Origin of the sequence: Streptomyces thermocarboxydovorans (assembly GCF_039524635.1) — a bacterium.
Classification (GTDB): domain Bacteria; phylum Actinomycetota; class Actinomycetes; order Streptomycetales; family Streptomycetaceae; genus Streptomyces; species Streptomyces thermocarboxydovorans.
The window spans coordinates 1-55,147 of the sequence record NZ_BAAAGU010000051.1 but is presented as its reverse complement, the minus strand read 5'-3'; the positions used below and the strand labels follow the sequence as shown (position 1 = coordinate 55,147).

Annotated in this window: 53 protein-coding genes, 6 pseudogenes and 1 riboswitch (1 of these 60 cut by a window edge); of the genes and pseudogenes, 37 read left to right on the top strand and 22 right to left on the bottom strand. The window is 72.7% G+C overall.

Translation table 11 applies throughout. The features are described from left to right. The 4 genes from ABD198_RS22945 to ABD198_RS22930 form a co-directional block, all read left to right on the top strand. Positions 1–850, top strand: the 3' portion of a protein-coding gene (locus ABD198_RS22945; RefSeq protein WP_344005185.1) for an ATP-dependent DNA ligase. It extends 689 nt beyond the left edge of the window; only the last 850 of its 1,539 coding nucleotides appear in the window; its start codon lies off the left edge, out of view; the stop codon is at positions 848–850. Then, positions 847–1,311, top strand: coding sequence for an NUDIX hydrolase (locus ABD198_RS22940; protein WP_344005182.1), 465 nt, complete (start codon positions 847–849; stop codon positions 1,309–1,311). Before ABD198_RS22945 ends, ABD198_RS22940 begins: the two co-directional genes overlap by 4 nt. 75 nt (positions 1,312–1,386) lie before the next feature. Beyond that, positions 1,387–2,772 (top strand): NADP-dependent succinic semialdehyde dehydrogenase, encoded by a 1,386-nt coding sequence (locus ABD198_RS22935; protein ID WP_344005179.1) that lies wholly within the window; start codon positions 1,387–1,389, stop codon positions 2,770–2,772. Between the two features lie 25 nt (positions 2,773–2,797). Further along, positions 2,798–3,034 carry a DUF6213 family protein gene (locus tag ABD198_RS22930; RefSeq protein ID WP_344005176.1) on the top strand — a complete coding sequence of 79 codons (237 nt, stop codon included), beginning with the start codon at positions 2,798–2,800 and terminating at the stop codon, positions 3,032–3,034. Positions 3,035–3,056: 22 nt separating this feature from the next. On the opposite strand, the gene ABD198_RS22925 is transcribed toward ABD198_RS22930, so the two are convergent. Continuing rightward, complete coding sequence (locus ABD198_RS22925; protein WP_344005173.1) at positions 3,057–3,719, bottom strand: TenA family protein; 663 nt, start codon at positions 3,717–3,719, stop codon at positions 3,057–3,059. 197 nt (positions 3,720–3,916) lie between these two features. Then, positions 3,917–5,143: an acyl-CoA dehydrogenase family protein gene (locus ABD198_RS22920; RefSeq protein ID WP_344005170.1), complete on the bottom strand. Its 1,227-nt coding sequence runs from the start codon at positions 5,141–5,143 to the stop codon at positions 3,917–3,919. A gap of 169 nt (positions 5,144–5,312) precedes the next feature. Between ABD198_RS22920 and ABD198_RS22915 the strand changes: the two genes are divergently transcribed. Beyond that, complete coding sequence (locus ABD198_RS22915; protein WP_344005167.1) at positions 5,313–5,954, top strand: TetR/AcrR family transcriptional regulator; 642 nt, start codon at positions 5,313–5,315, stop codon at positions 5,952–5,954. Between the two features lie 97 nt (positions 5,955–6,051). On the opposite strand, the gene def is transcribed toward ABD198_RS22915, so the two are convergent. Continuing rightward, the gene (gene def, locus ABD198_RS22910) at positions 6,052–6,597 is read right to left on the bottom strand and encodes a peptide deformylase (RefSeq protein WP_344005164.1); all 546 of its coding nucleotides are present in this window, start codon (positions 6,595–6,597) and stop codon (positions 6,052–6,054) included. A 148-nt stretch (positions 6,598–6,745) separates the two neighbouring features. On the opposite strand from def, the gene ABD198_RS22905 reads away from it, so the two are divergent. The 5 genes from ABD198_RS22905 to ABD198_RS22885 all read left to right on the top strand — a co-directional run bounded on the left by ABD198_RS22905 (position 6,746) and on the right by ABD198_RS22885 (position 11,417). Beyond that, a complete protein-coding gene (locus tag ABD198_RS22905; RefSeq protein ID WP_344005161.1) occupies positions 6,746–7,984 on the top strand; it encodes a Mur ligase family protein in 1,239 nt (412 codons plus the stop codon). A gap of 17 nt (positions 7,985–8,001) precedes the next feature. Further along, on the top strand, positions 8,002–8,730 hold the full coding sequence (locus tag ABD198_RS22900) for a type 1 glutamine amidotransferase (RefSeq protein ID WP_344005158.1): 729 nt from the start codon (positions 8,002–8,004) through the stop codon (positions 8,728–8,730). 260 nt (positions 8,731–8,990) lie between these two features. Then, entirely contained in the window at positions 8,991–10,016 is a 1,026-nt protein-coding gene (locus tag ABD198_RS22895) for a 6-phosphofructokinase (protein ID WP_344005155.1), read from the top strand. A gap of 130 nt (positions 10,017–10,146) precedes the next feature. Beyond that, positions 10,147–11,097 (top strand): cytochrome c oxidase assembly protein, encoded by a 951-nt coding sequence (locus ABD198_RS22890; protein WP_344005153.1) that lies wholly within the window; start codon positions 10,147–10,149, stop codon positions 11,095–11,097. 143 nt (positions 11,098–11,240) lie between these two features. Beyond that, on the top strand, positions 11,241–11,417 hold the full coding sequence (locus ABD198_RS22885) for a hypothetical protein (protein ID WP_344005150.1): 177 nt from the start codon (positions 11,241–11,243) through the stop codon (positions 11,415–11,417). 65 nt (positions 11,418–11,482) lie between these two features. On the opposite strand, the gene ABD198_RS22880 is transcribed toward ABD198_RS22885, so the two are convergent. Genes ABD198_RS22880 through ABD198_RS22865 form a run of 4 tightly spaced genes read right to left on the bottom strand, consistent with a single transcriptional unit; the run spans position 11,483 to position 15,538 of the window. Next, entirely contained in the window at positions 11,483–12,685 is a 1,203-nt protein-coding gene (locus tag ABD198_RS22880; RefSeq protein ID WP_344005147.1) for a sensor histidine kinase, read from the bottom strand. Further along, positions 12,682–14,394: a sodium/solute symporter gene (locus ABD198_RS22875; RefSeq protein ID WP_344005144.1), complete on the bottom strand. Its 1,713-nt coding sequence runs from the start codon at positions 14,392–14,394 to the stop codon at positions 12,682–12,684. Before ABD198_RS22875 ends, ABD198_RS22880 begins: the two co-directional genes overlap by 4 nt. Before the next feature lie 18 nt (positions 14,395–14,412). Continuing rightward, entirely contained in the window at positions 14,413–14,772 is a 360-nt protein-coding gene (locus tag ABD198_RS22870) for a hypothetical protein (RefSeq protein WP_344005141.1), read from the bottom strand. Positions 14,773–14,782: 10 nt separating this feature from the next. Next, positions 14,783–15,538, bottom strand: a complete 756-nt coding sequence (locus tag ABD198_RS22865; RefSeq protein ID WP_344005138.1) for a LytR/AlgR family response regulator transcription factor — start codon at positions 15,536–15,538, stop codon at positions 14,783–14,785. 99 nt (positions 15,539–15,637) lie between these two features. Between ABD198_RS22865 and ABD198_RS22860 the strand changes: the two genes are divergently transcribed. The 4 genes from ABD198_RS22860 to ABD198_RS22845 all read left to right on the top strand — a co-directional run bounded on the left by ABD198_RS22860 (position 15,638) and on the right by ABD198_RS22845 (position 20,958). Further along, on the top strand, positions 15,638–16,141 hold the full coding sequence (locus ABD198_RS22860) for an Lrp/AsnC family transcriptional regulator (protein WP_167997089.1): 504 nt from the start codon (positions 15,638–15,640) through the stop codon (positions 16,139–16,141). Positions 16,142–16,265: 124 nt separating this feature from the next. Next, positions 16,266–17,078, top strand: a complete 813-nt coding sequence (gene ddaH, locus ABD198_RS22855) for a dimethylargininase (RefSeq protein ID WP_344005133.1) — start codon at positions 16,266–16,268, stop codon at positions 17,076–17,078. Then, the gene (rocD, locus tag ABD198_RS22850) at positions 17,075–18,301 is read left to right on the top strand and encodes an ornithine--oxo-acid transaminase (RefSeq protein ID WP_344005130.1); all 1,227 of its coding nucleotides are present in this window, start codon (positions 17,075–17,077) and stop codon (positions 18,299–18,301) included. The genes ddaH and rocD overlap by 4 nt, the downstream gene beginning before the upstream one ends. Positions 18,302–18,447: 146 nt before the next feature. Continuing rightward, positions 18,448–20,958: a SpoIIE family protein phosphatase gene (locus ABD198_RS22845; RefSeq protein WP_344005127.1), complete on the top strand. Its 2,511-nt coding sequence runs from the start codon at positions 18,448–18,450 to the stop codon at positions 20,956–20,958. A 61-nt stretch (positions 20,959–21,019) separates the two neighbouring features. Here the strand turns inward: ABD198_RS22845 and ABD198_RS22840 are convergent, their stop codons facing one another. Further along, positions 21,020–21,469 carry an RpiB/LacA/LacB family sugar-phosphate isomerase gene (locus ABD198_RS22840; protein ID WP_344005125.1) on the bottom strand — a complete coding sequence of 150 codons (450 nt, stop codon included), beginning with the start codon at positions 21,467–21,469 and terminating at the stop codon, positions 21,020–21,022. Positions 21,470–21,799: 330 nt separating this feature from the next. Between ABD198_RS22840 and ABD198_RS22835 the strand changes: the two genes are divergently transcribed. Beyond that, on the top strand, positions 21,800–22,525 hold the full coding sequence (locus ABD198_RS22835) for a lysophospholipid acyltransferase family protein (protein ID WP_344005122.1): 726 nt from the start codon (positions 21,800–21,802) through the stop codon (positions 22,523–22,525). 86 nt (positions 22,526–22,611) lie between these two features. Here the strand turns inward: ABD198_RS22835 and ABD198_RS22830 are convergent, their stop codons facing one another. The 6 genes and pseudogenes from ABD198_RS22830 to ABD198_RS22805 all read right to left on the bottom strand — a co-directional run bounded on the left by ABD198_RS22830 (position 22,612) and on the right by ABD198_RS22805 (position 25,420). Continuing rightward, positions 22,612–24,219 (bottom strand): alpha/beta hydrolase, encoded by a 1,608-nt coding sequence (locus ABD198_RS22830; protein WP_344005119.1) that lies wholly within the window; start codon positions 24,217–24,219, stop codon positions 22,612–22,614. Positions 24,220–24,339: 120 nt separating this feature from the next. Further along, positions 24,340–24,660 (bottom strand): annotated as a pseudogene (locus ABD198_RS22825) (urease accessory protein UreD); the annotation flags it as partial. After that, positions 24,659–24,769, bottom strand: a pseudogene (locus ABD198_RS22820) (urease accessory protein UreG); the annotation flags it as partial. The pseudogenes ABD198_RS22825 and ABD198_RS22820, both read right to left, overlap by 2 nt. After that, a pseudogene (gene ureC, locus ABD198_RS22815) lies at positions 24,768–24,941 on the bottom strand (urease subunit alpha); the annotation flags it as partial. The pseudogenes ureC and ABD198_RS22820, both read right to left, overlap by 2 nt. After that, a pseudogene (locus ABD198_RS22810) lies at positions 24,934–25,005 on the bottom strand (urease subunit beta); the annotation flags it as partial. The pseudogenes ABD198_RS22810 and ureC, both read right to left, overlap by 8 nt. Before the next feature lie 112 nt (positions 25,006–25,117). Then, the gene (locus ABD198_RS22805) at positions 25,118–25,420 is read right to left on the bottom strand and encodes a type II toxin-antitoxin system Phd/YefM family antitoxin (protein WP_344005116.1); all 303 of its coding nucleotides are present in this window, start codon (positions 25,418–25,420) and stop codon (positions 25,118–25,120) included. 80 nt (positions 25,421–25,500) lie between these two features. Between ABD198_RS22805 and ABD198_RS22800 the strand changes: the two genes are divergently transcribed. From ABD198_RS22800 to ABD198_RS22790, 3 genes are all read left to right on the top strand, one after another. Then, positions 25,501–26,130, top strand: a complete 630-nt coding sequence (locus tag ABD198_RS22800; protein ID WP_344005113.1) for an ATP-dependent Clp protease proteolytic subunit — start codon at positions 25,501–25,503, stop codon at positions 26,128–26,130. Between the two features lie 7 nt (positions 26,131–26,137). Then, complete coding sequence (locus ABD198_RS22795) at positions 26,138–26,446, top strand: hypothetical protein (RefSeq protein WP_344005110.1); 309 nt, start codon at positions 26,138–26,140, stop codon at positions 26,444–26,446. Between the two features lie 388 nt (positions 26,447–26,834). Then, positions 26,835–27,016: riboswitch (cyclic di-AMP (ydaO/yuaA leader) on the top strand. Between the two features lie 3 nt (positions 27,017–27,019). Continuing rightward, on the top strand, positions 27,020–27,493 hold the full coding sequence (locus ABD198_RS22790; RefSeq protein ID WP_344005107.1) for a C40 family peptidase: 474 nt from the start codon (positions 27,020–27,022) through the stop codon (positions 27,491–27,493). A 176-nt stretch (positions 27,494–27,669) separates the two neighbouring features. On the opposite strand, the gene ABD198_RS22785 is transcribed toward ABD198_RS22790, so the two are convergent. Next, positions 27,670–28,131 (bottom strand): ATP-binding protein, encoded by a 462-nt coding sequence (locus ABD198_RS22785; RefSeq protein ID WP_344005104.1) that lies wholly within the window; start codon positions 28,129–28,131, stop codon positions 27,670–27,672. A gap of 211 nt (positions 28,132–28,342) precedes the next feature. Between ABD198_RS22785 and ABD198_RS22780 the strand changes: the two genes are divergently transcribed. Together ABD198_RS22780 and ABD198_RS22775 are read left to right on the top strand one after the other, a co-directional pair. Beyond that, positions 28,343–29,203 (top strand): helix-turn-helix domain-containing protein, encoded by an 861-nt coding sequence (locus tag ABD198_RS22780; protein WP_344005101.1) that lies wholly within the window; start codon positions 28,343–28,345, stop codon positions 29,201–29,203. A gap of 9 nt (positions 29,204–29,212) precedes the next feature. Further along, positions 29,213–29,446, top strand: coding sequence for a DUF397 domain-containing protein (locus ABD198_RS22775; RefSeq protein WP_344005098.1), 234 nt, complete (start codon positions 29,213–29,215; stop codon positions 29,444–29,446). Between the two features lie 103 nt (positions 29,447–29,549). Here ABD198_RS22775 and ABD198_RS22770 read toward each other — a convergent pair whose 3' ends face one another. Then, positions 29,550–30,677, bottom strand: coding sequence for an 8-amino-7-oxononanoate synthase (locus tag ABD198_RS22770; protein WP_344005095.1), 1,128 nt, complete (start codon positions 30,675–30,677; stop codon positions 29,550–29,552). A 146-nt stretch (positions 30,678–30,823) separates the two neighbouring features. Here ABD198_RS22770 and bioB point away from each other — a divergent pair, with 146 nt between their 5' ends. From bioB to mug, 12 genes and pseudogenes are all read left to right on the top strand, one after another. Further along, the gene (gene bioB / locus ABD198_RS22765; protein WP_344005092.1) at positions 30,824–32,125 is read left to right on the top strand and encodes a biotin synthase BioB; all 1,302 of its coding nucleotides are present in this window, start codon (positions 30,824–30,826) and stop codon (positions 32,123–32,125) included. After that, a complete protein-coding gene (locus ABD198_RS22760; protein WP_344005089.1) occupies positions 32,118–33,398 on the top strand; it encodes an adenosylmethionine--8-amino-7-oxononanoate transaminase in 1,281 nt (426 codons plus the stop codon). The genes bioB and ABD198_RS22760 overlap by 8 nt, the downstream gene beginning before the upstream one ends. A 6-nt stretch (positions 33,399–33,404) precedes the next feature. Then, a complete protein-coding gene (bioD, locus tag ABD198_RS22755; protein WP_344005086.1) occupies positions 33,405–34,130 on the top strand; it encodes a dethiobiotin synthase in 726 nt (241 codons plus the stop codon). A 646-nt stretch (positions 34,131–34,776) separates the two neighbouring features. Continuing rightward, positions 34,777–35,460: a class I SAM-dependent methyltransferase gene (locus ABD198_RS22750; RefSeq protein WP_344005083.1), complete on the top strand. Its 684-nt coding sequence runs from the start codon at positions 34,777–34,779 to the stop codon at positions 35,458–35,460. A 140-nt stretch (positions 35,461–35,600) separates the two neighbouring features. Continuing rightward, a pseudogene (locus ABD198_RS22745) lies at positions 35,601–36,390 on the top strand (ABC transporter ATP-binding protein). A gap of 4 nt (positions 36,391–36,394) precedes the next feature. Beyond that, positions 36,395–36,853: pseudogene (locus ABD198_RS22740) on the top strand (ABC transporter permease); the annotation flags it as partial. A gap of 86 nt (positions 36,854–36,939) precedes the next feature. Next, positions 36,940–37,407: a GNAT family N-acetyltransferase gene (locus ABD198_RS22735; protein WP_344005080.1), complete on the top strand. Its 468-nt coding sequence runs from the start codon at positions 36,940–36,942 to the stop codon at positions 37,405–37,407. A 142-nt stretch (positions 37,408–37,549) separates the two neighbouring features. Then, positions 37,550–38,920 (top strand): hemolysin family protein, encoded by a 1,371-nt coding sequence (locus ABD198_RS22730; protein WP_344005077.1) that lies wholly within the window; start codon positions 37,550–37,552, stop codon positions 38,918–38,920. Next, positions 38,917–39,939, top strand: a complete 1,023-nt coding sequence (locus tag ABD198_RS22725; protein WP_344005074.1) for a hemolysin family protein — start codon at positions 38,917–38,919, stop codon at positions 39,937–39,939. The genes ABD198_RS22730 and ABD198_RS22725 overlap by 4 nt, the downstream gene beginning before the upstream one ends. A 75-nt stretch (positions 39,940–40,014) precedes the next feature. Further along, on the top strand, positions 40,015–40,827 hold the full coding sequence (locus ABD198_RS22720) for an SGNH/GDSL hydrolase family protein (protein ID WP_344005071.1): 813 nt from the start codon (positions 40,015–40,017) through the stop codon (positions 40,825–40,827). Between the two features lie 135 nt (positions 40,828–40,962). Next, positions 40,963–42,405 (top strand): adenylosuccinate lyase, encoded by a 1,443-nt coding sequence (purB, locus tag ABD198_RS22715; RefSeq protein WP_344005068.1) that lies wholly within the window; start codon positions 40,963–40,965, stop codon positions 42,403–42,405. A gap of 44 nt (positions 42,406–42,449) precedes the next feature. Continuing rightward, positions 42,450–42,947 (top strand): G/U mismatch-specific DNA glycosylase, encoded by a 498-nt coding sequence (mug, locus tag ABD198_RS22710; RefSeq protein ID WP_344005064.1) that lies wholly within the window; start codon positions 42,450–42,452, stop codon positions 42,945–42,947. A 129-nt stretch (positions 42,948–43,076) separates the two neighbouring features. Here the strand turns inward: mug and ABD198_RS22705 are convergent, their stop codons facing one another. Continuing rightward, positions 43,077–43,517 carry a hypothetical protein gene (locus tag ABD198_RS22705; protein ID WP_344005061.1) on the bottom strand — a complete coding sequence of 147 codons (441 nt, stop codon included), beginning with the start codon at positions 43,515–43,517 and terminating at the stop codon, positions 43,077–43,079. 223 nt (positions 43,518–43,740) lie between these two features. On the opposite strand from ABD198_RS22705, the gene ABD198_RS22700 reads away from it, so the two are divergent. Further along, the gene (locus ABD198_RS22700; RefSeq protein ID WP_344005058.1) at positions 43,741–44,898 is read left to right on the top strand and encodes an ROK family transcriptional regulator; all 1,158 of its coding nucleotides are present in this window, start codon (positions 43,741–43,743) and stop codon (positions 44,896–44,898) included. A 152-nt stretch (positions 44,899–45,050) separates the two neighbouring features. On the opposite strand, the gene ABD198_RS22695 is transcribed toward ABD198_RS22700, so the two are convergent. Further along, positions 45,051–45,812, bottom strand: coding sequence for a GntR family transcriptional regulator (locus ABD198_RS22695; protein ID WP_344005055.1), 762 nt, complete (start codon positions 45,810–45,812; stop codon positions 45,051–45,053). 179 nt (positions 45,813–45,991) lie between these two features. Beyond that, positions 45,992–46,888: an RNA polymerase sigma-70 factor gene (locus ABD198_RS22690; protein WP_344005053.1), complete on the bottom strand. Its 897-nt coding sequence runs from the start codon at positions 46,886–46,888 to the stop codon at positions 45,992–45,994. A 189-nt stretch (positions 46,889–47,077) separates the two neighbouring features. On the opposite strand from ABD198_RS22690, the gene ABD198_RS22685 reads away from it, so the two are divergent. Both ABD198_RS22685 and ABD198_RS22680 read left to right on the top strand, forming a co-directional pair. After that, positions 47,078–47,956 carry an alpha/beta fold hydrolase gene (locus ABD198_RS22685; RefSeq protein WP_344005050.1) on the top strand — a complete coding sequence of 293 codons (879 nt, stop codon included), beginning with the start codon at positions 47,078–47,080 and terminating at the stop codon, positions 47,954–47,956. A gap of 430 nt (positions 47,957–48,386) precedes the next feature. Beyond that, positions 48,387–49,640: a GNAT family N-acetyltransferase gene (locus ABD198_RS22680; protein ID WP_344005048.1), complete on the top strand. Its 1,254-nt coding sequence runs from the start codon at positions 48,387–48,389 to the stop codon at positions 49,638–49,640. Between the two features lie 103 nt (positions 49,641–49,743). Here ABD198_RS22680 and ABD198_RS22675 read toward each other — a convergent pair whose 3' ends face one another. Next, a complete protein-coding gene (locus ABD198_RS22675) occupies positions 49,744–50,925 on the bottom strand; it encodes a trans-sulfuration enzyme family protein (protein WP_344005045.1) in 1,182 nt (393 codons plus the stop codon). A gap of 71 nt (positions 50,926–50,996) precedes the next feature. Here ABD198_RS22675 and ABD198_RS22670 point away from each other — a divergent pair, with 71 nt between their 5' ends. Both ABD198_RS22670 and ABD198_RS22665 read left to right on the top strand, forming a co-directional pair. After that, positions 50,997–51,488, top strand: coding sequence for an Lrp/AsnC family transcriptional regulator (locus ABD198_RS22670; protein ID WP_344005042.1), 492 nt, complete (start codon positions 50,997–50,999; stop codon positions 51,486–51,488). A 32-nt stretch (positions 51,489–51,520) separates the two neighbouring features. Next, positions 51,521–53,209, top strand: a complete 1,689-nt coding sequence (locus ABD198_RS22665; protein ID WP_344005039.1) for a DUF885 domain-containing protein — start codon at positions 51,521–51,523, stop codon at positions 53,207–53,209. Positions 53,210–53,215: 6 nt separating this feature from the next. Here ABD198_RS22665 and ABD198_RS22660 read toward each other — a convergent pair whose 3' ends face one another. Next, on the bottom strand, positions 53,216–54,061 hold the full coding sequence (locus tag ABD198_RS22660) for an SDR family oxidoreductase (RefSeq protein ID WP_344005036.1): 846 nt from the start codon (positions 54,059–54,061) through the stop codon (positions 53,216–53,218). A gap of 77 nt (positions 54,062–54,138) precedes the next feature. Further along, on the bottom strand, positions 54,139–55,147 hold a 1,009-nt coding region (locus ABD198_RS22655; RefSeq protein ID WP_344005033.1), incomplete at its 5' end, for an SbcC/MukB-like Walker B domain-containing protein.

Genomic DNA, 55,147 nt, shown 5'->3' with positions numbered 1-55,147 from the left:
GACCCTGGACGACATCACCGACCGCCTGCCGGAAGTGACCCGGGTGGCACGGGAGTTGCCGGGCGAGCGGTTCATCCTGGACGGCGAGGTCATCTCCTTCGACGCCGACGGCCGCCCCCGCTCGTTCCAGGAGACCGCGGGGCGGGTCGGCTCGCGGGTGGACGTGGCCACCGTCGCCCGCGAGGTGCCCGTCTCCCCCGTCTTCTTCGACGCGCTGAGCGTCGACGGCCGCGACCTGCTGGACCTGCCGTTCACCGAGCGGCACGCCGAGCTGGCCCGGCTGGTGCCGGAGCCGATGCGGGTGCGGCGCACGGTGGTGTCCGGACCGGACGACGTGGCGACCGCGGAGACCTTCCTCGCCGAGACCCTGGAGCGCGGCCACGAGGGCGTGGTGGTCAAGAGCCTGGACGCCCCCTACAGCGCGGGCCGGCGCGGCGCCTCCTGGCTGAAGGTCAAGCCCGTGCACACGCTGGACCTGGTGGTGCTGGCCGCCGAGTGGGGCCACGGCCGCCGCACCGGCAAGCTGTCCAATCTGCACCTGGGCGCCCGCACCGCCGACGGCGGCTACGCGATGCTCGGCAAGACCTTCAAGGGCATGACCGACAAGATGCTGTCCTGGCAGACCGAACGGCTGCGCGAGCTGGCCGTCGAGGAGAACGGGTACGTGGTCACCGTGCGCCCCGAACTCGTCGTGGAGATCGCCTACGACGGCCTGCAGCGCTCCGCCCGCTACCCGGCCGGTGTCACCCTGCGCTTCGCGCGCGTGGTCCGCTACCGCGAGGACAAGCGCCCGGAGGAGGCGGACACGGTGGAGACGGTGCTCGCCGCGCATCCGCAGGTGCGGCCGTGACCGGCGCCCGCAGCGCCGGCCTGCTGGTGTTCCGGCGCACCGGTGGGGGCCTTGAGGTACTGCTCGGTCACATGGGCGGCCCGTTCTTCGCCCGCCGGGAGGCCGGCGCCTGGACCGTGATCAAGGGCGAGTACGACCCGGACGAGCCGGCCTGGGAGGCGGCCCGCCGGGAGTTCGAGGAGGAGCTGGGCCTGCCCCCGCCGGACGGGGAGGCGATCCCGCTGGGCGAGGTCCGCCAGTCCGGCGGCAAGGTGGTGACGGCGTGGGCCGTGGAGGGGGATGTCGACCCGGCGGCGATCATGCCGGGGACGTTCGAGATGGAGTGGCCGCCGCGGTCGGGGCGGATGCGGGAGTTCCCGGAGCTGGACCGGGTGGCGTGGTTCGGGCTGGACCGGGCCCGTGAGGTGATCGTCAAGGCGCAGACGGCGTTTCTCGACCGCTTGGCGGAGCACTCGCTCTGAGGACCCTCCCGCGTTGCGCGGCCCCCGGCCGCGCGGGAAGGTCGAAACGCAAGCCCGTCCCCAGGGAGGTCCGCGATGCCCATCGCAACGGTGAATCCGGCGACCGGCGAGACACTCAAGACGTACGAGGCCATGGGCGAGGAGGAGATCGAGCGCCGGCTCCAGCTCGCCGAGGCCACCTTCCGTACGTACCGGACGACGAGCTTCGACGAGCGGTCCGCGCTGCTGCGCCGCGCCGCCGACCTGCTCGACGAGGACAACGAGAGCATCGCACGGGCGATGACCACCGAGATGGGCAAGCCGGTGAAGCAGGCCCGCGCGGAGGCCGCCAAGTGCGCCAAGGCCATGCGCTGGTACGCCGACCGCGCGGCCGGGCTGCTCGCCGACGAGGAGCCCGACGCCTCCGACGTGCGGGACTCCGGCGCCTCGCGGGTCGTGGTGCGCTACCGGCCGCTCGGTCCGGTGCTCGCGGTGATGCCGTGGAACTTCCCGCTGTGGCAGGTGGTGCGGTTCGCCGCGCCCGCGCTGATGGCGGGCAACGTGGGCCTGCTCAAGCACGCCTCGAACGTGCCGCAGACCGCCCTGTACCTGGAGGACCTGTTCCATCGCGCGGGCTTCACCGAGGGCTGCTTCCAGGCGCTGCTCATCGGCTCCGGCGCGGTCGACGAGATCCTGCGGGACGACCGGGTCAAAGCGGCCACCCTCACCGGCAGCGAGCCGGCCGGGCGGGCGGTGGCGTCCACCGCCGGGGAGATGATCAAGAAGACGGTGCTGGAGCTGGGCGGCAGCGACCCCTACGTCGTGATGCCCTCCGCCGACCTGGACCGGGCCGCCCAGGTCGCGGTCACCGCGCGGGTGCAGAACAACGGGCAGTCCTGCATCGCCGCGAAGCGCTTCATCGTGCACACGGATGTCTACGACGCCTTCGCCGAACGCTTCACCACGGGCATGAAGGCGCTGAAGGTGGGCGACCCGATGGAGGAGGAGACCGACGTCGGGCCGCTGGCGAGCGAGCAGGGGCGCAGCGACCTGGAGGAGATGGTCGACGACGCGGTGCACGCCGGAGCGGAGGTGCTGTGCGGCGGCGAGCGCCCCGAGGGTCCGGGCTGGTACTACCCGCCGACGGTGCTGTCCGGCATCGACCGGGAGATGCGCATTCACCGGGAGGAGGCGTTCGGCCCGGTGGCGACGCTGTACCGCGCCGCGGACCTGGACGAGGCGGTGCTGATCGCCAACGACACCTCGTTCGGACTGAGTTCGAACGTCTGGACGCGTGACGAGGCCGAAGTCGACCGGTTCGCGCGGGACCTGGAGGCGGGCGGGGTCTACGTCAACGGCATGACGGCCTCTCACCCGGCGTTCCCGTTCGGCGGGGTGAAGCGCTCCGGCTACGGGCGTGAGCTGTCCGGGCACGGAATCCGGGAGTTCTGCAACATCACCACGGTTTGGCAGGGTGCGTGAGGCTTCCGGGGCTACGATCCGATCTGTGAACCGCGAAGTGACTCTGCCTCTGATCGTCGACGACCGCGGGACCCTTCAGGTGGCCGCGGCCGATGTCAGCAAGCTGCTGCGGACGGTGGGCGGCCGGTGGGTGCGGCTGGTCGAGGCCGGGGAGCAAGGGCTCGACGAGGACACGGTGGCCGCGCTCACCATCGAGCTGGCCAAGCTGGCCGACCGGATCGACGTGGCCTGCATCGCGCACAGCAGCGGCCGCACGCCGTGATCCGCAGCCCGTGGTGGCGCTCCTACGCGGGCCGTTGGAGGGTCCGCCAGAACAGCGCCTCGTAGCTCTGCAGCAGACGCCCGTAGGAGCGGGCCCGCGTCTCGTCGAGGCGGCCGGTGTCCAGGGCTGCCTGGACGGCGTTCTCGGCCGTGCGGTCCAGGTCCGGGGCCGGTTCGGCGAAGAAGTCGAAGAAGGCGCACGCCTCGTCGGTGAAGCCGTAGTGGGTGCGCAGGGCGCCGGCGATGGTCGCGCAGTAGCCGCCCCACGCCGAGAAGTTGGCGGTGACGGCCAGCACCGCGTCGGCCGGGGCGGCGTTCAGGGCCAGCCAGGCGACATAGGCCGGGTAGGCCTGGCAGCCCGGCAGCGGGGTGTACGCCGAGGCGCGGGCCTCGTCGGCACCGCAGGCCGCGGCGAAGGCCGGCAGCCGCCGCTGAGCGATCGCCTCCCCCTCGGCCAGTGCGGTGAAGCAGGCGTCCGCCTCCGGCTCGGCCGAGGAGCGCAGGGCCAGCTGGAGGAAGGCGCGCCGGTCGGCCGGGATCACCCGCATCTGCTCCAGGGCGAGCGTCGCAAGCACCTCCCGGTCCGCCTCACCGGAGGCGATCAGCGGCACCAGCGGGTTGGAACGCGGGTCGGACGCGAGCTCGGCGGTGATCGTCTTCAGCAGCTCCCGGGCCGTACGTGTCATCGCGTCCTCCGTGGCGTCTCTCACCCATGAGATGTGCCCGGGGACCGGGCGTGGGCAACCCGGCAGCCGGGGGAATGCCAGGAGCACGTCCACGGGAACGGCCCCGGAGCACATCCACGGGAACGGCCCCTCCCGGCGGATGGGAGGGGCCGTCCCGGCCCGTGGGGGGGTGTGTGTGAGCCGTTCGGCCGGGCGCGTCAGCGGATCGGCATGCCCGAGAGGGTGCGGGCGATGACCAGGCGCTGGATCTCGCTGGTGCCTTCGAAGATGGTGTAGATCGCGGCGTCGCGGTGCATGCGCTCCACCGGGTACTCGCGGGTGTAGCCGTTGCCGCCGAGGATCTGGATGGCCTGGGCAGTGACCTTCTTCGCCGTCTCGCTGGCGAAGAGCTTGGACATCGAGCCCTCGGCCGCGGTGAACGGCTTGCCGTTGATCGCCATCCAGGAGGCCCGCCAGACGAGCAGGCGGGCGGCGTCGATCTGGGTGCGCATGTCGGCGAGCTGGAAGGCGACGCCCTGGTTGTCGATGATCGGGCGGCCGAACTGCTCGCGGGTCTGCGCGTACTCCAGGGCCACCTCGTAGGCGGCGCGGGCCGTGCCCACCGCCATCGCGCCGACCGCCGGGCGGGACGCCTCGAAGGTGGCCATCGCGGCGTTCTTCACGCGCTCGCCGCCCTTCTTCGCCTTCTCCCGGGCGCGGGCGAGCCGCTCGTCGAGCTTGTCCTTGCCGCCGAGCAGGCAGGAGCCGGGCACGCGCACGTTGTCCAGGATGACCTCGGCGGTGTGCGAGGCGCGGATGCCGTGCTTCTTGAACTTCTGGCCCTGGGACAGGCCGGGGGTGTTCGGCGGGATGATGAAGGAGGCGTGGCCCTTGGATCCGAGCTCGGGGTCGACGACCGCGACCACCACGTGCACGTTGGCGATGCCGCCGTTGGTCGCCCAGGTCTTGGTGCCGTTGATCACCCACTCGTCCTTCGCCTCGTCGTAGACGGCGCGGGTGCGCATGGAGGCGACGTCGGAGCCGGCGTCGGGCTCGGAGGAGCAGAAGGCGGCCACCTTGACATCGTTGACGTCGCCGTACATCTGGGGGATCCAGGTGCCGATCTGCTCCTCGGTGCCGTTGGCGAGGACCCCGACGGCGGCCAGGCCGGTGCCGACGATGGACAGGGCGATGCCCGCGTCGCCCCAGAAGAGCTCCTCCATCGCCATGGGGATGCCGAGACCGGTCGGGTCGAAGTACTGCTGCGCGTAGAAGTCGAGGGAGTAGATTCCGACCTTGGCGGCCTCCTGGATGACCGGCCAGGGAGTCTCCTCACGCTCGTCCCATTCGGCGGCCGCGGGGCGGATGACATCGGCGGCGAAGCCGTGCAGCCAGTCCCGCACCTCCTTCTGTTCGTCGTTGAGCTCCATGGTGAACTCGGCCATGTCCCCTCCAGCGGCGGCGCACGTGTTACTTGCGGTAACCGCAGTCTGTTACCGGCGGGTAGGAAAAGTCAACTCCCGAGGACAGGTCGGTATCCCCGTTCGACGGGCCGGACAAGGGCAGTGCTACTTTGCGCAGGCGTCACCGAACCAGCACGGGTGGGGAGAGCTCATGGACACCACACAGCGGACCGATCAGCAGCGGGCCGCCGACCGCCGCCGGCGCGAGCTGCTGGAGGCCGCCGACCGGGTGGTGCTGCGCGACGGCCCGCAGGCGTCGATGAACGCGATCGCCGCGGAGGCGGGGATCACCAAGCCCATCCTGTACCGGCACTTCGGCGACAAGGGCGGCCTGTACGCGGCACTGGCCAAGCGGCACACCGACGCCCTGCTCGACTCGCTGCGCGCCGCGCTGGACGCCCCGGCCGACCGGCGGGAGCGGGTGGAGAACACGCTCGACACCTATCTCGCGGCGATCGAGGCGCGGCCGCAGGTGTACCGGTTCCTGATGCACCCGGCCGAGGGGTCCTCCGGGGACCAGGGGTTCGACGTCGGCAAGCACTCGGCGCCGCTGCTGCGGCGCATGGGCGAGGAACTGGCGCAGGTGATCGAGGAGCGCGTCGACCTCGGGCCGGACTCGCAGCAGCTGGCGCGCGTCTGGGGCCACGGGATCGTCGGGATGATGCACGCGGCGGGCGACTGGTGGCTGGGAGAACGCCCCTGCTCCCGCGCCGAGTTGGTGCGCAGCCTCGCCGATCTGCTGTGGGGACGGCTGGCCGCGGCCGGGGACAAGCTGGGCGGCCCCGGATTCTGACTCCCGCGAAGTGCGCGGCGGCCTCGGACGCGGCCTGGAGTGCGCGGCCGCCTCGGACGCGCCTCGGAGTGCGCGGGGCCGCCCGGGCCCGGTCACCTCACCTGCCCCGCTGCCATGAAGCCCGGGAGACCTGGCGCATGAGGCGGCGGTGGCGCCAGCCGGTGAGACGGTCCGCGTAGACGCGGCCCTCGAGGTGGTCGTACTCGTGCTGCAGGCAGCGGGCGAACCAACCGGTGCCGTGCACCGTCACGGGCTCGCCCGTCCTCGTCACGCCCTCGATCACCGCGTGGTCGTGGCGTTCCGTGCCCGCCTCCAGGCCCGGCAGGGACAGACAGCCCTCCGGGCCGCGGACCGTCACGCCGTCCAGCTCGACCAGGCGCGGGTTGACCACATGCCCGAGGTGCCGGTTGTCCTCGTCGTCGGGGCAGTCGTAGACGAACACCCGCAGCGGCACCCCGATCTGGTTCGCCGCCAGGCCCACCCCCTGCGCCGCGTACATCGTGGCGAACAAGTCCTCCACCAGCCGGTCCAGTTCCGGACCGAAGTCGGTGACCTCCCGGCACGGCGTGTGCAGGACGGGGTCGCCGAGCAGGGTGAGGGGGCGCACGCGTCCGTGGACGCCGGGGATGGGGCCGTGCCGCATGGCGGTCAGGGTACGGTCCTCGCATCGGCGCCCGTCACAACCGGGAGCCACGGTTCTGGGCCGTCAAAGGATCTCGATAGGCTGAGGCCCACACCACGTGGCCGTCAGGCACAAGGCGCGGCGCGTACGCAAGGAGGATCGAGAACTGATGGCAGGCAACTCGGACCCGCTCACGCCGCGGGCCAAGCTGGCCGTGACCGCGGGCAAGGCGGTCGCAGCGGCATCCCGCGCCGCGGGGCGCGGCAGCGGTTCGGTGATCGGTGGCCGGGTGGCGCTGAAACTCGATCCCGATCTTCTCGCGCGGCTGGCGCAGAACCTGGACTGTGTTCTCGTCTCGGCGACCAACGGCAAGACCACCACGACCCGGCTGATCGCCGAGGCGCTGCGCGCCGCCGGGCCGGTGGTCTCCAACGCGCTCGGTGCCAATATGCCCGCCGGCATCACCTCCGCGCTGGCCGGCGGCTCGGACGCGAAGTTCGGCGTCATCGAGGTCGACGAGAAGTACCTCTCCGGCGTCGCCCGCGACACCGACCCCAAGTGCATCGCCCTGCTGAACCTCTCCCGCGACCAGCTGGACCGCGCGGCGGAGACCCGCATGCTCGCGGAGAACTGGCGCGAGGGGCTGGCCGGGTCCAAGGCCGTCATCGTCGCCAACGCCGACGACCCGCTGGTCGTCTGGGCCGCCTCCTCGTCACCGAACGTGATCTGGGTCGCCGCGGGCCAGATGTGGAAGGACGACGCCTGGTCCTGCCCCTCCTGCGGCGGTGTGATGCAGCGTCCCGGCGACGACTGGTTCTGCGGCGAGTGCGGCTTCCGCCGGCCGACGCCGAGCTGGGCGCTCTCCGGCGACCATGTGATCGACCCGCACGGCTCCGCCTGGCCCATCCACCTGCAGCTGCCGGGCCGCGCCAACAAGGCCAACGCCGCGACCTCCGCCGCCGTCGCCGCGGTGTTCGGGGTGCCGCCGCAGGTGGCGCTGGAGCGGATGTACCAGGTGCAGGCCGTCGCCGGGCGCTACGACGTGGTGCGATTCCAGGGCCGTGACCTGCGGCTGCTGCTCGCCAAGAACCCCGCGGGCTGGCTGGAGACGTTCTCGCTGATCGACCCGCCGCCCACGCCCGTGATCCTCTCGGTCAACGCCCGCGCCGCGGACGGCACCGACACCTCCTGGCTGTGGGACGTCGACTACACCCGGCTCACCGGGCACCCGATCTGCGTCATCGGCGACCGGAAGCTGGACCTCGCGGTGCGCCTCGAGGTGGCCGATCAGCAGTTCCAGGTGTGCGAGAACCTCGACCAGGCGGTGGCGGCCTGCCCGCCCGGCCGTATCGAGGTCATCGCCAACTACACCGCGTTCCAGGACCTGCGCCGCCGCGTCGGCAACTGACAACTCAGGGGACTTTTGTGAGTGACAACAGCCTGCGGGTCGTCTGGGTCTATCCCGACCTGCTCAGCACCTACGGCGACCAGGGCAATGTGCTCGTCGTGGAGCGCCGCGCCCGGCAGCGCGGCCTGGACGTCGCCCGGCTGGACGTGCGCAGCGACCAGCCGGTCCCCACGTCCGGCGACATCTACCTGATCGGCGGCGGCGAGGACCGGCCGCAGCGGCTCGCCGCCGAGCGGCTGCGCCGGGACGGCGGGCTCAACCGGGCGGTGGAGAACGGCGCGATCGTGTTCTCGGTGTGCGCCGGCTACCAGATCCTCGGCCACGAGTTCATCAACGACCTCGGCCAGCGCGAGCCCGGCCTCGGACTGCTGGACGTGGTCTCGGTGCGCGGCGAGGGCGCGCGCTGTGTCGGCGACGTGCTGGCCGACATCGACCCGGAGCTGGGACTGCCGCCGCTGACCGGCTTCGAGAACCACCAGGGCGTCACCCACCTGGGCCCCACGGCCCGCCCGTTCGCCCGGGTGCGGTTCGGCAACGGCAACGGCACCGGCGACGGCACCGAAGGCGCGTACAACGACACGGTGTTCGGCACCTACATGCACGGCCCGGTGCTGGCCCGCAACCCGCAGATCGCCGACCTGCTGCTGAAGCTGGCGCTGGACGTCAACGCGCTCCCGCCGACCGACGACCGGTGGTACGAGGCGCTGCGCAACGAGCGCATCGCCGCCGCGCAGCAGCCCGGGTGAATCCGCTGCGCCTGTGAGGTGACACGGCGGCGCGGCGGGGTGTTCCGCACCCCGCCGCGCCGCCGTCGTGTCCGGCCTCCAGGACCTCTGCGAGAGCCCGTCGGAGAGCCCGTCTGACGCCTGGTCCGCACAGGTGAGCGGGCTCGTCCAGCAGGCGGACGCGAGGTGCGGCCCTGCCCCCTTCAGCCGCTAGGGTGGCGGGGATCGAGCCGGACAGCGCGGTCCGGTCCCGGCCCACTTCGAGAAGGTTGTTTCGGGCTATGCGCATTGGTGTCCTCACGTCCGGCGGCGACTGCCCCGGCCTGAACGCCGTCATCCGGTCCGTCGTGCACCGTGCCGTCGTCGACCACGGCGACGAGGTCATCGGGTTCAGGGACGGCTGGAAGGGCCTCCTGGAGTGCGACTACCTCAAGCTCGACCTGGACGCGGTGAGCGGCATCCTGGCACGCGGCGGCACCATCCTCGGCTCCTCCCGGGTCCGTCCCGGGCATCTGCGGGACGGCGTGGAGCGCGCCAAGGGGCACGTCCGCGACCTCGGCCTCGACGCGATCATCCCGATCGGCGGCGAGGGCACGCTCAAGGCGGCCCGGCTGCTGTCCGACAACGGGCTGCCGATAGTCGGTGTGCCGAAGACCATCGACAACGACATCGCGGTCACGGACGTCACGTTCGGCTTCGACACCGCCGTCGGCGTCGCCACCGAGGCGCTGGACCGGCTGAAGACCACCGCCGAGTCCCACCAGCGGGTGCTGATCGTGGAGGTCATGGGCCGCCACACCGGCTGGATCGCGCTGCACTCCGGCATGGCGGCCGGCGCCCACGCCATCGTGGTGCCCGAGCGGCCCTTCGACATCGACGAGCTGACCGCGAAGGTCGGCGCGCGGTTCTCGGCCGGCAAGCGGTTCGCCATCGTGGTCGCCGCCGAGGGTGCCAAGCCCAGGCCCGGGACCATGGACTTCGACGAGGGCGGCAAGGACATCTATGGCCACGAGCGCTTCGCCGGTGTCGCCCGGCAGCTCGCCCAGGAGCTGGAGGCGCGGCTCGGCAAGGAGGCGCGGCCGGTGATCCTCGGGCATGTGCAGCGGGGCGGCACGCCCACCGCCTACGACCGTGTGCTCGCCACCCGGTTCGGATGGCACGCGGTGGAGGCCGTGCACCGGGGCGAGTTCGGCAGGATGACGGCGCTCAAGGGGACCGACATCACGATGGTGTCGCTGGCCGAGGCCGTCGCCAGCCTGAAGACGGTGCCCGAGGAGCGGTACGCCGAGGCGGAGTGCGTGCTCTAGCCACCGGCACTCGCGTGCTCCAGCCACCGGGCGGTGCTCACGGCGGACCCCGGTCGCAGCGGCGGCCGGAGTCCGCCGTAGTCTGTGGGGCGGACATTGCGCACAACCCCCACGAATCAGGAGCCGGTGGATGGATCACAGCGGGCACGGCATGACCATGGATCTGCCGCCGTTCACGCTGGGGCGAGGCCTCGCCTGGTCGGCGGACCCGTTCTTCCTCGTCGCCTGCCTGCTGGCGCTGGCCCTGTACGGCTGGGGCGTGGCGCGGCTGGTCCGGCGCGGCGACAAGTGGCCCGTGGGGCGCACGGTCGCCTTCGTGCTCGGCGTGCTGAGCGTCGCGCTGGTGATGTGCACCGGGCTGAACGACTACGGCATGGTCATGTTTAGCGTGCACATGGTGCAGCACATGGTGATCAGCATGGTCTCCCCGATCCTGGTGCTGCTCGGGGCGCCCATCACGCTGGCGCTGCGCGCGCTGCCGACGGCGGGGCGGGGCCGCACGGGGCCGCGGGAGCTGCTGCTGAAGCTGCTGCACAGCCGGTACATGCGCATCGTCACGCACCCGGCGTTCACCATCCCGATGTTCATCGCGAGCCTGTACGCGCTGTACTTCACCCCGCTGTTCGACTTCCTGATGGGCTCCAAGGCGGGGCACGTCGCGATGATGGTGCACTTCCTCGCCGTCGGCCTGGTGTTCTTCTGGCCGATCATGGGCGTGGACCCGGGTCCGCACCGGCCCGGGTATCTGATGCGGATGCTGGAGCTGTTCGCGGGCATGCCGTTCCACGCGTTCTTCGGCATCGCGCTGATGATGGCGTCCACGCCGATGGTGTCGACCTTCGAGCACCCGCCCGCCTCGCTGGGGATCGAGGCGCTGTCCGACCAGAACGCGGCCGGCGGCATCGCCTGGGCGTTCAGCGAGATCCCCTCGGTGCTGGTGCTGATCGCGCTGCTGTTCCAGTGGTACGCCTCCGACCAGCGGCAGGCCCGCCGCAAGGACCGCGCCGCCGACCGGGACGGGGACAAGGAGCTGGAGGCGTACAACGCCTACCTCGCCTCGCTGCACGCCCGCGGCAACTGAGCCGCTCGGCGGGCGGCCCGTGCCCGTGACGCCCGGAACGGCCGGTCCCGTGCCGGACGCCCCGGAAAGTGGGTGTCTGAACGCATGTGCGGATCCTGTCCGGCGGGGCACCATGGAGGGAACCGCATGAGGAGGGTGTTGCGATGCCCGGTTCCACGAACGGTTCCACCTCCACGAAGACCATGGCGGTGCTCACCGTCGGCGGTCTGGTCGCCGTGACGGCCTACACGGTGGCGCTCGGCAGCAACGGCTGGCTCTGGTTCGGCTGGGTCGTCCTGGGGCTGATCACCCTCGCGATGGTGGCCACCCGCAGCACCTGATCCTCATTCCCGCTCGGCGATATCCCGCACCGCGGTTCCCGCACCGCGGTTCCCGCACCGCGTCCTCACCCGCCGAGGCGTCCGGCGGAGTGCACGCCCGGCTGGTACTTCGGCAGCCGGACGGTGACCTTCATGCCCGCGCCCACGGCGGTCTCGATGACGAGCCCGTAGTCGTCGCCATAGACCTGGCGCAGCCGGTCGTCGACGTTGGACAGGCCGATGCCGCCGGAGGGGCCCGGTTCGCGGGCGAGGATGCGGCGCAGCACCTCGGGGTCCATGCCGGCGCCGTCGTCCTCGATCACGACCAGGGCCTCGGCGCCGGCGTCCTGCGCGGTGAGCTGGATATGGCATTTGTCCGACTTGCCTTCCAGGCCGTGCTTGACGGCGTTCTCCACCAGCGGCTGCAGGCACAGGAACGGCAGGGCCACCGGCAGCACCTCGGGGGCGATCTGCAGGGTGACGGAGAGCCGGTCGCCGAAGCGTGCCCGCACCAGTGCCAGGTAGTGGTCGATGGCGTGCAGCTCGTCGGCGAGGGTGGTGAAGTCGCCGTGCCGGCGGAACGAGTAGCGGGTGAAGTCGGCGAACTCCAGCAGCAGCTCACGGGCCCGCTCGGGATCGGTGCGCACGAAGGAGGCGATCACCGCGAGCGAATTGAAGATGAAGTGCGGGGAGATCTGGGCGCGCAGGGCGCGGATCTCGGCCTCGATGAGCCGGGTGCGGGACCGGTCGAGGTCGGCCAGTTCCAGCTGGACGGAGACCCAGCGGGCGACTTCCCCGGCCGCCCGGACCAGCACCGCCGACTCACGGGGCGCGCAGGCCACCAGCGCGCCGTGCACCCGGTCGTCGACGGTGAGCGGGGCGACGACGGCCCAGCGCACGGTGCAGTCGGGGGTGTCGCAGCCGAGCGGGAAGGCCTCGCCGCGGCCGGTGTCGAGCGGGCCGGCGAGGCGGGCCATGACCTCCTCGCGGTGATGGGAGCCCACGCCGTCCCAGACCAGCACCCGCTCGCGGTCGGTGAGGCACAGGGCGTCGGTGCCGAGCAGGGAGCGCAGTTTGCGGGCGGCCTTGCGCGCGGTCTCCTCGGTGAGGCCGGCCCGCAGCGGGGGCGTGGCCAGCGAGGCGGTGTGCAGGGTCTCGAAGGTGGCGTGCTCGACGGGGGTGCCGAGGCCGGCCAGGCTGGACGGGCGGGCGGTGCGCCGGCCCAGCCAGAACCCGGCGGCCAGCAGCGGCAGCACGGCGACCAGGAGCCCCGCGAGGAATCCGCTCATGGCGACACCTCCGTCCGCGTCTCCTCGGGCAGGTGGAAGCGGGCCAGCACGGCCGCGGTACCGGGCGGAACCCGGCCGGGGGTGGCCAGGGACACCAGGATCATGGTGAGGAAGCCCAGCGGCACCGACCAGAGGGCGGGCCAGGCGAGCAGGGCGTGCCAGGGGCCCTCGCCCGGGTAGCCGGTCATGGTCGCGGCGACGGCGAGGAAGGCCGAGCCGCCGCCCACCAGCATCCCCGCGGCCGCGCCGGGCGGGGTGAGCCGGCGCCACCAGATGCCGAGGACGAGCAGCGGGCAGAATGACGAGGCCGACACGGCGAAGGCGAGCCCCACGGCGTCGGCGACCGGGAGCCCGCCGAGCAGGAAGGTCAGGGTCACGGGCACGGCCATGGCGAGCACCGTGCCCAGCCGGAAGTGCCGCACGCCCCGCGAGGGCAGCATGTCCTGGGTGAGCACTCCGGCGACCGCCATGGTCAGTCCGGACGCCGTGGACAGGAACGCGGCGAAGGCGCCGCCGGCGACCAGGGCGCCGAGCAGGTCACCGCCCACTCCCCCGATCATCCGGTCGGGCAGCAGCAGCACGGCGGCGTCCGCGTTGCCGGTGAGGGTCAGCTCCGGTGCGTACATGCGGCCGAGCGCGCCGTAGACGGGCGGCAGCAGGTAGAAGGCGCCGATCAGGCCGAGGACGGCGACGGTGGTGCGGCGGGCGGCGACCCCGTGCGGGCTGGTGTAGAAGCGGACCACGACGTGCGGCAGCCCCATGGTGCCGAAGAAGGTGGCGAGGATCAGGCCGTACGTGGCGTACAGCGGGCGCTCCTCGCGGGACTCGGCGCGGGACGGGGAGACGGCGTCGTCGGTGCCGCGTCCGGCGGCGGGCACCTCGGTGCCCTCGGCGAAGGTCAGCCGGGTGCCGCCCTCGATGTGGTGGGTGCCGGCCGGCAGGACCAGCTCGGCGCCGTCGCGGGTGGTGCCGTCGACGGTGCCGTCCACGGTCACGGTGAGCGGCTTGTCCAGCCGCAGGTCGAGGCCGTCCTCGACGCGTACGGCCCGCTGCTCGCGGAAGGAGGCCGGCTCGTCGAAGGCGTGGGTGGGGGCGCCGTCGCCCTGCCAGGCGAGGACCAGGAAGAACGCGGGGACCAGCAGCGCGGTGAGCTTCAGCCAGTACTGGAAGGCCTGGACGAAGGTGATGCTGCGCATGCCGCCGGCGGCGACGATCACGGTCACCACCACGGCGACGATCACCCCGCCGAGCCAGTCGGGCGTGCCGGTGAGCACGGTCAGGGTGAGCCCGGCGCCCTGCAGCTGGGGCAGCAGATACAGCCAGCCGACGCCGGCCACCAGCACTCCGGCCATCCGCCGCACCGTCTGCGAGGCGAGCCGTGCCTCGGCGAAGTCGGGCAGGGTGTAGGCGCCGGAGCGGCGCAGCGGGGCGGCGACGAACAGCAGCAGCACCAGATAGCCGGCGGTGTAGCCGACCGGGTACCAGAGCATGTCCGGGCCCTGGACCAGGACGAGCCCGGCGATGCCCAGGAAGGACGCGGCGGAGAGGTACTCGCCGCTGATCGCGGCGGCGTTCAGGCGGGGGCCGACGGTGCGGGAGGCGACGTAGAAGTCGGAGGTGGTGCGGGATATGCGCAGGCCGAAGGCGCCCACGAGGACGGTCGCCAGGACGACCAGGGCGACGGCGGGTACGGCGTAGCTGGAGTTCACGGCCCGTCCGGTCCTGTCTCAGCGGTCCTGGACGAGCCGCACGAAGTCGCGTTCGTTGCGTTCGGCGCGGCGGACGTACCAGCGGGCGAGCAGCACGAGCGGGGCGTACAGCCCGAAGCCGAGGACGGCCCACTCGAGGCGGGGGGCGTCGGGAGCGGCGGCGAAGACCAGCGGGAGCGGGCCGATGAGCAGGACCAGGACGGCGAACACGGTCAGTCCGGTGCGCAGCTGGGTGCGGATGAGGGAGCGGACGTAGGTGTGACCGAGGGTGGTCTGCTCGTCGATCTCGGTGCGGGGCCGGTAGTAGCCGGTGGTGCGGCGGGCCCGGCGGGGCGGGCCGGTGACCACCACGCGGCGTTCGGTCGGATCCTGGGGCATGGGGGTTTCCCTAGCTCGTCGTGCGGCGCATCAGCAGATCCCGCAGCTCACGCGCGTGCCGCCGGCTGACCTGCAGTTCCTCGGACCCGATCAGGACGCTCACCGAGCCCGCGTCCAGCCGCAGCTCGGCGATGTGCCGCAGGGCGACCAGGTGGCGGCGGTGGATGCGGACGAAGCCGCGCGAGCGCCAGCGCTCCTCGAGCGTGGACAGCGGGATGCGCACCAGGTGGCTGCCCCGGTCGGTGTGCAGGCGGGCGTAGTCGCCCTGGGCCTCGACATGGGTGATGTCGTCCACCGGGACGAACCGGGTCACCCCGCCGAGCTCCACGGGGATGTGATCGGGGTCGGGTTCGCTGACCGGGATGCGCGGGGCGGCGCCGCGCTGGGCGGCGGCCCGGCGGACGGCCTCGGCCAGCCGCTCCTTGCGCACGGGCTTGAGGACGTAGTCGACGGCCTTGAGGTCGAAGGCGCGGACGGCGAAGTCCTCGTGGGCGGTGACGAACACGACGAGCGGCGGCCGGGCGAAGCCGGTGAGCAGGCGCGCGAGGTCCAGGCCGTCCAGGCCGGGCATCTGGATGTCGAGGAAGACCACGTCGATGGCGTCCGGGCCGTCGGGTCCCGACTCCAGGGCGCGGTTGATGCGGCGCAGCGCCTCGGTGGCGTCTCCGGCGCCCTCGGCGCTGCGGATGCGCGGGTCGGCGTTGAGCAGGTACAGCAGTTCCTCCAGCGAGGGACGTTCGTCGTCGACGGCCAGGGCGCGCAGCATGATGCGGAGTTTAGGTGCGGGGTCCGCCTCGGGTACATGCCGGGACGTGGGCGTTCTCGGCGGAGACGCATGTCGGCGGACGCTGGATACAGTGCCCGCATGAACAGCAGGCCCGCCTCCTTCGACGAACTCGACCGGAAGATCGTCACCGCCCTGATGGCGAACGCCAGGACGTCCTTCGCCGAGATCGGCGCGGCGATCGGGCTGTCGTCGACGGCGGTCAAGCGCCGGGTGGACCGGCTGCGGGAGAGCGGGATCATCACCGGGTTCACCGCGACCGTGCGTCCCTCCGCGCTCGGCTGGCGCACCGAGGCGTATGTCGAGGTGTACTGCGAGGGCGCGGCGCCGCCGCGGCGGCTGGCGGAGGTGGTGCGCGGGTATCCGGAGATCGCCGCGGCGATGACGGTGACCGGGGGTGCGGACGCGCTGCTGCATGTGCGGGCGCGGGACGTGGAGCACTTCGAGGAGGTGCTGGAGCGGATCCGGGCCGAGCCGTTCATCCGAAAGACGATCAGTGTGATGGTGCTGTCCCATCTGCTGCCGGACAGCCCGGAGGCCGGCGCCAGCCAGCTCGCCCCGGATGGCGCAACAGACGTGCGCTGAGCAGGGGCAATACGCAGTATTGCTGCATGAAGACGCAGCTCTTGTTCCTTGTCGCCCCTCGGGGTCGCTTCCTAACGTGGAGTCATCCCTAGTCGACAGCGCGTGGAAGCGGAGGAACCCCTTCGTGCCTGGATCACGTGTGGCGTCCCCACGGCGGTACCTCGTCTGCGAACCCAGATTCTTCGCCGTGCGGTACGCGATCAACCCCTGGATGCATCCCGACCGGCCCGTCGACACGGCGCTCGCGCAGCGGCAGTGGCGCACGCTGGTCGACACCTACCGGGCCCACGGGCATACCGTGGAGACGGTGGAGCCGGTGCCCGGTCTGCCCGACATGGTGTTCGCCGCGAACGCGGCGGTCGTCGTGGAGGGCCGGGTGTTCGGTTCGCTGTTCCACGCGCCCGAGCGGCGCCCGGAGTCCGTGCCGTACCAGACGTGGTTCAAGGACCATGGCTTCGACGTCCATCAGCCCGAGTCGGTGTGCGAGGGCGAGGGCGATCTGGTGCCGGCCGGCCGCTGGATCCTCGCGGGCACCGGATTCCGCACGACACGGGAGGCGCATCGTGAGGCGCAGGAGTTCTTCGGGGTACCGGTGATCAGCCTGACGCTGGTGGATCCGTACTTCTACCACCTGGACACGGCGCTGTTCGTGCTGGACGGTGAGAACATCGCCTACTACCCGGAGGCGTTCTCGCCCGGCAGCCGCGAGGTGCTGAAGCGGCTGTACCCGGACGCGGTGATCGCCACCCGTGACGATGCGATGGCCTTCGGGCTGAACTCCGTCTCCGACGGACGCCATGTGTTCATCTCGCCGGGCGCGACGGCGCTCGCCGACCGGCTGGCCGACCGCGGCTATGTTCCCGTCCCCGTCGATCTGTCCGAGTTCCACAAGGCAGGCGGCGGCATCAAGTGCTGCACTCAGGAGATCCGCTCATGACCTCTGTCGCCCGTACCCGTTCGTCCGCCGAGCTGATCCGGGCGGAGGAACCGGTTCTCGCGCACAACTACCACCCGCTGCCCGTGGTCGTGGCCCGCGCGGAGGGCACCTGGGTGGAGGACGTGGAGGGCCGCCGCTACCTGGACATGCTGGCCGGCTACTCGGCGCTGAACTTCGGCCACCGGCACCCCGCGCTGATCGAGGCGGCGCACCGCCAGCTGGACCGGCTCACCCTCACCTCGCGCGCCTTCCACAACGACCGGCTCGCCGAGTTCGCGGAGCGGCTGGCCGCGCTGATCGGGCTGGACATGGTGCTGCCCATGAACACCGGCGCGGAGGCGGTGGAGAGCGCGGTGAAGGTGGCCCGCAAGTGGGCCTACGACGTCAAGGGCGTCCCGGCGGACCGGGCCACGATCGTGGTCGCGGCGGACAACTTCCACGGCCGCACCACGACCATCGTCAGCTTCTCCACGGACGAGGTCGCCCGCAGCGGCTTCGGCCCGTTCACGCCCGGCTTCCGGATCGTGCCGTACAACGACCTGGCGGCCATGGAGGCGGCGATCGACGAGACCACCGCCGCGGTGCTGATCGAGCCGGTCCAGGGCGAGGCGGGTGTGATCGTCCCGGACGACGGCTATCTGGCGGGCGTGCGGGAGCTGACCAGCCGGAAGGGCTGCCTGTTCATCGCCGACGAGATCCAGTCGGGGCTGGGCCGCACCGGCCGCACCCTGGCCGTGGAGCACGAGTCGGTGATGCCGGACGTGGTGCTGCTCGGCAAGGCGCTGGGTGGCGGGATCGTCCCGGTGTCGGCGGTGGTGGCCCGCCGCGAGGTGCTGCAGGTGCTGCACCCGGGTGAGCACGGGTCGACCTTCGGCGGCAATCCGCTGGCCGCGGCGGTCGGCTCGGCGGTGGTGGACCTGCTTCAGACGGGTGAGTTCCAGCGCCGGGCGGCGGAGCTGGGCGTGGTGCTGCGCGGGGGCCTTCAGTCCCTGGTCGGCAGGGGCGTCGTCGGTTTCCGTTCGCGCGGGCTGTGGGCCGGCGTGGACATCGACCCGGAGCTGGGAACGGGCCGTGACATCAGCGAGCGCCTGATGCGGGAGGGCATCCTCGTCAAGGACACCCACGGATCCACGATCCGTCTGGCGCCGCCGCTGACCATCACGGCGGACGAGCTGCAGGACGCCCTGCAGACGCTGGAGAAGGTGCTGGTCCAGGAGGCCTGACCGGCAGGACCCATGATCCGCTCGTACCGCCCGCGGCCGTTCCAGTCCCTGAGACCCGGTCCCGCCCGAGGCGCCCCGATTCCCGGCGAGGGTGAAGATTGGGGCATGAGGTGATAGACCACTCTCAGGCGACAGAGAGGTCGGCCGTGGGCGGACACAACGAGCAGGACACGGCCCGGCAGGGGTTCGACGTGGCCGGCGCCGCTCCCGTGCTGCTCGACCCGGCGGGCGTGGTGGCGAGCTGGACCGCACGGGCCGAGCGGCTGCTGGGGTACACGGCGTCGGAGGCTGTCGGCAGGAAGCTCGCCGAACTGCTGACCGACGAGGACGCCCTGCGGGTGCCGGAGCTGGTCGAGCGGAGCCGTGCCGACAGCGGCTGGACCGGGCTGCTGAGGGCCCGGCACCGCGACGGGCGGACCGTGGAGCTCACCGTGCGCGCCACACCGACGGTGGACCCGCGGCGCGGTGCGTCCCTGCTGGTCCTGCTGTCGGAGTCGGGCGAGGACACCGGCTGGGCGATGAGCCGCACGGTGCTGGAGCAGATGGTCTCCGGGTCCCCGATCGGCATCGCGATCGTGGACACGGACCTGAGGTACGTGTGGTCGAACGCGGCCCTTGAGCAGTTCGGCGGCGGCCACGCGGACCGGCGCCTCGGCCTGCGGCTCGCCGAGATCCAGCCGGGCACGGACGCCGAGGCCGTCGAGGACCGGATGCGGCAGGTGCTGGCGACCGGCGAACCGGTGGTCGGCTACGAGCACGTCGGCCGGGTCCGCTCGGCGCCGCTGCGCGAGACGGCCCACATGATCTCGTTCAACCGTCTGGACGACGAGCAGGGCCGCCCGATGGGCGTGTACTACACGGTCGTCGACATCACCGAGCGGCACCGCGCCCGCCAGCGGCTCGCGCTGCTGGACCGGGCCGGCGAGCACATCGGCCGTTCCCTGGACATCATGCGCACCGCGCAGGAGCTGGCCGATGTCGCCGTGCCCGGGCTCGCGGACGTGGTCACCGTGGATCTGCTGGAGACCGTGCTGCGCGGGGCCGAGCTGCCGCCCGGGCCGCTGGCGGGGACCGACACCGTGGCGCTGCGCCGGGCGGGCCAGAAGTCCTCGCAGGGCAAGCTGCCCGACTCCGTGGTGGAGATCGGCGAGGTGGCCGGCTACCGGGCCGGTTCGCCGCCGGTGCGCTGCCTGACCTCGGGCCGCTCCTGGCGGCAGGACGAGCTGACCCCGCTCGCCCTGGAGTGGGCGGTCGGCGCGGCGGGCGGCCGGGAGAACACCTTCCTGGAGCTGGGCCTGCAGAGCGCGCTGATCGTACCGATCCGCGCCCGCGGGGTCACTCTGGGCGTCACCACGTTCTTCCGCCGCCTCCGCCAGATGCCCTTCGACGCGGACGACGTGCATCTGGCGGAGGAGCTGGTCTCACGCGCCGCCCTCTGCGTGGACAACGCCCGCCGCTACACCCGGGAGCGGGACGCGGCGCTGGTGCTGCAGCGCAGCCTGCTGCCCCGGCGGATGCCCGAGCAGGACGCCGTCGACGTGGCCGCCCACTACCGGCCGGCCGACGAGCTGACCGGGCTGGGCGGCGACTGGTACGACCTGATCCCGCTGTCCGGTGCCCGGGTCGCGCTGGTCGTCGGGGAGGTGCCCGGGCACGGCATCGACGCCGCGGCCGGGATGGGCCGTCTGCGGACGGCGGTGCGGACGCTGGCCGCGCTGGACCTGCCGCCCGAGGAGGTGCTGGCGCACCTCGACGACCTGGTGGCCCGCACCGCCCGCGACGAGGGCCCGCTCGACGGGGACGACGGGGACGACGAGGGCGAGCGCCCCTTCGTGGAGCCCATCGGCAGCGGCTGCGTGTACGTCGTCTACGACCCGGTCGACGGCCGGTGCGCCATGGCCGCCGCCGGGCATCCCGCGCCGGCCCTGGTGACGCCGGACGGCACGGTGAGCTTCGTGGAGCTTCCGCAGGGCCCGGCGCTCGGCGTGGGCGGGCCGCCGTTCGAGTCGGTGGAGATGACCCTGGAGGAGGGCACGACGATCGCCCTGCACACCGACGGTCTGCTGGCCCATGGCGACGAGGGGTCCCGGCCGGCCGCCGAGGCCTGCCTGCCCAAGCCGGCGGAGCAGCAGCGGCTGGAGCGGCTTCGTGCGGTGCTGACGGAGCGCTCCGCCAGCCTGGACGAGCAGTGCCGGGCCGTGGTGGACACGCTGGCCCCGGCCCACCCCTACGACGACGTGGCGCTGCTGATGGCCCGCACCAAGCGGCTGGATCCGGGGCAGATCGCCGTCTGGGACCTGCCCGGGGACCCGGAGATGGTGGCCGAGGCCCGCAGGACGGTCACCCGGCAGCTGGCCGAGTGGGGGCTGGAGGAGCTGGTCTTCACCGCGGAGCTGCTGGTGAGCGAGCTGGTCACCAACGCCATCCGGTACTCCCCCGGCCCGGTCCGCCTGCGGCTGATCCGCGAGCGCGCGCTGGTGTGCGAGGTCTTCGACGGCGGCGCCACCGCCCCGCATCTGCGCCATCCGCGTGCCATGGACGAGGGCGGCCGGGGCCTGCTCCTGGTGTCCCAGCTGGCCGAACGCTGGGGCACCCGCTTCGTGCCCGACGGCAAGATCATCTGGGCCGAGCTGTCCCTCACGGGCGGGGCCGACTGAGGCGGAGCGGCTTTCCGGGGCCGCCAGGGGGCACGCGGGGCAGACGGGACTTTGCCGTCCCCTAGGCGCGTGAGGCGTCCATGTCGGCCACTCGGGCGACGTTCTGCCGGTCCTCGGGGTCGTCGCTGGGGGCGCCCGCGAACCAGGCGTCGAGGATCTCCTTCAGCAGCGGCTCGGAGGTCAGGCGCAGGCTCAGGGCCAGGACGTTGGCGTCGTTCCAGCGGCGGGCCCCGTCCGCCGTGTACGCGTCGGTGCACAGCGCGGCCCGCACGCCGGGCACCTTGTTCGCGGCGATGGAGGCGCCGGTGCCGGTCCAGCAGCACACCACCGCCTGGTCGGCCGTGCCGTCGGCGACCTCGCGGGCGGCCGCCTCGCTGCAGGCGGCCCACTGGGCGTCGTCCCCGGGGCTCAGTGCGCCGTGCGGGCGCACCTCGTGCCCTCGCTCGCGCAGCTCGGCGACGAGCGCCCGGGCCACGGGTTCGTCCATGTCGGAGGAGACGGAGATCCTCATGTCTGCGAGCCTACTCGGCCCTCCGGCCAGCCCGGAACCGGTGACCGGCGGCGCGGCGATCACCGTCATGATCCGGTCATGCCGCCGGTCGGGTGTTGCCCTGACGCGGTGATCGGAAGAGGCTGTCGCTGCGGTCCTCCCCAGCCGCACACGTCCCTCGCGCGCATGCGCTGACGGGCGTTCAGGCGCCGGGCCGCGGCCCAAGGGCCGCTCCGGTCGGACGTGGTGCCGGGCCGCATGGCCCGGACCTAGACTGGCACCCCTACGACGTGCCGGTTGACCTGCTGGAACAGGGCGGACGAGGGTCCGCCAGAGTCGAGGAGCGTGCCCTTGTTCTACTACCTGCTCAAATATGTGCTGCTGGGCCCGCTGCTGAGACTGGTGTTCCGGCCGCGAATAGAGGGCCTGGAGCATGTGCCGTCGACCGGGGCGGCCATCATCGCGGGCAACCATCTGTCGTTCTCCGACCACTTCCTGATGCCCGCGGTGCTCAAACGGCGCATCACCTTTCTCGCCAAGGCCGAGTACTTCACCGGCCCCGGCCTCAAGGGGAAGCTGACCGCGTTCTTCTTCCACAGCGCGGGCCAGATCCCGGTGGACCGCTCCGGCAAGGAGGCCGGGCAGGCGGCGATCCGCGAGGGCCTCGGCGTCCTGTCCAAGGGCGAGCTGCTGGGCATCTACCCGGAGGGCACCCGGTCGCACGACGGCCGTCTCTACAAGGGCAAGGTCGGCGTCGCGGTGATGGCGCTCAAGGCCGGTGTCCCGGTGATCCCGTGCGCGATGATCGGCACCTTCGAGGCGCAGCCGCCCGGGAAGGTCGTCCCGCGCATCCACCCGGTGCGGATCCGTTTCGGCGAGCCTCTCGACTTCTCCCGCTACGCCGGGATGGAGAACGAGAAGGCGGTGCTGCGCGCCGTCACCGACGAGATCATGTACGCGATCCTGGCCCTGTCCGGGCAGGAGTACGTCGACAAGTACGCCGCCGTGGTCAAGGCCGAGGAGGCGGAGCGCAAGAGCGCGGGCGGGGAGAAGCGGCGGCTGCGCCGGGCCTCGTAGCGCTCGCGCGGCGGACACGACGAAGGGGCGGCCGGGTGTGTCCCGGCCGCCCCTCGTCATGCCGGCTGCGGACCGGCGGGACCCGGCTACGGCTTGGGCGTGGCGTGCGGTGCGCAGGTCACGTCGGAGCGGTCCAGCTCTCCGCGGAGCAGATAGGCGTCCACCCGCTCGTTGACGCAGGCGTTGACGAGCCCGGTGACGCCGTGCGAGCCGGCGTCCTTCTCGGTGATGAGCCGGGAGCCCTTGAGCCGCTTGTGCAGCTCGACGGCGCCCCCGTACGGGGTGGCCGCGTCCCGCTCGGCCTGGATGATCAGCACCGGCGGCAGGCCCTTGCCGGTCCTCACGTCCACCGGGGTCTGCTGCTTGACCGGCCAGGTGGCGCACGGGAGGTTCATCCAGGTGTTGGCCCAGGTCATGAACGGGTGGTCGCGGTGCAGCCGGGTGCTGTCGCGGTCCCACTTCTTCCAGTTGGCGGGCCACTTGGCGTCGGTGCACTCCACGGCCGTGTAGACGGCGTTGCCGTTCTCCGCGGCGGCGTTGCCCGCGGTGTCGGACATGTCGGGGGCGGCGGCGTCGACGAGCGCCTGGGTGTCGCCGGCGACGTACTCGCTGAACACCTTCGCCACCGGCGCCCACGCGGAGTCGTAGTAGGGGGCGCTGGAGAAGTAGGAGATGAGCTCGGCCGGGCCGACGACACCGCCGAGCGGCTTCTTCGCGGCGGTGGCGCGCAGCTTCAGCCACTGGGCCTGGACGGCCTCGCGGGTGGTGCCGAGGTGGAAGGTGGCGTCGTTCTTGGCCACCCAGTCCTGCCAGTCCTTCCAGCGGCCCTCGAAGGCGACGTTCTGGTCGAGGTTGGCCTGGTACCAGATCTTCTCGCGGGAGGGGTTGACCACGCTGTCGACGACCATGCGGCGGACGTGGCCCGGGAAGAGCGTGGCGTAGACGGCGCCGAGGTAGGTGCCGTAGGAGACGCCGAGGAAGTTGAGCTTCTTCTCGCCCAGGGCGGCGCGGATGACGTCGAGGTCGCGCGCGGTGTTCGGGGTGGTCATGTGGGGCAGCATGGCGCCGCTGCGCTCGTAGCAGCCCTCGGCGTATGCGCGGGCGAGCCGGCGCTGCTGACGCTTGTCGGCCTCGGAGCGCGGCACCGGGTCGGGCTTGGGCGCCTTGACGAACTCCTGCGGGTCGGCGCAGGAGATGGGCGCGGACCTGCCGACGCCGCGCGGGTCGAAGCCGACGAAGTCGTAGGCCGTGGCGGCGTTCGCCCAGACCGGGTTCTTGCTCGTCACGCGGGCCGGGAAGCGCAGTCCGGAGCCGCCGGGGCCGCCCGGGTTGTACAGCAGCGCGCCCTGACGCTCGCTCTTGGGGCCGGTGTTGGCGATGCGGTCGACGGCCAGCTTGATCTGCTTGCCGTGGGGCTTGGCGTAGTCGAGCGGCACCGTGACCCAGCCGCACTGGACGGGCTTGGGCAGGTTCCAGTCGGCGGGGCAGTCCTGCCAGTCGATGCCGGTCCTGGCGGCCTTGGCGGCGGCGATGGCGACGCCCCTGGCCTCACGGTCCTTGCCACGGTGGCTGGTCGGGTCCGCCGTGGCGCCGGCGGTGGGCGCCGTGACGGCGCCGGCTATGAGCGTCGCGGTGACGAGCACTCCGGCCGAGCCGAGCGCCCTCGCCCGCCGCTTCGGTCTGGTGTCCCTCAAGTGGGGCCTCCCCGTTTCATCCTCGCGATGGGTACGGGGGATCCTCGCCGCTGCGAGGTGTCCGGCGACAGGGGCGGCCGCGCTTCTTTGCCAATCCGATAACCGGATAAGGGAGTTCGGTCAGCCGGACACCGTGGTGAGCAGGTCCAGTGCCGCGTCCAGCTCGCGCCGCAGCAGCAGGGCGTCCGGGGCGAGGGCGGTGACGAGGACGGCCGGTCCGGCCAGCGGCAGCACGACGGTGGTCTGGCTCAGCGCCCGCGCGGGTACCGGACGCTCTGCGAACTCCGGTCGCACGACGAGGAGTTGTCCGGCGGCCCGGTGGCCGGCGAGCACGGCGGGCCCGTCCCAGCCGCCGGGTGCCCCGGCACCGCAGGCCAGCTCCTGGTCGAGGACGGTGCGTCCCGCGATCCGCAGGGTCAGCCGTCCGGCCAGCCCTCCCGGCCTGCTGGAGCAGGAACTCGGCGTCCTCGCGGGTGTAGATGTCGTTGGTGACGACGGCCAGCGACAGCTCCGTCCGCAGGGCCCGGCAGAGGGCGGCGACGGTGGCGGGACTCGCGGATGACCTTGCCGCCGCCGAAGACGGCCTCGTCCCCGGCGCGTCCGGGCCCGCCGGAGCGGTCCTCCTCGATCTCCACGAGCAGGTCGGTGTCGGCGAGCCGGATGCGGTCGCCGGTGGTGGGGCCGGACCGGTCGGCGTAGGCGGCGCGGGAGATCTCAGGCATCGAGGGCACCTCCGGTCTCCCCGCGCAGTCCGGGCACCACCCGGGCTCCGGCGAGCGGGACGAGCGGTTCGGGCGCGTTAACCGTGCCGCGGTGCCCGGCGGGAACTGGGTACGGGTGCCGGGCGGGGAGCAGGCCCGGGTGCCCGGCAGGGATCGGGCGCGGTGCCCGTCCGGGGTCAGGAGGGGGCCGGCCCCTGGTGCTCGGCGGCGATGCCGAACCGGCGGCGTTCGCCCGCAGCGGACGCCGGGGAGATCTCCCGGACGGTCGACACGGCACTGATCACCGGCTCCCCGGCGGCGGCCGCCGGCTCCTGGAGCTGCTCGAGCTCCTCGAGTCGTCGCAGGTCATCGGCGGAGACGAGGGCGACGAGGGGCTTTCCGTGCCGGGTGACGACGACCCGCTCCCCGCCGTAGACCACGCGGTTGATCAGGTCGGCGAGCTCGGCCCTGGCCTGAGTCACCGGAATCTCGTAAGCCATGACCCCATCATAACGTCACGTACATCCTGTACATTTTTTACAGACCGCAGCGACGCGTTCCGACCCGAGGAGGGGTACCCATGGACCGGCCGTACGCCCGTCACGTCCTGCCCGAGTTCACCGAACGCACGGCGACCGGGCAGCGGACGAGTGATCCCTACTCGAAGCTCATGGAGGAGCGGATCGTCTTCCTGGGGACCCCCGTCGACGAGACCTCCGCCAACGATGTGATGGCCCAGTTCATGTACCTGGAGCACCAGGCACCGGAACGGGACATCTCGCTGTACATCAACTCCCCGGGCGGCTCGTTCCACGCCATGTCGGCGATCTACGACACGCTGCAGTACGTGAACTGCGACGTGGAGACGATCTGCCTCGGGCAGGCGGAGGGTGCCGCGGCGCTGCTGCTGGCCGCCGGGACACCGGGCAAGCGGTACGTGCTCCCCGGGGCGCGCATGGTGCTGCGGCAGCCGGCGCTCACGGAACCGGTGGAGGGGCAGGCCAGCGATCTGGCCATCCAGGCCGAGGAACTGAACCGCATCCGGGCCCGCATGGAGGAGATCCTGGTCCGGCACACGGGACGCAGCGCGGAGCAGGTCCGCTCCGACACGGAGCGGGACACCGTGCTCGACGCGCCGGCGGCGGTGGACTACGGCCTCGCGGACCGCATCGTGGCCAGCCGCAAGGGCACGCGTCCCGGCACGAGGTGAACCGCCGATGCTGCCACCCGAACTTCCCCCGCTGCCCGCACTGACCCGCGCCGAGGCGGAGTTGATCGACCGTTATCTCGAAGTCGTCGATCTGCTCGGCCGGATCAACCCGGCGCACGCGGGCGAGACCTACCGCGGACTGCGCGCCGCCCAGGCCCTGGTGGGCAAGGCGGCCGCGCTGCGCGACGCCCTGGCGCTGATGCACCGGCGCGGCGAGACCGAGCTGCACTCCGCCACGCTGGCCCGCGCGCTGCGGGTGCTGGACGGCGAACGCCGCACCGCCCGCGTGACCTTGCCGCCGGTCTCCACGCGCTGACACCGGCTGACCGACCGCCGGAGACCCCGGCACCGGCGGAGCCGATGTCCGCGGCGCCGACACCGACACGTTCAACCGGAGTTGAAACGGACCAAACGGCGTACCCCCATCCGGCGTAGCGAAACCATGAGTTTGCGGGGTGCCGAAGTTGCGTCCGGGGGTGCGGGCGGAGGGCGGAACGGAATATTCCGCCCCTGGTCCGGGGCGCGTTGGCGCCCCGGACCGGACTCTGTCCGCACACGTGTCCACCCGAACGGGTGAGTGGTGAGTAACAACACAAATCCCCGGTTCCGTTGGGAAATAGGGCGGGCCATGGGTCAAGATCCGTAACTGACGACAAGACCCCGCCGCAGCGGCGGGGCGATCCGGGCGGACGCCGAGTCCTGCCGCCGCCCGGATGCCCGGTCGACAGGAAGTGGATCGGCAGGAGTGGAGGACCCAAGCACGACGGGTTGCCGGAACCGCGAGGTTCCGAGCAGCCCTTGGGGTGAAGCCGCACATGTGCGGCCGGGCCACTTCGCCAGCCCGAATCCGACAGGTCATCCTTCACAGGCGGCTGACGAAGGGTTGCGCATGACTGCGCTCAATCGTGTCCCGTCTCTGATGGCCCGGGCCGGTACGGCCTCGGCCCTCACTCTCGCCGCCGTGGGCGGCACCATCGTGATCCCCGGCGCCGCCTCGGAGGCGGCCGCCGCAAGCCTGGGCACCAAGGCCCTGAAGGTCGCGGCCTCCAAGAAGGGCTCGCCCTACCAGTGGGGAGCCGCCGGGCCTTACCGATTCGACTGCTCCGGGCTCACCCTGTACTCGTTCAAGAAGGCCGGCAAGAAGCTGCCGCGCACCGCGGCCCAGCAGTACAACAACACGCGCCACATCTCCGCCTCCAAGCGCAGGGCGGGAGACCTGGTGTTCTTCCACTCGGGCCGCAGCATTTACCACGTCGGCATCTACGCGGGCAAGGGCAAGATCTGGCACGCCCCCAAGACCGGGGACGTCGTGCGACTGCAGAAGATCTGGACCAGCAGCGTCTATTACGGCCGGGTCAAGTAATCACGAGGGCGGCGGCGCGGGAACGCGTCGCCGCCCTGCCATTCCCTCCTCCGCCCTGCCTTTTCCCTCCTCCCGCCCTGCCTTTCCCTCCTCCGCGGTCTCCGGCTCCATGCTCTCCGCGGAGTTCTCCCCACGATCCGCGTGGCCGCGGGCTTCACCGGCTCCGGATGCCCCCTTCAGGGCTCGGGCTGACCGGTCGTGGCGACCGGCTCGGCGGGGGCGGCGGTCCACGGCAGTTCCACCAGGACGGTCTTGCCGCCCTCCCTGGTGCGGCGGACGCGCAGCCGGCCGCCGCACTCCGCGGTCAGCCAGCGGATGATGACCAGGCCGCGGCCGTTGTCCTGCTGGACCGCCGCCGGCAGCCGCTTGGGCAGCCGGGGATGACTGTCGGTCACCCCGATGCACAGCCGCTCGTCCCGGTCGAGGACCAGTCGCACCGTGAACGTGGGCGACTGCCCGAACGTGTGCTGCACGGCGTTGGTGGCCAGTTCGGAGACGATCAGCCGTACCGTGTCCGACACTTCCGTGTCCTCGGGCATGCCCCATTCCGCCAGCGTGCCCACCACATGGGTGCGGGCCGCGGCGACCGAGGCCGGATCGCTCGGCAGAGTGACGGATGCTTCCAGATGGTCTGCCATGGCGACGTCGTCCCTTTCCACGGGACCGCAGTCCGACACGGAGCGGATGGTTCGAGTACGGTCCCGCACTGGTGCTTCGTCGCCAGAGTGCCATCACCGCACGGCGCACGGCAGCGATCCACCGGGATATGCATATATCTGTCGCTCAAAGCGGTGAACTCTACGACGGGAGACCGTATTTGGGCGGCCCCGAGGGAGTAAGGGGAGGCCCATGCAGCACGGTCCCGCGGTGCGCCGCCGCAAGCTGGGCGCCGAACTGCGCGCGCTGCGTACCTCGGCGGGGCTCACCAGCGGCGAGGCGGCCCGGCTGGTGGGCTGGCACCAGTCGAAGGTGAGCCGGATCGAGACCGGAACGAGCGGGGTGAAACCGGCCGACGTCCGGTTACTGCTCGACACCTACGGTGTGTCCGATCCGCAGCTGCGCCAGCTGCTGCTGGTGCTGGCCGGCTCCGGCGACGGCGGGGGCCGGCATCACTGGTGGCAGGCGTACCGGGGCGTACTGCCGCCGACCTACCGGGACTTCATCAGCCTGGAGTCACAGGCGAGCGCCATGCGCACCCTGGAGACCACCGTGGTCCCCGGTCTGCTGCAGACGCCCGAGTACGCGCGGGCGGTCACCGCAGCCGCCCTGGAAGGGACCTCGGAGGAACGGCTGGACGCGCTGGTGGAGGTGCGGCTGGCGCGGCAGGACGTGCTGCGGGCCGTTCCCCCGCTGGAGCTGAGCGCGGTGCTGGACGAGGCGGTGCTGCGCCGGGAGGTGGGCGGCCCCGGTGTGATGGCCCGTCAGCGCCAACGGCTGATCGAGGCGGCCCGGTTGCCCCATGTCAGGCTGCAGGTGCTGCCGTTCTCGGCCGGGGCGCACATCGGCGTCACGGGCCCTTTCGTCATCTTTTCGTTTTCGCGCACTTCCGATCTGGACGTGGTTGTTCTCGACCACTTGACGAGTAGCCTCTATCTGGAGCGGAAAGAAGACCTCAGGGCGTACACGGAGGCCTTCAACGCCCTTTCCATCCACGCCCTTTCGCCCGAGGACTCGTTGGATTTCATCGCCGGGACAGCCGCCGGCGTGTAAGGAGGCATGATGCCTGCACCGCCTCGGACCATTTCCTCCCTCTCCTCCAGCACCGAACTGCACGGCGTGCGGTGGCTGCGCAGCAGCTACAGCACGGGCGCGAACAACTGCGTCGAGACGGCCGCACCGGCCACCGGCCGCGCGGCCGGACTGCTCGCCGTGCGCGACTCCAAGGATCCGGCCGGACCCGCACTGCTCTTCTCCCGCGGGAGCTGGGCGCGGTTCCTGACCACGATCAGCTGATCCGCCGATCCTCTGGGACCAGCTGATCCGCTGAACTCCGCGACCTGGTGGCCGACGCCACCGGTCCCCCGCATCGGACGACGCACGGCCGTGCCACGCCGACTCACGGTCGCGTCTCGCCGATCACCTGTACAGCGCGATCGATCTCCGCCCCGGAGAGGTCGGCGCGGGCGGTCAGTCTGAGCCGTGAGATGCCGTCGGGCACGGAAGGAGGACGGAAACAGCCCACGGACAGACCGGCCGCCCGGCAGTCGGCCGCCCACCGTACGGCCTGCTCCGGGGACGGGGCGCGCACCGAGACCACCGCGGCGTCCGGGCGCACCCCCTCGAGCCCCAGCGCCGTCAGCCGGGTGTGCAGCTCCCGCGCCACGGCGCCCGCCCGCGCCGCCCGTTCCGGCTCACGGCGCAGCAGCCGCAGGGCCGCCAGGGCCGCGCCCGCGGCCGCGGGGGCGAGCCCCGTGTCGAAGATGAACGTCCGGGCCGCGTTGACCAGATGCTCCACCACCCGGGCCGGGCCCAGCACGGCTCCGCCCTGGCTGCCCAGCGACTTGGACAGCGTCACGGTCACCACCACGTCGTCCGCGCCGGCCAGGCCCGCCGCGTGCGGGGCGCCGCGCCCGCCCTCGCCCAGTACACCCAGACCGTGCGCGTCGTCGGCCACCAGGCCCGCGCCGTACTCCCGGCAGGCGGCGACGAGGCCGGCGAGCGGTGCCGCGTCGCCGTCCACCGAGAAGACCGTGTCCGACACCGCGATGGCCGGCCCGTCGTGCCCGGACAGGGCCTTGCCCACCGCGTCGGGGTCGGCGTGCGCCGCGATCCGGGTGGTGCCCCGGGCCAGCCGGCAGCCGTCGATCAGGGAGGCGTGGTTGCCCGCGTCCGAGACGATCAGCGAACCGTGCGGGGCCAGCGCGGTGACGGCGGCCAGGTTGGCCGCGTACCCGGAGGAGAAGACCAGGGCCGCCTCGAAGCCGCAGAAGTCCGCCAGCTCGCGCTCCAGCTCGGCGTGCAGCTCGGTGCTGCCGGTGACCAGCCGGGACCCCGTGGCGCCCCCTCCCCAGGTCCGTGCGGCCCGCGCGGCACCCTCGACGACCTCCGGGTGACGGGCCAGACCCAGGTAGTCGTTGCTCGCCAGGTCGAGCAGCGGCGTATCGGCGGCGCGCGGACGCAGCGTCCGTACGAGTCCGGCGCGGCGGCGCAGCCGCGCCTGCTCGTCGATCCAGCCGAACGCCATGGGTCCTCCGGGCTTTTGTAGGCAGTGCACAGACATTAGCGGCACGCCGGGCGGGGCACGGTGTGGCAATACCCACACCGCCATCCGGCTCTGTTGTACGAACTCTCCTTGGCCTCGGACCGTCCGGTAGGACAGGATCGGCTCTCATGGACCTGCTGAACACGCTGGTGGACAAGGGGCTTCGGCGCGAGACGCCGACCCGCGAGGAAGCGCTGGCCGTCCTGAGGACGACCGACGACGAGCTGCTCGACGTGGTGGCCGCGGCCGGAAAGGTGCGCCGGCACTGGTTCGGGCGACGGGTGAAGCTCAACTATCTCGTCAACCTCAAGTCCGGCCTGTGCCCCGAGGACTGCTCCTACTGCTCCCAGCGGCTCGGCTCGGAGGCTGGCATCCTGAAGTACACCTGGCTCAAGCCGGACGAGGCGTCGAAGGTGGCCGCCGCGGGCCTCGCGGGCGGGGCCAAGCGGGTGTGCCTGGTGGCCTCCGGGCGCGGCCCCACTGACCGGGACGTCGAGCGGGTGTCCGACACCATCAAGGCGATCAAGGAGCAGAACGAGGGCGTCGAGGTGTGCGCCTGCCTCGGTCTGCTCTCCGACGGCCAGGCGGAGCGGCTGCGCGAGGCGGGGGCGGACGCGTACAACCACAACCTCAACACGTCGGAGGCGACGTACGGGGACATCACGACCACGCACACGTACGCGGACCGGGTGGACACCGTGCAGAAGGCGCATGCGGCGGGGCTCTCGGCCTGCTCCGGGCTGATCGCCGGCATGGGTGAGAGCGACGAGGACCTGGTGGACGTGGTCTTCTCGCTGCGGGAGCTCGACCCCGACTCGGTGCCGGTGAACTTCCTCATCCCGTTCGAGGGGACGCCGCTGGCCAAGGAGTGGAACCTGACGCCGCAGCGGTGCCTGCGGATCCTGGCGATGGTGCGGTTCGTGTGCCCCGATGTGGAGGTGCGGATCGCGGGCGGGCGTGAGGTGCATCTGCGGACGATGCAGCCGCTGGCGCTGCACCTGGCCAACTCGATCTTCCTCGGGGACTACCTGACCAGTGAGGGGCAGGCGGGGAAGGCGGACCTGGAGATGATCGCGGATGCCGGGTTCGAGGTGGAGGGTGCGGATGAGGTGACGTTGCCTGAGCATCGGGCCCAGCGCTCCGGGGGAGCGTGCGGGGCGCGTGCGGGTGGTGATGTGTGCGGGTCGCATGCGGGGGGTGGTGATGCCTGCGGGTCGCATGCGACGGACGGTGGCGTGTGCGGCGTGGATTCGGGTGACGGTGACGTGTGCGGGTCGCATGCGGGTGGCGGTGACGTGTGCGGGTCGCATGCGGGGGGTGCGTGCGGGGCGCACGAGGAAGGTGCGGCGGCGCCGGTCTCCGGGCCGCGGCCCGATCTGGTCGCGGTGCGGCGCCGGGGTGCCGGGACGGATCTCGCGCCCAATGCCTGAGCTGTCCCTCTCCGAGATTCTGGAACTCGACCGGCGGCATGTGTGGCATCCGTACGGGCCGATGCCGGGTCAGCGGGAGCCGCTGGTCGTGGAGTCGGCCAGCGGGGTGCGGCTGAAGCTCGCCGACGGCTCGGGCGAGCTGGTGGACGGGATGTCGTCCTGGTGGTCGGCGATCCACGGCTACAACCACCCCGTGCTGAACGAGGCGGCCCGTGAGCAGCTGGCGCGGATGAGCCATGTGATGTTCGGCGGGCTCACGCACGAGCCCGCCGTGCGGCTGGCGAAGCTCCTTGTCGACATGTCGCCGGAGGGGCTGGAGCATGTGTTCCTGGCCGACTCCGGGTCGGTGTCGGTCGAGGTCGCGATCAAGATGTGCCTGCAGTACTGGCGTTCGCTCGGCCGGCCCGAGAAGCGGCGGCTGCTGACCTGGCGGGGCGGCTATCACGGGGACACCTGGCACCCGATGTCGGTCTGCGACCCCGAGGGCGGGATGCACGACCTGTGGGCCGGTGCCCTGCCCCGGCAGGTGTTCGCGGACGCGCCGCCCGCCGGGTACGAGGAGGCGTACGCCGGGCATCTGCGGGAGATGGTCGAGCGGCACGCCGGGGAGCTGGCCGCGGTGATCGTGGAGCCGGTGGTGCAGGGTGCGGGGGGCATGCGGTTCCACTCCCCCGCGTATCTGCGGGTGCTGCGCGAGGTGTGCGACGCGCACGACGTGCTGCTGGTGTTCGACGAGATCGCCACCGGGTTCGGGCGCACGGGTGCGCTGTTCGCTGCCGAGCATGCGGCCGTGGCGCCGGATGTGATGTGCGTGGGCAAGGCGCTGACCGGTGGTTACATGACCATGGCGGCGACGCTGTGCACGGAGCGGGTGGCCGAGGGGATCTCGCGCGGCGAGGTGCCGGTGCTGGCGCACGGGCCGACGTTCATGGGCAATCCGCTGGCGGCGGCGGTGGCGTGTGCGTCGATCGAGCTGCTGCTGGGGCAGGACTGGGCCGCGGAGGTCAAGCGGATCGAGGCGGGGCTGCGGGACGGGCTCGCCGAGGCGGCGGGGCTGCCGGGCGTGCGGGACGTGCGGGTGCTCGGGGCGATCGGGGTCGTGCAGCTCGATCACGAGGTGGACATGGCGGCGGCGACGCGGGCCGCGGTGGCCGAGGGGGTGTGGCTGCGGCCGTTCCGGGATCTGATCTACACGATGCCGCCGTATGTCACGGCTGACGATGATGTCGCCCGGATCGCACGTGCGGTGTGCGCCGCGGCGAGGGTGGGGTGACGTGACGTGCCGGTACTGGTGATCACGGGGACCGGGACCGAGGTCGGCAAGACGGTCGTCACGGCGGCGGTCGCTGCGACGGCCGTGGCTGCCGCCGGGCGGTCGGTGGCGGTGCTGAAGGCGGCGCAGACGGGGGTGGGGCCGGGCGAGGCCGGGGACGCGGAGGAGATCGCGCGGCTGGCGGGGGGCGGTGTCTGGGCCGGGGAACTGGCGCGGTACCCGGAGCCGCTGGCGCCGGCGACGGCGGCGCGGCGGGCCGGGCGGGCGCCGGTGCATCCGGAGGATGTGGCGGAGCGGGCGGCGAAGCTGGCGGCGGAGTTCGATCTGGTGCTGGTGGAGGGTGCGGGTGGGCTGCTGGTGCGGTTCGATGCGGCGGGGGGCACGCTTGCGGATGCGGCGGAGTTGCTCGGGGCGCCGGTGCTGGTGGTGACGTCGGCGGGGCTGGGGACGCTCAATGTGAGCGAGCTGACGGTACATGAGCTGCAGCGGCGCGGGCTGGAGGTCGCGGGGTTGGTGGTCGGCAGCTGGCCGGCGGATCCTGACCTCGCCGCCCGCTGCAACCTCCTGGACCTCCCCGACGTGACCGGCGTCCCCCTGCTGGGCGCGGTGCCCGAGGCCGCGGCATCCCTCCCCCCGGAGACGTTCCGGACCCGGTCCCCGGAGTGGCTGGCCCCCCAGCTCGACGGCACCTGGGACGCGGAGGCATTCCGTACGCGTGCGGCTGCGGGCTAGGTGGGGGTTCGCGTGGCCATGCCTGCGGCGCAACTGTCCCTCCGGTGGGGGTGCGCGTAGCGCCCACGCTGGGTGGGTGAGTCGGGGCCGGGGTGGTGGTATCCGTCCTCGGTCTGGCGCGAAATCGGCTTCTCACCGGAGTACGGGCGCGGACGCGCCAGCCGCTGCGGGCGCACACCACCACCCCGGCCCCTCCCCGCCGCGCGCGAGTGCGGCCCGCCTGCGCCCCGCTTCGGCTGGGCGCCGCGCGCGGCTACCGCTACGTAGCTGCGGGCAGCGCAGCCGCGCAACTGCGGGCATTCGTGCCGCCCAGGGCGATGGGGGTCCCCCCGCTCGAGCGAAGTCGAGAGTGGGGGAGGGTGGGCGATGGGGGTCCCCCCGCTCGAGCGAAGTCGAGAGTGGGGGAGGGTGGGCGATGGGGGTGCCCCCGCTCGAGCGCAGCCGAGAGTGGGGGAGGCACCCCCTCCAGCGGGGCCAGCGCAACCCACCCCCGGCCGGCACCCACGCCGGCGTGCCCTACCAGCAAGGGGAGCCGTCGGCGTAGCACCCCAAACCGAACGACACGCAACTGGATACGCACGGGGCACGCATCTCGCGCCCCCCGCGGGGGAGAATCGCGGTAGGGCCCGTTCCCGGGGAGGTACCGATGCCGTTGCGGTCAGCTGGATCCACCAAGGCACCGCGGGATGCCGTGCACCATCCCCTGTTCGCCCGCTACTACGCCCGCGCCAGCGTCGCCGCCGAGACCCGCATGCACATGGCCGACGTCCGCCGGCGCCTCCTGACCGGCCTCTCCGGCAGAGTCATCGAGATCGGCGCCGGCAACGGCCTGAACTTCGCCCACTACCCCGGCACCGTCTCCGAGGTCGTCGCCATCGAACCGGAGCGCCACCTGCGCAAGCTGGCCGTCGACGCCGCCCTGCGCGCCCAGATGCCCGTGGACGTCGCCCCCGGCGCCGCCGAGGCGCTGCCGGTCAAGAGCGAGGCGTTCGACGCGGCCGTGGTGTCCCTGGTGCTGTGCAGCGTGCGGGACGTTCCGCGGGCGCTGTCGGAGATCCGGCGCGTGCTGCGGCCGGGCGGCGAGCTGCGCTTCTTCGAGCACGGCGCCGGCGGCGGCAAGGTCATGCGGTTCACCCAGCGCGCGATGGACGCGACGGTCTGGCCGCCCCTGGCCGGTGGCTGCCACCTGGCCAGGGACCCGGTGGGCTCGCTGCGGGCGGCCGGGTTCGAACTGGGGCCGTACCGGCGGATGATGATGCCCGAGAACGGGCCGGCGTTGCCTCAGTCGTTCTGTGTGCTCGGCACTGCGTGGCGGCCGGTGTCGGACTGAGGGTACGTGGCCCTTACACCGGGTGTCCGGGCCCCTTCCTGGGGTGGAGGCGGTGCTGCACTCACGGGGGATATCGGCTGCGGGACGGGGCACTTACCCTCGGGCGCGACAGCTGACGTCCTCTCCTCAAGGAGGCGGCCTTGTCCACACCTGCTGCGGAGCACGAGCCCTCGGCCGACGGGATCGCGGCCCGGGCCCGCGGTCTGACCAAGGCGTACGGCTCGGGCGAGACGACCGTGCTGGCCCTGGATTCGGTGGACGTGGACATCGCGCGCGGGCGGTTCACCGCGGTGATGGGTCCCTCGGGGTCGGGGAAGTCGACGCTGATGCACTGTCTGGCGGGGCTCGACACCGTCTCGGCCGGTCAGGTGTGGCTCGGGGACACCGAGATCACCGCGCTGAAGGACCGTGAGCTGACCCGGCCGCCGGGACCGGGTCGGGTTCATGTTCCAGTCGTTCAATCTCATTCCGACGCTGAACGCGCTGGAGAACATCACGCTGCCCATGGACATCGCGGGCAAGAAGCCGGATCAGGAGTGGCTGGACCGGGTGATCGACACGCTGGGGCTGCGGGACCGGTTGAAGCACCGGCCGGCGCAGCTGTCCGGCGGGCAGCAGCAGCGGGTGGCCTGTGCGCGGGCGCTGGCCTCGCGGCCGGAGCTGATCTTCGCGGACGAACCGACCGGGAATCTGGACTCGCGGGCCGGTCTGGAGGTGCTCGGCTTTCTGCGGGAGGCGGTGGACGGGCTGGGTCAGACCGTGGTGATGGTCACGCATGATCCGGGGGCCGCCGTGCACAGCGATCTGGTGCTGTTCCTGGCGGACGGGCGGATCATCGATGAGATGCAGCGGCCCACCGCGGAGGCCGTGCTGGAGCGGATGAAGCGCTTCGATGTGATCCGGGCCCAGTCGGACGCCGAGAGGGACTGACGCGGTGCTGAAGGCGACGCTCAGGAGCTTCCTCGCCCACAAGGGGCGGCTGGTGCTGTCCGCGCTGGCCGTGCTGCTGTCGGTGGCGTTCGTCGCGGGCAGCCTGATCTTCTCGGACACGGTCTCGCGTACCTTCGACCGGCTGTTCGCCTCCACCTCCGCCGATGTGACGGTCCTGCCGAAGGAGGGTCTGGAGTCGTCGGTGCCCACGGGGGCGGTGCAGACCCTGCCGGCCTCGGTCGCGGAGCGGCTGACGGGGCTCGAGGGGGTGCAGGCGGCTCATCCGGATGTCGAGGCGGGGAACATCACGGTCACCGACAAGGACAACGAGCCGGTGAAGCCGATAGGGGGTGCGCCGGCCCTCGCCGTCGACTGGTACGCCGACGAGCGCAGCGTCGTGAAGCTGACCTCGGGCATCGCGGCGGCGCTGCTGCCGGCGCTGCGGGCGTCCCGGATGAACGTGCTGGCGGCGATCGCCCACGAGTGAGCCGGGTGTCCGGATGGTGGAAATGGGCGGGTGGCCCTGGGCCGCGGTGCTGTGATCACTTCATGAGTGAGCTGCGGACACGGGCCGCGACGGCCGAGGATCTGGACGAGGTGCTGGCCTTCTGGAAGACGGCCGCCGAGGGCACCAGCATCAGTGACGACCGGGAGGGTGCCGAGCGGCTGGTCGCGCGGGATCCTCAGGCGCTGCTGCTGGCCGAGCGGGGCGGGGAGCTGGTCGGCACGGTCATCGCGGGGTTCGACGGCTGGCGCTGTCATCTCTACCGGCTGGCGGTGCATCCGGACCGCCGCCGTCAGGGCATCGCCTCCGCGCTGCTGGCGGCGGCCGAGGAGCGGTTCGTACGGCTCGGGGGCCGCCGGGCGGACGCGATGGTGCTGCAGCGCAACGAGACGGCGCATCATGCGTGGGCCGCTGCGGGGTACCAGCCGGAGGAGCAGTGGCGTCGCTGGGTGAAGCCGCTCAGCGGTGATCCACGGCACGACCAGGATCCTTTGCTGATCCTTTACCCTTGAGGGGTCACTCGGTTCATCGGTCGCCTGCAAGCGCCGGTCACTTCGGAAAGGTTGGTGCGCGTCCGCCCATGGGCGAGCCTCCCAGTAGCAGACATCGCGCGGTCGTCCCCGTCCTGTTCGACCATGGGACGGAGGTGACCCGATGACCGAAGTGCTCCTCCTTCTGGTGGCGATCCTGCTCTCCCTCGCCTGCGGCGCCTTCGTGGCGGCCGAGTTCTCCCTCACCACGGTCGAGCGCGCCGAGCTGGAACGCGCCGTGGAGCGCGGCGAGCGGGGCGCCGCGGGCGCGCTGAAGGCGGTACGGAATCTGACGTTCCAGCTGTCCGGCGCCCAGCTCGGCATCACGGTCACCAACCTGATCGTGGGCATGCTCGCCGAGCCCTCGGTCGCCGCGCTGATCGCGGGCCCGATGCAGGACCTCGGCGCCTCCGAGGCGACGGCGCACTCGGTGGCGCTGGTGATCGGCACGGGCCTGTCCACCGTGTTCCTGATGGTGGTGGGCGAGCTGGTGCCCAAGAACTGGGCGATCTCCTCGCCGCTGGCGATCGCCAAGCGGGTGGGCAACGCACAGCGCTGGTTCAGCGCCGCGTTCCGCCCCTTCATCACCCACCTCAACAACACCGCCAACCGCATCGTGCGCCGCATGGGACTGGAGCCCGCCGAGGAGCTGGCGCCGGGCCGCAGTCCCCAGGAGCTGGCGGCGCTGGCCCGCCACTCGGCCAGGGAGGGCGCGCTCGCGGCCGACACGGCCGAGCTGTTCGTCCGCACCCTGAACCTGGCCGACCTCACCGCGGAGAACGTGATGACCCCGCGCGTGCAGGTCATGGCGCTCGAGGAGCACGCGACCTGCGAGGACGTGGCCAACGCGACCCGGGCGACCGGTCTGTCCCGGTTCCCCGTCTACCGCGACACCCTCGACTCGGTGGTCGGCACCGCGCACATCAAGGACGTACTGGCGGTGCCCGCGGAGCGCAGGGCGCACATACCGGTGTCCGAGGTGATGCGCGAACCGCTGCTGGTGCCGGAGTCGCTGACCGTCGACCGGCTGCTGGACCGGCTGTCCGACCGGCGCACCATGGCCGTGGTGATCGACGAGTACGGCGGCACCGCGGGCGTGGCCACGCTGGAGGACATCGTGGAGGAGGTCGTCGGCGAGGTCCGCGACGAGCACGACCCGCATGAGACGCCCGAGCTGGCCCCGGCCGGCACGGACGAGGAGGGGCACGCCCTGTTCTCAGCCGACGGCTCCGCGCGCATGGACCAGCTCGCCCGGCTGGGTCTGCGCGTTCCGGAGGGCCCCTACGAGACGCTGGCCGGGCTGGTGGCGACGAAGCTGGGACGCATTCCCGCCGTCGGTGACGCGCTGACGGTCGCCGGATGGCGGATGGAGGTCGTGGACGCGACGGGCCGCCGCGCCGCCCGGGTCCTGCTGCACGCGCCGCTCGACGACGAGCGGGTGGTCACCACGCGGGACGGCGGGACCGCCGAGGACGGCAAGGAGGCCCGGCGATGACCGCCGTACAGCTGCTGATCGGTCTGGCGACGCTCGTCGTCAACGCCTTCTTCGTGGGCGCGGAGTTCGCGCTGATCTCGGTCCGCCGCAGCCAGATCGAGCCGTACGCCGAGCAGGGCGACCGGCGCGCCAAGAGCGTGCTGTGGGGGCTCGAGCACGTGTCCGCGCTGATGGCGGCGGCACAGCTCGGCATCACCCTGTGCACCCTGGTGCTGGGTGTGGTCGCCGAGCCGGCCATCGCGCATCTGCTGGAGCCGGTGTTCCGCGCGATGGGCGTGCCGTCGGGCGCGGGCCACGCGGTGTCGTTCGTGATCGCGCTGACGCTGGCGACGTATCTGCACATGCTGCTGGGCGAGATGGTGCCGAAGAACATCGCGCTGGCGGAGCCGGTGCGCAGCGCGTTGCTGCTCGGCCCGCCGCTGGTGGCGCTGTCGCGGGGCCTGCGGCCGGTGATCTTCACCATCAACGCCTTCGCCAACGCCCTGCTGAGGCTGCTGCGGGTCGAGGTGCGGGACGAGGTGGTGGCGTCCTTCTCGGACGCCGAGCTGGCGCAGATCGTGAAGGACTCCGGTGAGGCCGGTCTGATCGACGACCGGGCGCAGGAGCGGCTGCACGACGCGCTGGAGCTGGGCCGCCGGCCGGTGCGGGACGTGGTGCTGCCGCTGGAGCGGGTGGTCTATGCGAGCGTGGGCGTCACTCCGGAGGGCCTGGAGCGGCTGTCGGCGGAGTCAGGGTTCTCCCGCTTCCCGGTGGTGGACGAGGGCCGCCGGATCGTGGGCTATCTGCATGTGAAGGACGCCCTGGACGCCTCGCCCCGGGACCTGCCGTTCCGGCTGCGGGACATGCGCCCGATCGCGCGGGTGCGGGAGAGCACCCCGCTGGACGACGTGCTCACCGCGATGCGCGGCAGCCGCACCCATCTGGCGGCCGTCATCGGCGCCGACGGGCGGCTGGCGGGCCTGGTGACCATGGAGGACGTGCTGCAGGAGCTGTTCGGGCGGCGGGCCGAGCGGGGCTGAGACGCCCGCGGCGGGGCGGGGCGAGGGGAGCCGACCGACCGGCTGGTATGTGCACGGGATAGCATCTGTGCCGTCATGGAGACGAGCGAGACGACGCAGCCGCGTCCCACCCACACCAGCCTGGTCGCCGTCGGCGACTCCTTCACCGAGGGCATGTCGGACCTGCTGCCGGACGGCACCTACCGGGGCTGGGCCGATCTGCTGGCCGCCCGGATGGCCGCGGTCAACCCCGGCTTCCGCTACGCCAACCTCGCGGTGCGCGGCAAGCTGATCCGGCAGATCGTCGACGAGCAGGTGGACGCGGCCGCGGCGATGCGGGCCGATGTGGTCACCCTGGTCGGCGGCCTGAACGACACGCTGCGCCCCAAGTGCGACATGGGGCGGGTGCGGTCTCTGCTCACCGAGGCCGTGGAGCGGCTGGCGCCGCACTGCGGTCAGCTGGTGCTGATGCGCAGCCCGGGCCGGCAGGGCCCGGTGCTGGAGCGGTTCCGGCCGCGCATGGAGGCGTTGTTCGAGTGCGTCGAGGAGCTGGCGCACAAGCACGGCGCCCTGGTCGTCGACCTGTACGGGGCGCCGGCGCTCGGCGATCCCCGGCTGTGGGACGCGGACCGGCTGCATCTGAACGCCGAGGGGCACCGCCGGGTCGCCGAGGCGGTGTGGCAGACCCTCGGCTACCCGCCCGAGGACCCCGAGTGGCATCTGCCGCCGGAGGCGACGCTGCCGCCCCGCTGGGTGGCCCGGCGGATCGAGGACGTGCGCTTCGCCCGCCGTCATCTGCTGCCGTGGATAGGCCGCCGCCTCACCGGCCGCTCCTCGGGCGACGGCCTGCCGCCCAAGCGCCCCGAACTGCTGCCCTTCGAGGGCGACCGGGTCCAGGGCGCCCGGTAGCCGACGCCGGGTGCTCTCGGCCCTGCGGCCCACCGGGTCCGGGGTGCGCCGGCGACCGGGCCGGGGTGTCTTGTAGCTTCCGCCAAGCGGGCCCGTGGCGAGGGCCTGCAGGAATCGCCAGTAGAATCGCTCCACGTGACTGCTGCGCCCGCTAAGCCCCGTATCCCCAATGTCCTCGCCGGACGGTACGCCTCCGCCGAGCTCGCCACGCTCTGGTCGCCCGAGCAGAAGGTGAAGCTGGAGCGGCAGCTCTGGCTCGCCGTGCTGCGCGCCCAGAAGGACCTCGGGATCGAGGTGCCGGACGCGGCGATCGCCGACTACGAGCGCGTCCTCGACCAGGTCGACCTGGCCTCCATCGCCGAGCGCGAGAAGGTCACCCGGCACGATGTGAAGGCGCGGATCGAGGAGTTCAACGACCTCGCCGGCCATGAGCACGTGCACAAGGGCATGACCTCGCGCGACCTCACCGAGAACGTCGAGCAGCTGCAGATCCGGCTCTCCCTGGAGCTGATGCGCGACCGTACGGTGGCCGTGCTGGCCCGGCTGGGCAAGCTGGCCGGTGAGTACGGCGAGCTGGTGATGGCGGGCCGCTCGCACAATGTGGCCGCGCAGGCCACCACCCTCGGCAAGCGCTTCGCGACCGCCGCCGACGAGTTGCTGGTGGCCTACGGACGGGTCCAGGAGCTGCTGAACCGCTACCCGCTGCGCGGCATCAAGGGTCCGGTCGGCACCGCCCAGGACATGCTGGACCTGCTCGGCGGCGACGCGGGCAAGCTGGCCGAGCTGGAGCGGCGGATCGCCGGGCATCTGGGCTTCTCCGAGAGGTTCACCTCCGTCGGCCAGGTCTACCCGCGCTCCCTCGACTACGAGGTGGTCACCGCGCTGGTGCAGCTCGCCGCGGCCCCGTCGTCGCTGGCCAAGACGATCCGGCTGATGGCCGGGCACGAGCTGGTCACCGAGGGGTTCAAGCCGGGCCAGGTCGGCTCCTCCGCGATGCCGCACAAGATGAACACCCGCTCCTGCGAGCGCGTCAACGGCCTGATGGTCATTCTGCGCGGCTACGCCTCGATGACCGGCGAGCTGGCGGGCGACCAGTGGAACGAGGGCGACGTCTCGTGCTCGGTGGTGCGCCGGGTGGCGCTGCCGGACGCGTTCTTCGCGCTCGACGGCCTGCTGGAGACCTTCCTGACCGTGCTCGACGAGTTCGGCGCCTTCCCCGCCGTCGTGGCGCGGGAGCTGGACCGCTACCTGCCGTTCCTGGCCACCACCAAGGTGCTGATGGGCGCGGTGCGCGCGGGTGTCGGGCGTGAGGTCGCACACGAGGCGATCAAGGAGAACGCCGTGGCCACCGCCCTGGCGATGCGCGAGCAGGGCGCGGAGCGCAACGACCTGCTGGACAAGCTCGCGGCCGACGAGCGTCTGCCCCTCGGCCGCGACGAGCTGGAGGCGCTGATGGCGGACAAGCTGTCCTTCACCGGCGCCGCGGGCGACCAGGTCGCCACCGTCGTCGCCCGGATCGAGGAGATCGTCAAGCAGCACCCGGAGGCCGCCGGCTACAGCCCCGGGGCGATCCTCTGACCCGCTTCACCCGCGAGGAGCTCGAGGCCGCCCGCGACGGGCTGGTGCCGGACGTGGTCGCGGACGGCCTGCGGGTGCTGTTCTGCGGCATCAACCCCGGTCTGATGACGGCCGCGACGGGCCATCACTTCGCCCGTCCCGGCAACCGCTTCTGGCCCGCGCTGCACCGGTCCGGTTTCACCCCGCGGCTGCTGAAGCCGTCGGAGCAGCGGGAACTGCTGTCGTACGGGCTCGGCATCACCAATGTGGTGGCGCGTGCGACGGCCCGGGCCGACGAGCTGAGCGCCGAGGAGTACCGGGAGGGCGGGCGGCTGCTCGCCGAGAAGGTGGCCCGGCTGCGCCCGCGCTGGCTGGCCGTGGTGGGGATCACCGCGTATCGCGCGGCCTTCGGCGACCCCGCGGCGCGGGTGGGCCCGCAGGAGCGGGTCATCGGGGACACGCGGGTGTGGGTGCTGCCCAATCCGAGCGGGCTGAACGCGCACTGGACGGCTCAGACGCTGGCGGAGGAATTCGCGCGGCTGCGTGAGGCGGCAGAGGGCTGAGCGAGGACGCGAGGCCGCGGAGGGCTGAGCGAGGACGCGAGGCCGCGGAGGGCTGGGCTGAGCCGATCGCTGATCCGCGCGGGTCGTGAGCGGGCTCCGTGAGCGGGCGGGTCAGGGCCAGGCACGCGGTCAGGGTGGGGCGGTCTCCGCCACCACCGCCAGCAACTGCACCGCATCGTCCGGGTCCCGGTCGGCGACGGCGACGGCGACCCAGCGGCCGGTGCCCTCGGCCTCCCACAGCCATGCCGCCCGGGCACCGGCGGCGAGCCGGGCCCAGGGCTCGGGTATCTCCTCCTCGGCGCCGCGCAGCAGCACCGTCTGCAGGTTCCACAGGTCCGCCTCGCCCCAGCGGGCCGACAGCATCTCGTGCAGGGCGTCGCGTTCCTTCTCGTACTGGTCCACCGTCACCGCCCAGTCGCCCGGGTCGCCGTCGCGCAGGCCGGGGTCCGCCCGCAGTACGGCCACATGGTGGCCGGGCCCCGAGAAGCCGGCGTCCGACGGACCGTGCTCCGCCGGGAAGGGGCGGAAGCACAGCTCGTCGATGAGGGCGATGTGCTGTGCGATGTCCATGAGGTCCAGTAAACCCGTCGCCACTGACACTTGGCGGTGCGTCAGGCGACTTCCGGTCAGACACGGCCGACTTCCGGCCCCGCTCTGGCCCGCGAGCAGTGCGGCGAGGGTGGTGAGCAGGCCCACCAGCAGGGCGGGAACGGTCCCGCTGCCCGGAGGTGTCCGGGGTTCCGCCTGCCGAGTACGATCCGCCCATCACGCGCACGAGCTGGGAGGACGGACGGTGGGGCGGCTGACCGGCGGGGATCCCTCGCTGCTACGGAGGATCAACTCCGCGGTGGTGCTGCACGCGTTGCGGGCCACGGACTGCGCGACGCTGACCGAGGTCACCCGCGTGACCGGGCTGTCCCGGCCGACGGTGGAAGGCGTCGTCGAGGGGCTCATCGAGGCCGGTCTGGTGGTGGAGGCGGCGGCCGACGAGACGTCCGCCCGGCGCCAGGGGCGCCCGGCCCGGAGGTTCCGGTTCCGCGCGGAGGCCGGACATCTGCTGGGCCTGGAGATCGGGGCGCACCGGGTGGCCGCGCTCCTCGCCGACCTGGACGGCCGGGTGATCGGCGCCGAGGTGAAGGACGTCGACGAGACGGTCGAGGCGGACGAGCGGCTGGAGCGGGCGCGTACCGCCGTCACCGATCTGCTGCGCCACGCCGGTGTGCCGCACGACTCGCTCCGGGCCGTGGGCGTGGGCACGCCCGGCATCGTGGAGGCGGACGGCACGGTGCGGCTGGGCACGGCGCTGCCCGGCTGGACGGGGCTGGGTCTCGGCGCGCGGCTGAGCCGGTCGTTCAAGTGCCCGGTGCTGGTGGAGAACGACGCCAACGCGGCGGCGGTGGCCGAGCACTGGAAGGGTTCCGCCAAGGAGACCTGCGACGTGGTGTTCGTGCTGGCCGGGCTCAGCCCGGGGGCCGGTTCACTGATCGGCGGCCGGCTGCACCGCGGGTACGGCGGGGCGGCCGGGGAGATCGGGGCACTGCATCTGCTGGGCCGGGAGGCCACGCCGGAGGCGCTGCTGTCCACCACCGACAAGCCGCTGCATCCGCTCGACGAGCAGGCGGTCGCGGCGGTGTTCGCGCAGGCGCGGGAGGGCGACCAGCGGGCGATGGCGGCGGTCGACCGCTTCATCCAGCGGCTGGTGCACGACGTGGCCGCGCTGGTGCTCGCCCTCGATCCGGAGCTGGTCGTGATCGGCGGCTGGGCGGCGGGCCTGGACGGGGTGCTGGAGCCGCTGCGCCGTGAACTGGCCCGCTACTGCCTGCGCCCGCCGAGGGTCGCCCTGTCCCTGCTCGGCGAGGCGGCGGTGGCGACGGGTGCGCTGCGGCTGGCCCTCGATCATGTGGAGGAGCAACTCTTCGCGGTGGAGGGCACGGTGACGGCCCGCCGGTAGGCGGGAGCGCAGGGGCCCCGCCGGTGGGCGGGAACGTGACGGCCCATAGGCAGACCGGCCCGTCGGTAAACGGGCGGTACTGTCGGCAACCGCACCCGCTCCCCCGGCCGCCGGAAGACGACCCTCCAGCGGCCCTCAGGACCCGTACGTGCTCAGGACGCCCGGCGCTCCGGGCCGTGGTGGATCTCCACCGCGCCCGTGTCACCGAAGGTGAGCCGGCAGGTGTCGGCGCGGTAAGTGGCCACGGAGAGCGCGGCGGTGCGGCCGCGGGTGATGAACCGGGTGGTGACGACCAGCACCGGAGCACCGGGGAGGCGGTCCAGTTCGCGGGCGTCCTCGGCGTTGGCGGAGCCCAGCTCCACGGTGTTCTCCTGGCGTTCCAGCTCCAGGTGCTGCAGTTCGCGCAGGACGGCACGTGCCCGGGCCGTGCCGGACGGCAGGTCGATGCCGGTCAGGTCCGGGACGGAGGAGGCCGGGATGTAGAGGAGCTCGGCGGCGACGGGCTGGCCGTGCGAGACGCGGGAGCGGCGCACGATGTGCACCGGCTCGTCCCGGCCGGTGACCAGGGTCTCGGCGACGGAGGCGGGCGGCACCTCGAGGGTGCAGTCCAGGGCCTGCCAGGCGTCGCCGGGGGCGCCCGGCCAGCCGTGCTGCGCGGGGCCGACGGAGACACCCATGCGGGGCGGGGCGACGGTCGTGCCGACGCCGCGGCGGCGCTGCAGCCTGCCCTCCAGTTCCAGCTGCTCCAGAGCCTGCCGGAGGGTCGCACGGGCGACGCCGAACCGTGCCGCGAGCTCACGCTCGTTGGGCAGGACCTCCCCCACCGAGAACTCGTTCTCCAGCGCTTCGCTGAGCACGGTCCTGAGGTGCCAGTACTTCGGTTCCGGCACCGTCTCCAGCTGCGTGGTCCCCACCCTGTCCTCCACGATGGCTGAGTCCGGCGGCGTTTTAGCGCCCTTGTTTATTAAAGGTTGTTTCACTTGTCAGCGACCATAAGGGGGCCCGACCCCTTGGTCAATACCAATCCCCCGCGACGACGGGACCCCCGCCGCATGGCGGGGGTCTGTCGCAGAGGAGGCCGGGACCGACGGGACTACGGGGCCGGCGGCAGCGCGGCCACCGCCTGCAGCTTGTCCGGGTTCCGGATGATGTACACGGTCTGGATGCGCCCGTCGGCGACGTCCACCTGGAAGACCGCGTCGGGCTTCCCGCCGGAGAGCACCAGCAGCGCCGGGCCGCCGTTGACCTCGATGAAGCGCACCGAGAAGTCGGGCACGCCCTTGCCGGCGACACCCTTGATGAAGCGGCCCACCTTGTCGGCGCCGGCCAGCTCCCGCAGGGGGCCGCGCACCTTGCCGCCGCTGTCGCCGACGAGGCGCACATCGGGCGCGAGGAGTTCCAGCAGCGCCTGAAGGTCACCGCCGCCGGCCGCGGCCAGGAAGCGCTCGGTCAGATCGCGGCGCTGGGCGGGGTCGACCTCGTAGCGCGGGCGGCGCTCCTCCACGTGCTTGCGAGCCCGCCCGGCGAGCTGCCGCACCGCCGCCTCGCCGCGGTCGAGCATGGCCGCGATGTCGGCGTACGGGTATCCGAAGGCCTCGCGGAGCACGAACACCGCGCGCTCCAGCGGCGACAGCGACTCCATGACGACCAGGACGGCGAGGGAGACCGAGTCGGCGAGCACGGCCTGTTCGGCGGTGTCCGGGGCGCGGTCGCCGAAGTCCGTGACGCAGGGTTCGGGCAGCCAGGGCCCGACGTAGGTCTCGCCGCGGGACTTGATCTGGCGCAGCCGGTCGATGGCGAGGCGGGTGGTGACGCGCACCAGGTAGCCGCGCGGGTCGCGCACGTCGGAGCGGTCGCCGCCGGACCAGCGCAGCCAGGCCTCCTGGACCACGTCCTCGGCGTCGGCCACCCGGCCCAGCATGCGGTAGGCGACCCCGAGGAGGACGGGGCGGTGCTCTTCGAAGACATCGGTCTCGGTGTCGGTGGTCACCGCTCCATCCCAGCCCACGCCCGCGGCGCTGTCCAGGCGGTTCCCGGCGGGGCAGTGCGGGCGCGGAACCAGCGCGCCGCGGACGCGGGTGGCGGACGGCCGGATTCAGGGGCTACCCGTCGGTAGCAATTGCTGACAAGCTGTCTACGGCGTCCCCGCCCGCGAGACCCAGACGAGGAGAGCACCTTCATGTCAGCGACCGTCTCCTTCGAGGTCACCTCACCCCACGGCCCGCAGCGCGTGACCCTCTCCTATGCGCGCGTGGGCCGCGGCGAACCGCTGCTCCTGCTGCACGGGATCGGCCACCACCGCCAGGCCTGGGACCCGGTGGTCGACATCCTGGCCACCGAGCGCGAGGTGATCGCCGTGGACCTGCCCGGATTCGGGGCGTCCGGCAAGCTGCCGGACGGGCTCGCCCACGACCTGCCGACCATGAACGCCGCGCTGGGCGCGCTGTGCCGGGAGCTGGAGCTCGGCCGGCCGCACGTCGCGGGCAACTCGCTGGGCGGTCTGCTGGCCCTGGAACTCGGCCGCGCCAAGCTCGTACGGTCCGTCACCGCCCTGTCCCCCGCCGGGTTCTGGACCCAGGCCGAGCGGCGCTACGCCTTCGGGGTGCTGCTCGGGATGCGGCGGATCGCGGAGCGGCTGCCGCTGCCGCTGGTGGAGCGGCTGGCCCGTTCGGCGGCCGGGCGGACGGCGCTGACCAGCACCATCTACGCCCGCCCCGCCCGTCGTTCCCCCGAGGCGGTGGTCGCCGAGACGCTCGCGCTGAAGCACGCCGAGGGGTTCTTCGAGACGCTGCGCGCGGGCCGTGCCGTCCGGTTCACCGATCCGGTGCCCGGGGTGCCCGTCACGGTGGCCTGGGGCGCCAAGGACCGGCTGCTGCTGCCCCGGCAGGGCGTCCGCGCCAAGCAGACCATCCCTCATGCCCGGCTGGTCCGCCTCCCCGGCTGCGGCCATGTGCCGATGAACGACGATCCGGCCCTGGTCGCCCGCGTCATCCTGGACGGCAGCCGCGCCCGCACGGCGGCCGCCGAGACCGCGCAGGTGGACGCCGCGGCCTCGTAGGCAGCGGAAACCGGTGGGCCGGCCCGGCGGCCTCTCGCAGAGTGACGCCGACCGAGCCGACGCGATCCCCGGGGTTCCCGCCAGGCCTCCAGCACCGACCGACGCGGGCGCGGCTGAAGGCACGGGGGCCACGGGGCAGGGCGCTCGGAACCCGGCTCCCCAGCCCGGGAGTTGCTGCTGCCCGCCGCCTCGGCGCCCGCCCGCGGACGGGGACGAGCCCTGACGACCCCGGCGAGGGCGTCCACCTGGGTCCTCGGCTGCGCCCGCCTGCCTCCCGCCCGCATCCGGGAGGGCGTACGGCTGCCGGCGGAGGCCGTCCGGAAATGAGCGCTGCGGCGGCAGCCGATTTCAGAACTCGTTACTCATCGGTCACAGTGAGTTCGTAACCGGGAAACACCATTCCTTCACAGTGGTGTGCATGAGTCGAGACATGTCTGAAGTGATCTGCAATCTGCGGGAGCTGGCGAAACGGACGGTGCGGGGCAGGGCCGGCTTCCATGTGTGGTGGGCACGACGGCACGGGCATGCGCCCCCGGTGCCCGAGAGCGATACCGGCGGTGCCCGGCCGTCTTCCGCCGAGGCCGGGCCGAGCGTGCTGTGGCGGATGCGGACGACGGTGCGGGACGAGCCCGGGTCGCTCGCCGCGCTGTGCGCGGCGCTGGCCGGGCACGGGGTCGACATCCTGAGTCTGCAGACCCATCCGCTCGGAGACGGCGTGATGGACGAGTTCCTGCTGCGCGCACCGGGCGGGCTGGACGGCGGGGCGCTGACGGAGGCCGCCTCGGGGGCCGGGGGCTGGGACACCTGGATCGAACGCGCCGACACCCACGATCTGGTGGACGCCCCGACGCGGGTGCTCGGCCTGGCGGCCCGCACCGCTCAGGACGCGGCGCAACTTCCGCTGGCGCTGCGGCAGTTGCTGGGCAGGTGCACCATCCGGTCGCTGCCCGCCGCCCGGTTCTCGGCGGTGCCGGCGCCGCAGGGGCCGGTGGAGGGGTCGCTCAAGGACACCGTGATGCGGCTGCGCGCCCCGGAGGGCGGGGTGATCATCGTGGAGCGGCCGTATCTGCCCTTCACCCCGACCGAGTTCGCCCGGGCGCGGGCGCTGGTGGAGCTGGACGCCCGGCTCGGTCCGCGGATCCCGCGCGGCCGGGACGTGCTCACCCTGCCGGAGGGCGGCGACATCACGGTGCGCCGGGCGGACACCCGTGATCTGCCGGCCGCGCTGGAGATGCACGAGCGGTGCTCGGCTCAGACGCTGCGGCTGCGCTACCACGGTCCCGTGGGCGACGCCGACCGCTATCTGCGCCATCTGCTCAGCCCGCGCTTCGGCCGCACGCTGGCCGCGCAGACCTCGTCCGGCCGCATCGTCGGCCTCGGCCATCTGCTGTGGGACGGCGACGAGACCGAGGTCGCGCTGATCGTCGAGGATGCCTGGCAGCGCCGGGGCATCGGCGGCGAGCTGCTGTCCCGGCTGGTGGCGATGGCCGCCGAGGCGGGCTGCTCGGACGTGTACGCGGTGACCCGGGCCGCCAACACGGGCATGGTCGCCGCGATGCGGGCCCTCGGCCTGCCCCTCGACTACCAGATCGAGGAGGGCACCCTGGTGATCACCGCCCGCCTGGACGGGATGGGGCCGCACGGCCCGCGGCAGCGGCACGGGGCGCACGCCGCCCGCCCCTGAGACCGGGCGAAGCAGCGACCGACGGGCGACTGAAGAGCGACGGCCGTCCCCCTCCCCCGGGTGCGGGGGAGGGGGACGGCCGGGTCGTTCACCGGTCCGGGCGTCAGCCCTGGACCAGTTCCTCCTGGCGGGTCCCGGTGCCGGTGTGCCCGCCGAGCGCGCCGTCCAGGTCCGCCCACAGGTCCTCGACGTCCTCCAGGCCGACCGAGAGGCGCAGGAGGCGGTCGCCGACGCCGGCGCCCCTGCGGTCGTCGGCGTCGACGATGCGGTGGCTGATGGAGGCCGGGTGCTGGATGAGGGAGTCCACGCTGCCCAGGCTCACCGCAGGGGTGATCAGCCGGACCCCGGCGATCACCTGGTGCGGGTCCCCGTGGACCTCGAAGGACACCATGGCGCCGCCGATGCGCGGGTAGTGCACCCGCTCCACGCGCGGGTCGGCGGCCAGCCTGCGGGCCAGCTCGGCGGCGTTGGCGGAGGCGGCCCTCACCCGCACCGGGAGGGTCGACAGGCCGCGCAGCAGCAGATAGCCGGCCAGCGGGTGCAGGACGCCGCCGGTGGCGAAGCGGATCTGCCGCAGCGTGCCCGCGAACTCCTCGTCGCACGCCACCACGCCGGCGAGCACGTCCCCGTGCCCGCCGAGGTACTTGGTGGCGCTGTGCAGCACGATGCGCGCCCCGTGCTCGGCCGGGCGCTGCAGGACCGGCGTGGCGAAGGTGTTGTCGACCAGCAGCGGCACCGAGCCGCACGCCCGGGCGACGGCCCTGAGGTCGATCTCGGCGAGCGTCGGATTGGCCGGGGACTCCACCAGCACCAGCCCGGTGTCGGGGCGCAGCGCGTCGGCGACGCCGGCCGGGTCGGTCCAGGTCACCTCCGTGCCGAGCAGCCCGGCGGTCAGCAGATGGTCGCTGCAGCCGTACAGCGGCCGTACGGCGACGACGTGCCGCAGGCCCATGGCGCCCCGGGCCAGCAGGACGGCGCTGAGCGCGGCCATACCGCTGGCGAAGGCGACCGCCGCCTCGGTGCCCTCCAGACGGGCCAGGGCGGTCTCGAAGCGGGCGACGGTCGGGTTGCCGAGCCGCCCGTAGACGGGCGGCCCGTCCGGTTCGGCGCCGGTGGTGGCGAAGGCGTCGATGCGGGCTGCCTCGGCGCGGCTGTCGTACGAGGGGTAGGTGGTCGACAGGTCGATCGGCGGGGCGTGCAGTCCCAGGCCTGCGAGGTCGTCACGGCCGGCGTGCACGGCCTCGGTGGCCAGTGCGCGAGATGAACGCGTGGTACGCGTGTCCATGCCCAGTTCCATGACCGAAGGGTGAACACCGACCGGGTCTCTGCAGCCGGAAACCGTGCTACGTTCGGCCGGTGGCCGAATCTGTCGTACTGGATCCGGTGGATCTCCATCTGCTGCGGCTGCTGCAGAACGACGCCCGGATGACCTACCGGGACCTCGCCGCGCAGGTCGGGGTCGCACCATCCACCTGCCTGGACCGGGTGACCCGGCTGCGCCGCTGCGGCGTGATCCTCGGGCACCGCCTGGAGCTGGATCCGGCCAAGCTGGGCCGGGGACTCCAGGCGCTGCTGTCGGTGCAGGTGCGGCCGCACCGGCGGGAGCTGGTGGGACCCTTCGTGGAGCGTATCCGGGCGCTGCCGGAGTCGCTGACCGTGTTCCATCTGACCGGCCCCGACGACTATCTGGTGCATGTCGCGGTCGCGGACATGACGGACCTGCAGCGGCTGGTGCTGGACGAGTTCACCGCCCGGCGGGAGGTGGCCCGGGTGGAGACCCGGCTGATCTTCCAGCAGTGGGACTGCGGACCGCTGCTGCCGCCTTCGCCCTCGGCTCAATCCGGGTGACGTGCGGCGGGCCGCGTACCAGGATGGTCCGCATGTCACAGACCAACAACGCGCTGCCCCGCCAAGTCGCCGACGCCTACGTCGACGAGCTGATCGCCCTCGACCCGGTGACCGGTACCTACCTCGGTGTGAAGGAGAGCTCCTCCAAGCTCCCCGACCTCTCCCCCGCGGGCCAGGAGGCGCTCGCGGAGCTTCAGCGGGCCACCCTCGCCCGGCTCGACGAGGCCGAGCGCCTCCCCGGCGCGGACAGCGGCATCGAGCGCCGCTGCGCCCGGCTGCTGCGCGAGCGGCTCACCGCCGAGCTCGCCGTGCACGAGGCCGACGAGGGCCTGCGCTCGGTGGGCAATCTGGGGACCGTGGTGCACCCGGTGCGCGAGGTGTTCACCGTGACACCGGCCCAGACGGAGGATGACTGGGCGGCGATCGCCGAGCGGCTGCGCGCGGTGCCGGGCGCGCTGGCCGGCTACCGGCAGTCCCTGGAACTGGGCCTGGAGCGCAAGCTGTACGCGGCGCCGCGCCCGACCGAGGCGTTCATCGGGCAGCTCACCGAGTGGGTCGATACGGGCGAGGGCCGGGGCTGGTTCGAGGACTTCGCCTCGGCGGGCCCGGAGGCGCTGCGGGCCGAGCTGGACGAGGCCGCACGCGGGGCGACCGCCGCGGTGGCGGAGCTGCGCGACTGGATGCGCGAGACGTACGCGCCGGCCATCGAGGGCGCCCCGAACACGGTGGGCCGGGAGCGGTACGCCCGCTGGTCCCGCTACTTCAACGGCACCGACCTCGACCTGGACGAGGCGTACGCCTACGGCTGGTCCGAGTTCCACCGGATCCTCGGCGAGATGAAGAAGGAGGCCGAGAAGGTCCTGCCGGGCGCCGAGACTCCGTGGGTGGCGCTGGCGCACCTGGACGAGCACGGCCGGCACATCGAGGGCGTGGACGAGGTGCGCGACTGGCTCCAGGGGCTGATGGACCGGGCGATCGAGTCCCTGGACGGCACCCACTTCGACCTGGCGGAGCGGGTGCGCAGGGTGGAGTCGCGGATCGCCCCGCCGGGCAGCGCGGCGGCGCCGTACTACACGCCTCCGTCGGAGGACTTCTCCCGGCCGGGCCGCACCTGGCTGCCGACCATGGGCCAGACCCGCTTCCCCGTCTACGACCTGGTGTCGACCTGGTACCACGAGGGCGTCCCCGGCCACCACCTGCAGCTCGCGCAGTGGGTGCACGTGGCGGACACCCTCTCCCGCTACCAGGCCACCGTCGGCATGGTCAGCGCCAACTGCGAGGGCTGGGCGCTGTACGCGGAGCGGCTGATGGACGAGCTGGGCTTCCTGACGGATGCGGAGGAGCGGCTCGGGTATCTGGACGCGCAGATGATGCGGGCGGCGCGGGTCATCGTCGACATCGGCATGCACCTGGAGCTGGAGATCCCGGCGGACTCTCCGTTCCACCCGGGTGAGCGCTGGACGCCGGAGCTGGCGCAGGAGTTCTTCGGCGCGCACAGCAGCCGTCCGGCGGACTTCGTGGAGAGCGAGCTGACCCGGTATCTGACGATCCCGGGCCAGGCGATCGGCTACAAGCTGGGCGAGCGGGCCTGGCTGCTGGGCCGGGAGAAGGCCCGTCAGCGGCACGGCGACTCCTTCGACCTGAAGGCCTGGCACATGGCGGCGCTGTCGCAGGGCTCGCTCGGTCTGGACGACCTGGTCGACGAACTGGCCGCCCTGTAGGGCCGCTCAGCGGCGGAAGCCGCCCTCGGAGGAGATGACCTGCCCGGTGATCCAGTCCGCCTCGTCGGTGGCCAGCCATGCGATGAGGCGGGCGGGATCGTCCGGCATGCCCCAGCGTCCCGCCGGGAACATCGCGGCGATGGCCTCATAGTCCTCGCCGGTCATGTAGCCGGTGTCCACGGGGCCGGGGTTGACGGTGTTCACGGTGACGGCCTGCTCGGCGAGGGTCGTCGCCAGCGAGCGGGTGATGGAGGCGATGGCGCCCTTCTGCAGCGCGTAGGCGATCTCGCCGGGCATGCCGTGCGCGATGTCCTGCCCGGAGGTCATCATCACCACGCGCCCGCCCGGGGTGCGGGGTTCGAGGGTCGCCCGGTGCCGGGCGAACGCCTGGACCAGCAGCAGGACCGAGCGGGTGTCGACGGCCCAGTGGGCGTCGAGCATGGCCGCGTCGACGGTGTCGAGGTCGCCGTCGCTGCCGCTGAGGGCGTGGTTGGCGACGAGGATGTCGAGCCGGCCGCCGAGGGCCTCGACGGCGCGGTCGAGCAGTTCGGCGGGCACGGCCGGGTCGGCGAGGTCGCCCGGTCCGGCGATCACGCGTGCCCGCGGATCGCCGAGGGCTTCGGTGACGGAGGCGGTCACCTCCTCGATCCGGTCGGCGCCCCAGGGCTGGGCGGCGTCGTGCGGCACATGGTGGTGCAGATACACGCTCGCTCCGTAGGCGGCCAGGCGCCGGGCCACGGCGTGGCCGATCCCGGCGCGCCGGCTGGCGCCCGTGACCAGCGCGGTCCGGCCGCGCAGCGGCAGGGGGTCACGGCGGAGAGCTTCGGGTGTGGGGTGCGGAAGTCGGGGCATGACCGGTCATGATGGTCGGCGCCGGGCCCGGACGCACGCCAATATCGCCGGACGTACCCGGCCGAAGCCCGGTGCGCTCAGCCGGTCCCGCGCTGCCGCAGCACCGACCCGGATCTGCCCTTGACCACTTCCAGCTGGGCGTGGATGCGCCGCCGCAGATCGGCGACATGGCTGACGATGCCCACGCTGCGGTCGCGTTCGCGCAGGGAGTCCAGGACGTCCAGCACCTCGTCGAGGGTCTGGTCGTCGAGGCTGCCGAAGCCCTCGTCGATGAACAGGGTGTCGAGTCGCACCCCGCCCGCCTCGTCGGTGACGACGTCGGCGAGCCCCAGGGCGAGGGCGAGGGAGGCGAAGAACGTCTCGCCGCCGGACAGCGTGGAGGTGTCCCGCTCGCTCCCGGTCCAGGCGTCGACGACGTGCAGGCCGAGGCCGCTGCGGCCGCGGCCGGTGCGGTCGTCGGAATGCACCAGGGTGTAGCGGCCTGACGACATGCGCTGCAGCCGGGCGGACGCGGCGGCGGCGACCTGCTCCAGCCGGGCCGCGAGCACATACGACTCCAGGCGCATCTTCCGTTCGTTGTCCGCGGCCGTGCCGGCGGTGAGGCCGGCCATGCGGGCCACGCGGTCGTGCTCCTCGCGCAGCGGCGCCAGCCGTCGCACCGAGGCGGCGACCCGCGCGGAGAGCCGGTCCAGTTCGGTGCAGCGGCGGTCGGCGGCGTCCCGGGCGGAGGAGGCTTCGCGCACGCGGCGGTCCGCCTCCTCTGCGGCCCGCTCGGCGGCGAGCACGTCGGCGGGCGGCTGTGCGGCGGCGGTGAGCGTCTCGTGCTCGGCGAGGACCGTCCGCACCGCGGCCTCCTCCTGCTGCCAGGCGTCCAGGCGGCGCTGCAGCTCGCGGTGGGCGGCGTCGTCGAGGAGGGCCTCGGCGGCGGCCTGCGGGGTGTCGAAGCCGGCCCGGAAGGCGGCGTCGGCGAGCCGGGCGTCGGCGGCCTTGAGCCGCTTGGGGGCGTCCTCGGCGGTGCGGGCGGCGTGGGCGATCTCGCTGCCCTTCATGGAGCAGTTGTAGGTGTCGACGGGCGGGAAGTGGGTG

Excerpts from the sequence above, each read along its gene's own strand:
- ABD198_RS22935 (WP_344005179.1), top strand. The coding sequence starts at position 1,387 with ATGCCCATCGCAACGGTGAATCCGGCGACCGGCGAGACACTCAAGACG.
- ABD198_RS22925 (WP_344005173.1), bottom strand. The coding sequence starts at position 3,719 with ATGACACGTACGGCCCGGGAGCTGCTGAAGACGATCACCGCCGAGCTC.
- ABD198_RS22920 (WP_344005170.1), bottom strand. The coding sequence starts at position 5,143 with ATGGCCGAGTTCACCATGGAGCTCAACGACGAACAGAAGGAGGTGCGG.
- ABD198_RS22915 (WP_344005167.1), top strand. The coding sequence starts at position 5,313 with ATGGACACCACACAGCGGACCGATCAGCAGCGGGCCGCCGACCGCCGC.
- def (WP_344005164.1), bottom strand. The coding sequence starts at position 6,597 with ATGCGGCACGGCCCCATCCCCGGCGTCCACGGACGCGTGCGCCCCCTC.
- ABD198_RS22905 (WP_344005161.1), top strand. The coding sequence starts at position 6,746 with ATGGCAGGCAACTCGGACCCGCTCACGCCGCGGGCCAAGCTGGCCGTG.
- ABD198_RS22895 (WP_344005155.1), top strand. The coding sequence starts at position 8,991 with ATGCGCATTGGTGTCCTCACGTCCGGCGGCGACTGCCCCGGCCTGAAC.
- ABD198_RS22890 (WP_344005153.1), top strand. The coding sequence starts at position 10,147 with ATGGATCACAGCGGGCACGGCATGACCATGGATCTGCCGCCGTTCACG.
- ABD198_RS22885 (WP_344005150.1), top strand. The coding sequence starts at position 11,241 with ATGCCCGGTTCCACGAACGGTTCCACCTCCACGAAGACCATGGCGGTG.
- ABD198_RS22880 (WP_344005147.1), bottom strand. The coding sequence starts at position 12,685 with ATGAGCGGATTCCTCGCGGGGCTCCTGGTCGCCGTGCTGCCGCTGCTG.
- ABD198_RS22870 (WP_344005141.1), bottom strand. The coding sequence starts at position 14,772 with ATGCCCCAGGATCCGACCGAACGCCGCGTGGTGGTCACCGGCCCGCCC.
- ABD198_RS22865 (WP_344005138.1), bottom strand. The coding sequence starts at position 15,538 with ATGCTGCGCGCCCTGGCCGTCGACGACGAACGTCCCTCGCTGGAGGAA.
- ABD198_RS22860 (WP_167997089.1), top strand. The coding sequence starts at position 15,638 with ATGAACAGCAGGCCCGCCTCCTTCGACGAACTCGACCGGAAGATCGTC.
- rocD (WP_344005130.1), top strand. The coding sequence starts at position 17,075 with ATGACCTCTGTCGCCCGTACCCGTTCGTCCGCCGAGCTGATCCGGGCG.
- ABD198_RS22840 (WP_344005125.1), bottom strand. The coding sequence starts at position 21,469 with ATGAGGATCTCCGTCTCCTCCGACATGGACGAACCCGTGGCCCGGGCG.
- ABD198_RS22805 (WP_344005116.1), bottom strand. The coding sequence starts at position 25,420 with ATGGCTTACGAGATTCCGGTGACTCAGGCCAGGGCCGAGCTCGCCGAC.
- ABD198_RS22800 (WP_344005113.1), top strand. The coding sequence starts at position 25,501 with ATGGACCGGCCGTACGCCCGTCACGTCCTGCCCGAGTTCACCGAACGC.
- ABD198_RS22795 (WP_344005110.1), top strand. The coding sequence starts at position 26,138 with ATGCTGCCACCCGAACTTCCCCCGCTGCCCGCACTGACCCGCGCCGAG.
- ABD198_RS22790 (WP_344005107.1), top strand. The coding sequence starts at position 27,020 with ATGACTGCGCTCAATCGTGTCCCGTCTCTGATGGCCCGGGCCGGTACG.
- ABD198_RS22785 (WP_344005104.1), bottom strand. The coding sequence starts at position 28,131 with ATGGCAGACCATCTGGAAGCATCCGTCACTCTGCCGAGCGATCCGGCC.
- ABD198_RS22780 (WP_344005101.1), top strand. The coding sequence starts at position 28,343 with ATGCAGCACGGTCCCGCGGTGCGCCGCCGCAAGCTGGGCGCCGAACTG.
- ABD198_RS22775 (WP_344005098.1), top strand. The coding sequence starts at position 29,213 with ATGCCTGCACCGCCTCGGACCATTTCCTCCCTCTCCTCCAGCACCGAA.
- ABD198_RS22770 (WP_344005095.1), bottom strand. The coding sequence starts at position 30,677 with ATGGCGTTCGGCTGGATCGACGAGCAGGCGCGGCTGCGCCGCCGCGCC.
- bioB (WP_344005092.1), top strand. The coding sequence starts at position 30,824 with ATGGACCTGCTGAACACGCTGGTGGACAAGGGGCTTCGGCGCGAGACG.
- ABD198_RS22760 (WP_344005089.1), top strand. The coding sequence starts at position 32,118 with ATGCCTGAGCTGTCCCTCTCCGAGATTCTGGAACTCGACCGGCGGCAT.
- ABD198_RS22750 (WP_344005083.1), top strand. The coding sequence starts at position 34,777 with ATGCCGTTGCGGTCAGCTGGATCCACCAAGGCACCGCGGGATGCCGTG.
- ABD198_RS22735 (WP_344005080.1), top strand. The coding sequence starts at position 36,940 with ATGAGTGAGCTGCGGACACGGGCCGCGACGGCCGAGGATCTGGACGAG.
- ABD198_RS22730 (WP_344005077.1), top strand. The coding sequence starts at position 37,550 with ATGACCGAAGTGCTCCTCCTTCTGGTGGCGATCCTGCTCTCCCTCGCC.
- ABD198_RS22725 (WP_344005074.1), top strand. The coding sequence starts at position 38,917 with ATGACCGCCGTACAGCTGCTGATCGGTCTGGCGACGCTCGTCGTCAAC.
- ABD198_RS22720 (WP_344005071.1), top strand. The coding sequence starts at position 40,015 with ATGGAGACGAGCGAGACGACGCAGCCGCGTCCCACCCACACCAGCCTG.
- ABD198_RS22705 (WP_344005061.1), bottom strand. The coding sequence starts at position 43,517 with ATGGACATCGCACAGCACATCGCCCTCATCGACGAGCTGTGCTTCCGC.
- ABD198_RS22685 (WP_344005050.1), top strand. The coding sequence starts at position 47,078 with ATGTCAGCGACCGTCTCCTTCGAGGTCACCTCACCCCACGGCCCGCAG.
- ABD198_RS22680 (WP_344005048.1), top strand. The coding sequence starts at position 48,387 with ATGTCTGAAGTGATCTGCAATCTGCGGGAGCTGGCGAAACGGACGGTG.
- ABD198_RS22675 (WP_344005045.1), bottom strand. The coding sequence starts at position 50,925 with ATGGACACGCGTACCACGCGTTCATCTCGCGCACTGGCCACCGAGGCC.
- ABD198_RS22665 (WP_344005039.1), top strand. The coding sequence starts at position 51,521 with ATGTCACAGACCAACAACGCGCTGCCCCGCCAAGTCGCCGACGCCTAC.
- ABD198_RS22660 (WP_344005036.1), bottom strand. The coding sequence starts at position 54,061 with ATGCCCCGACTTCCGCACCCCACACCCGAAGCTCTCCGCCGTGACCCC.